Genomic DNA, 56684 nt, shown 5'->3' on the forward strand with positions numbered 1-56684 from the left:
CCCCCCCCCCCCCCCCCCCCCCCCCCCCCCCCCCCCCCCCCCCCCCCCCCCCCCCCCCCCCCCCCCCCCCCCCCCCCCCCCCCCCCCCCCCCCCCCCCCCCCCCCCCCCCCCCCCCCCCCCCCCCACGACTGTGCGGCGGGTCCGCTGCCGGCACCTCGGCCGGCCCACGGACAATGGACCCTCGTGGAGATCGTGGCTGCGGCCGAGGCACTGCGGGTCCCGGCCGCCGTCGACCTGGCCGCCATCGTCATCGGGGCGCTGACCGGAGGGCTGCTCGCGGCGCGCGAGGGCTTCGCCGTCTCGGGCGTCCTGCTGCTCGCCGTGACCGGTGGGCTCGGCGGCGGGCTGATCCGCGACGTGCTCCTGGCGGAGGGGCCGCCCGTCGCGATGACCAACCCGGCCTACCTGCCGACGGTGTCGATCACCGCCGCGGTGACGTTCTTCTTCTCCGGCTGGCTCTCCCGCCTCACCGGCCTGCTCGTGGTCCTCGACGCCGTCACCCTGGGCTTCTTCACCGTCATCGGGGCCCAGAAGGCGCAGCTCGCCGGGCTCCCGAGCGCGTCGGTCGTCTTCATCGGGACGGCGACGGCGGTCGGCGGCGCGGTGATCCGCGACATGCTGCTCGCCCAGCGCGCCGACATCGTCGAGCCGGGGCCCTACAACGCCGTCGCGGCGATGATCGGCGCCTCGGTCCTGGCCGTGCTCGCCGGCCCCCTGGAGCTGGACCCGCTGCCCGTGGCCGCCGCCGTCATCGTGCTGGTCGCGGCGCTGCGGGTGCTCTCGGTGTGGCGCGGCTGGCAGGCGCCGGTCGCCGTCGACCTGCCGTTGCACGCCCGGAACCGGCTCGGTCGCCGTCGCCGGGGGTCCTGACGGGTCAGTGGCGCGGGGCCAGCCGGACGGCGAGCACCGCGACGTCGTCCTCGGCGTCGCGCAGCACCAGGCTGGCCAGCGTGCGGTCGCACAGCTCGTCGAGCGGGAGAGCGGCCGCCCGGCCCAGCTCGGCCACCAGGGCCTCGGTGCCGGCGTCGATGTCGCGGTCGCGCCGCTCGACCAGCCCGTCGGTGTAGAGCAGCAGCGTCGTCCCCGGCTCCAGCACCTCGATGTGGTCCTCCCGGGCGGTCTCCGGGGAGACGCCCAGCAGCAGGTCGGCCGGCTTCGGGTCGAGCACGGTGACCTCCCCGGCCGGGCTGATGAGCATGGCCGGCGGGTGACCGGCGTTCGCCCAGCGCAGGAGCATCCCGTCACCGTCGTCGTCCCGCTCGAGACGGGCGACCATCGCGGTGGCCATCGTGTCGAGGGCGAGCCCGTCGACGGCGCGGTCGACGCGGCGGAGCACCTCGGCCGGTGAGCCGCCGCTGGAGAAGCTGATCCCGCGCAGCAGGCCGCGCACCTGGCCCATGGCCGCGGCGGCCCGGGTGTCGTGACCGACGACGTCGCCGATGGCGAGCACCGGCTGGCCGCCGCGGTCGAGGAAGGCGTCGTACCAGTCGCCCCCGATCTCCGCGCCCTCGGCGGCGGGCACGTAGCGGACGACGACCTCGACCCCCTCGATCACGGGAGGCTCGGTCAGCATGCTGCGCTGCAGCGCGTCGGCGAGCGCGCGCTGCTGCCCGAACAGGCGGGCGTGCTGCAGCGACAGGCCGGCCCGCAGACCGATCTCGACGGCGGTGTCCACCTCCGCGGCGGTCAGCGGCTCCCGGCCCCGCGCGTTGAACAGGCCCAGGACGCCGAGCGACTGCCCCCGGGCGGACAGCGGGACGATCACGGCCGACCCGACCCCGAGCCGGTCCAGCGCCGCGCGGACCTCGCCGTCGGGCAGCGCGCGCGCCAGGTGGGCGGGGTCGATGTCGGGCATGACCATGGGCCGGCCGGTCGCGGCGACGACGCGGGCGGCGGATTCCTCCGTCATCACCGCGACCATGGACCGCACGTAGGCGTCCAGCTCCTCGCGGCGGGCCGGGTCGGCGTGCGCCGAGGCCATGCCGTTCAGGCGCCCCTGCTCGTCCGTGACCAGGATCCAGCACCAGTCGCTGAGCGTCGGCACGACCAGCTCGGCGAGCTGCTCGATCTGCTGGGTGATCTCCAGGGTGCCGGAGAGGACCCGCCCGGCGTCGGCGAGCAGCTGGACCTGGCGGTTGGCCTCGACCATGGCGGCGACGGCGGCCGCGCGCTGGGCGTCGGCCTGCAGCCGGGAGACGCTCAGCGCGATCTGGGCGGTGAGGCCGTCGAGCAGCTCGAGGTCCTCGTCGGTGAACTCGTGGTCGGTCGCCCAGGTCGCGACGAAGCTGCCGAGCACCCGCCCCTCGACGACGAGCGGCAGGGAGGCCAGGGAGCGGATCCCCAGCACCTCGGTGACCTGCGCCATCGCCGGGAAGCGCGCCGCGCCCTCCGCGGCCGAGGCGAGCAGGATCCGTTCGCCGGTGCGGGCGGTGTACTGCGTGGGCAGCGCGTCGTCGAGCTCGACAGCGACGCCGCCGACGGGGATCGGCTCGTGCAGCTCGGCCTCGACCGTCTCGATCAGCCGGTGCCCCAGGTAGACCTTGAGCACGCCGTCGTCCGGGTCGAACACCGCGACCCCGCCGGACTCCGCGCCGAGCACCTCGGCCCCGCGCAGCGTGATGTCGGCGAGCTCGGCGATGCCGGTCGCGTTCGCGGCCTGCGCGGCGACCTCCGCGATCGCGGCCGCGCGCTGGATGGCCGCCAGCCGCGACGCCGACTCCTGCCGGGCGTCGGTCACGTCGAGGACCGTGCCGAGGATGCGCGTCGGCACGCCGTCGGGGTCGGCCAGCACGCGACCGCGCGAGACGGTCCAGCGGATGCCGCCGTCGCCGGCCCGGACGACCCGGAGCTCCACCGTGTACTGGGCGCGGGCGTCGATGGCGGCCTGCATCGCCGCCTGCGCCGCCTCGAGGTCGTCGGGGTGCACGTGCTCGGCGAACAGCCGGTCCATCGGCAGGTTGACCGCGCCCTCGTAGCCGAAGATCGCGGCGCACCGCTCGTCCCAGTCCATGACGTTCCGGACCAGGTCGACCTCCCACGTGCCCACCGAGCTGGCCTCGAGGGCCACGTCGAGGCGGGCGAGGGACGTCCCGATCGCGGTCCGGGCGGCGGCCAGCTCCAGTTCGGCCACCACCGAGGCGCCCAGCTCGTCGAGCAGGCGCGTGGCGTCGTCGGACCAGGTCTGGGGCTCGGCGTCGTAGACCGCGAGGACGCCGATGACGTGACCGGACTCCGCCACGAGCGGCGCACCGAGGTAGGCGCCGACCTGGCCCGAGGTGACCGCCGGCAGCCCGGCGACGCGCTCGTCGGCGGCCGCGGAGTCGATCCGCAGCGGCGTGCGCTGGCGCACGGTGATCGCCGACAGCGCGCCGGTCAGCAGGGCGGGCCCGCCGATCACCCCCGGGGGCAGGCCCCAGCCGCCGACGACGGTGTCCTGGTCGGTGAAGATGGTGACCTTGGCGTGGCCGGCGCCGGCCAGCCGGGCGGCCAGCGCCGACAACCGGTCGTAGGCAGCCGGGCCGGACACCTCCGCCAGCAGCCGGCGGGCCGCCGCGATGCGGTGCGGATCGCGCAACGGATCCGCATCGGGGCGAACGGGTGCGTCGGGCATTGCCGGGCGACCCCCTCGCTCCTGCGTCCCTGCGCGACCGGTCGGGCGCTGATCGAGGGTAATGCTGTCACGGCGGCCGCCCCGTGCCCGGGCACGGATTGCGCGACCATGATCTCCCTCCTGCGGGTGACCGGCGACACCCGAGGTCAAGGAGCACGCGCTCGGGGCCGATACGACGACATGCTCGGCACGCGCACGGCGCGCCTCCCGGACTGCCGTCCGCTGCTCGCCGACCCCGACGACCTGACGCTGGTCTTCCAGCCGATCGTCGACCTCGCCGGTGCCACGATCGCCGGCTACGAGGCGCTGGCGCGGTTCCCGGGTGCCGCCGGGCCCGACGTCTGGTTCGCCGCGGCCGCCGAGGCAGGCGTCGCCGCCGAGCTGGAGGCGCTGGCGATCCACAAGGCGCTGGCCGCGGTGCCCTCCCTGCCGCCGGACACCTTCCTGACCGTCAACGTCAGCCCGCACATCCTCGGCTCCGCGCCCGTGCAGGACGCCCTCGCCACCCGTCCCGACCTGCACCGGGTCGTCGTCGAGCTGACCGAGCACACCCCCGTGCACGACCTGGCCGCGCTGCGCCGCCAGACCCAGGAGCTGCGCGCCCGTGGCGCCCTCATCGCCCTCGACGACGCCGGCAGCGGCTACTCGGGTCTCCAGCAGCTCGCCGTCCTCCGGCCGCAGGTGGTGAAGCTCGACCGCGCGCTGGTCAGCGACGCCGACACCGACCCCGTCCGCGTGGCCTTGGCCGAGATGCTGGGCGAGTTCGCCGGGCGGATCGACGCGTGGCTGCTCGCGGAGGGCATCGAGACCGCCGCCGAGCTCGCCGCGTTCGCCCGGCTCGGCGTCCCGCTGGCCCAGGGCTGGCTGCTCGGCCGCCCCACGCCCGGCTTCGCCCCCCTCGCCGACGACGTCACCGAGCTGGTGCGCGCGCAGGTGGCACGGGCCCGGCTCACCGACTCCGTGGCCGGGCTGGTCCGGCCGGTCCGCCAGCACGCTCCTGGCGACGAGCTGCCCGTCGTCCCGCCGGTCGTGCTGCTCGGCCCGCAGGGCGAGCCGAGCTCGATGCTGCTGCACGACCCGCGGACGCACGAGGTGTACGAGGCGCCCGTGTCGCTGCGGGTCCACCCGACGACCGACGTCACCGAGACCCTGCAGCGGGCCCTGACCCGGCCGCCCGCCGTCCGCTTCGACCCCGTCCTCTGCACGGACCCGTCGGGCCACGTGCTCGGCCTGCTCCGGATCGAGGACCTCGCGTCGGCCGCCCCGCGGAGCCGCTGACCGCCCTGACCCCCGGCCGCCCCCGCGGCCGGTCGCACGACCCCCACGACAAGGAGTCCACCCCAATGAAGACCTTCGCCTGCGGAGACGTCATCCCCGGCTGCGGCGCCAGCTTCTCGGCCGCCGACGAGGACGGCATCTTCAGCCAGGTCGCCGGCCACGCGGCCGCCGACCACGGCGTCACCGACATCACCCCGGAGCTGGTCGCGGCCGTCCGGAGCCACATCCACAGCATCTGACAGACCTCCCGTGGAAGGGGATGCGACGACGACCGGGTGCCCAGCACCCGGTCGTCGGCGTTTCCGCAGGTGGTACGGATGGGGTCCACGGGTCGTCTGGAGGCCTTCCGGGGACCCCTGGGTGGCCAGACCGCGGGCCGGCATGGCACGGTGCCCGGGGTCCGCTTTCCCGGAATTCCGGGGGGCGAGCCCGCCCCGCGCTCAGCGCAGGGGCACCGGGGGACCCCCGCCGGGGGCTGGAACCGGCCGCGTGCCGAGCCCTGGCACCCGCCACCGCACACACGAGAGGAACCTCATGAACAAGGCCGAACTGGTCTCCGCCATCGCCAAGCGCGCCGACGTCCCGGCCTCGACCGTGGACTCGGTCCTCGCCGGGCTGCAGGAGGAGCTCGTCGACGCGATCACCCGCGGCGAGAAGGTCGCCGTCTCCGGCCTGCTGACCGTCGAGCGCACGCAGCGCTCGGCGCGGACCGGCCGCAACCCGCAGACCGGTGAGTCGATCGACATCCCCGCCGCCAACACCGTCAAGGTGACCGCCGGCTCGAACCTCAAGAAGGCCGCCAGCTCCGTCCCGGTCTGATCCGGGCGCGGGACGACGCGTCCCGCCGAGCTCTGCCTCCTCCGCCGTCGGGCGGCTGCCTGACCCGTGTGGTCCGGCCCACAACGCCGTGGGTCAGGATGCGGGTGCAGGAGCCGCCCGACGGCGGACGGCGTTGTGGGCACCGGAGGTATCCGTGGGCAGTGACCTGACCGTCAGCACCGACCCCGCCGAGGTCGGCCTCGACCCCGCCCGGCTGGGGCGGATCGACCGGCGCCTGGCGCGCTGGGTCGACGACGGGCAGCTGCCCGGCTTCCTGGTGACCGTCTCCCGCCACGGCCGGCTGGTGCACGTCGGCCGGCACGGGCTCCGGGACGTCGAGAACGGCCTGCCGGTGGAGGAGGACACCCGCTGGCGCATCTACTCGATGACCAAGCCGGTCACCTCGGTCGCGGCGATGATGCTCTACGAGGAGGGCGCGTTCGAGCTGAACGACCCGATCGCGAGATGGCTGCCCGAGTTCGCCGAGACCCGCGTCTACGTGGCCGGGTCGGCGATGAAGCCGGTGACCGCCCCGCAGGTCGAGCCGATCCGGGTGCGGCACCTGCTGACCCACATGTCCGGGCTCACATACGGCTTCCACCACGCCCATCCGGTCGATGCGATGTACCGGGCCATGGGGCACGAGTGGGGCACGCCGCCCGGCGCCGACTCCGCCGAGGTCTGCCGGCAGTGGGCCTCGGTGCCGCTGGTCTTCCAGCCGGGCAGCGAGTGGAACTACGGCGTCAGCACCGACGTCCTGGGCCGGCTGGTGGAGGTCCTCTCCGGCCGGCCGCTGGACGAGTTCTTCGAGCAGCGGATCTTCGCGCCGCTGGGCATGCGCGACACCTCGTTCGGGCTCCGCCCGGACGACGACCCCGAGTCGCTCGCGAAGCTCTACCTCGCCGCCCCCGGCGAGCCCGGCGGGGCGGCGACCGGGATGACGTTCAACGCCGCGTTCGACGCGGCGGCCCGCTCGAAGCCGGCGTTCCTGTCCGGGGGCGGCGGGCTGGTCTCGACGGCCGGGGACTACCTGCGCTTCGTCGAGCTGCTGCGCCGCGGCGGCTCCTACGACGGCGGCCGGCTGCTGGGCCCGCGGACGATCGCGCACATGGTCCGCAACCACCTCCCCGGCAACCAGGACCTGGAGACGTTCGGCCGCCCCCTGTTCGCGGAGACGCCGCTGCGCGGGGTGGGCTTCGGCCTCGGCTTCTCGATGGTGATCGACCCGGCGCGGTACGGCGTCGTCTCCAGCGTGGGCGACTACAGCTGGGGCGGAGCGGCGTCCACGGCGTTCTACGTGGACCCGGTCGAGGACGTGACGGTCAGCTTCTACACGCAGCTGCTGCCCTCGAGCACCCTGCCGATCCGCAACTACCTGCGCGCGCTGGTCAACCAGGCCATCGTCGACTGAGGGGACTTCCTGTACAGGAAGTCCCCTCAGAGGTAGCGGCGGTAGACGACGGTGGCGACCATCGCCGGCTTCGTCCCGCCCTCGACCTCCACGGTGACGCCGAGGTTCATGGCGATCCCGCCCTCGAAGGGTGTCGCCGCCTCGAGCGTGGCGCCGGCACGCACCCGCGCGCCCACCGGGACCGGCGAGGGGAAGCGCACCTTCTCCGTGCCGTAGTTGACGCCCATGCGGAAGCCGGTGATCTCGATGATCTGCGGGACCAGCGAGGGGATCAGCGACAGCGTCAGGTAGCCGTGGGCGATCGGGCCGCCGAACGGGCTCTCCTTCGCCGCGCGCTCGGGGTCGACGTGGATCCACTGGTGGTCACCCGTGGCCTCGGCGAACCGGTTCACCTGCTCCTGGGTGATCTCCACCCAGTCGCTGTGGCCCAGGTGCTGCCCGACCAGGCCCTGCACGCCCTCGACGCCCGCGACGGTGGTCTGCGCCATCTGCCCTGTCCCCTCCGAGTCGGTCTGGTTGGCTGACTCCACCACACGGTCGTCGGCGGGGAGGGAACGGGTTGCTCCGGATCGGTGCGCTGGATGTGCCAGACGGTGCGTTCGTGCTGATGGCGATCGTGAACCGGACACCTGACTCGTTCTACGACCGCGGCGCCACCTACGCCATGGGTGCGGCCGTCGCGCGGGTGGACCAGGTGGTGGCCGAGGGCGCGGACATGGTCGACGTCGGCGGCGTGAAGGCCGCTCCCGGCGACGAGGTCGACGCCGCCGAGGAGATCCGGCGCACCGTCGACCTGGTGGCCGCCATCCGCGCCGCGCACCCCGCACTGCCCATCTCGATCGACACGTGGCGGGCCGAGGTCGCCCGCGAGGCGCTCGCCGCGGGGGCCGACGTCGTCAACGACGCCTGGGGCGGGGTCGACCCCGAGCTCGCCGCGGTGGCGGCGGAGGCCGGCGCCGGCATCGTCTGCACGCACGCCGGCGGTCTCCCGCCCCGCACCCGGCCGCACCGCGTGCAGTACGACGACGTCGTCGCCGACATCGTGGGCCGGACGACGGCGCTCGCGGAGGCCGCGGTGGCCGCCGGCGTGCAGCGCGACCGCGTGCTGGTCGACCCCGGGCACGACTTCGGGAAGAACACCCGGCACTCGCTGGAGGCCACGCGGCGGCTGGAGGAGCTCGTCGCCACGGGCTGGCCGGTCCTGGTGGCGCTGTCGAACAAGGACTTCGTCGGCGAGACCCTCGACGTCCCCCTGGAGGAGCGGCTCACCGGCACGCTGGCGACGACGGCGGTCAGCGCCTGGCTCGGCGCGCGGGTCTTCCGGGCCCACGACGTCCGCGCCACCCGGCAGACGCTGGACATGGTGGCCTCGATCCGCGGCGACCGGCCGCCCGCGAGGACCGTCCGCGGCCTCGCCTGATGCCACCCTGACGAGGACGAGGCTCCGCAGCGCCCGACGGCCTTCCGGGCTCCCCTCGGCGGGTCTAGCCTGCGCCGCGTCGGTATCCGGACCACCCCCGAGGAGGCCGCCATGAGCGGTCGGGTCGTGCACTTCGAGGTCCCGTTCGACGACGGTGACCGGGCACGCGGCTTCTACAAGGACGCCTTCGGCTGGCAGATCGCCGAGATGCCCGAGATGGGCTACACGATCGTGATGTCGGGCCCCAGCGACGACTCCGGTCCCACCGAGAAGGGCTTCATCAACGGCGGCATGCTGTCGCGCTCGGACGCCGCCCACAGCGGACCGGTCCTGGTGGTCGACGTCGACAGCATCGACCGGACGCTCGCGCGGATCGGCGAGCTGGGCGGCTCCACCGTCGTCGGCAGGACGCCGGTCGGCGACATGGGCTTCGCCGCCTACTTCACCGATCCCGAGGGCAACGTGATGGGGCTCTGGGAGACCGCCGACCAGGGCTGAGCACGCCCAGGAGGCCAGTCAGAACACGAGGGCGTGCCGCTCGAGCAGGGCGACGGTCCGCTCGGGGTCGATGTCGCAGCGGTACGGCGCGGCCATCGCGGCCAGCTCGTGCGGCTCGGGGAACTCGTGCATCGCGTCGAGCCGGCGGAAGAACGCCTCCAGTCCCGCCGGCGAGATGAGCTCGAGCACCGCCGCGGGCTGGTTCCCGGCGTTCCAGAAGGTGTGCCACTGGTCGCGGGGCTTGAACAGGAGGTCCCCCGGCTCCGCGACCACCTCGACCTCCCCGAGGACCGCTCCGATGCGCCCGTCGACGACGTAGGTGAACTCGTCCTCCAGGTGGTGCCGGTGCACGGGCGCGGCCAGGGCTCTGGGTGGGAACAGGTGCTGGACGAGCGCGAACCGGCCGCCGGCGTCCTCGCCGTCGACCATGAACCTGTCGCGCACACCGGCCGGGTCACCCAGCGCCTCGCCGTCGCCCGCCCTGAGGATGCGCACTCCGTCGTCCATGCGTGCCCTCCTGGCTCGGTGCGCGGACGCTACCGCCCCCGGCCCGCGCGCAGGAGGGCCCGGAGCGGGCCGCGATAGCTTTCGCCGCATGGCCGCCACCGGGTTCCTCACCGCCGACGAGCTCAACGCCCTCCTCCCGGGCACGTTCCCCGGGCTCCTCGGCATCGTGATCGACACCCACGAGCGCGGCCGGCTGACCTCGCACCTCGACGTCCGGCCCGAGCTGCTGGCGCCCAACGGCTACCTGCACGCGGGCACGGTCGTGACCCTGGCCGACACCAGCTGCGGGCTGCCCACCCGCGCCCTCCTCCCCGAGGGCTCCAGCGGCTTCACCACCATCGAGCTGAAGAGCAACCACCTCGGGACGGCGCGGGAGGGCCGGATCGCCTGCACCGCGACCAACGTCCACGCCGGCCGGACGACGCAGGTGTGGGACGCCGTCGTCACGAACGCGGAGTCGGGGAAGACGATCGCGCTGTTCCGGTGCACCCAATCGGTGCTCTGGCCGCGCTGAGACGGCGAACCGGCGGGTAACCCCCTTGTGGCGCCCGACACGTCAGGTGTGAGACTGGCGCCACACCAGCACTGAGGAGGAGCACCGTGGCCCTGGCCAGCCCGTATCCCGATGTCGAGATCCCGAACCTGTCGGTTCCCGAGTTCGTCCTGGCAGCGGGCAAGGAGCGGCCCGACGCCCCCGCCCTGATCGACGGCCTCAAGGGTGACGTGATCACCCACGGCCAGCTCGCCCAGTACGTCGACCGCGTGGCCGCGAACCTGCACGCCCGCGGGCTGCGGAAGGGCGACGTCGTCGCCGTCTTCTGCCCCAACACGCCCTGGTTCCCGGTGGTCTTCCACGGGATCGCCGCCGCCGGTTGCGTGATGAGCCCGATCAACTCGCTCTACACGCCCGACGAGATCGCCTTCCAGCTGAAGGACTCCGGCGCCAAGATCCTCATCACGATCTCGCTGTTCATGGACCGCGCCACCGCCGCGGCCGAGAAGTCGCCGGTCGACGAGATCATCGTGCTCGACGGCGCCGAGGGGCACGCCAACCTGTTCGACCTGCTGGGCGCCGACGCCCCGAGCGTCCAGGTGGACATCGACCCGGCCAACGACCTGGTCACGCTGCCCTACTCCAGCGGCACGACCGGCCTGCCCAAGGGCGTCATGCTCACCCACCGCAACCTGGTGGCGAACGTGGCCCAGTGCCGGCCGCTGATCAACCTCGGCGAGGACGAGCGGATCATCGCCGTCCTGCCGTTCTTCCACATCTACGGCCTGACCGTGCTGATGAACCAGGGCCTGGCGTGGGGCGGGGCGGTCGTCACGCTCCCCCGCTTCGACCTCGAGGACTTCCTGCGCACCATCCAGGACCACAAGATCACCCGGGCGTTCGTGGCGCCCCCGATCCTGCTGGCCATGGCCAAGCACCCGGTGGTCGACCAGTACGACCTGTCCTCGCTCACCTCGATCCTGTCCGGCGCCGCGCCGCTGGACGAGCAGCTGGCGCTGGCGGCGCAGAGCCGGCTGCGCAAGGGCGCCGACGACGGCGTCACCGTCGGCCAGGGCTACGGGATGACCGAGCTGTCGCCGGTGTCGCACACCACCCCCGACCCGGGCCAGGAGCCGCCCGGCGCGAAGACGGACGTGCCGAAGGGGTCGGTCGGCTACGCGGTGCCCAACACCGAGTGCCGGCTGATCGACCCGGGCACCGGCGAGGACGCCGGCCCCGGCCAGAGCGGTGAGCTCTGGATCCGCGGGCCGCAGGTGATGAAGGGCTACCTCAACAACGAGGAGGCCACCCGCAACACCGTCGACACCGACGGCTGGCTGCACACCGGCGACGTCGCGGTCGTCGACGACGAGGGCCGCTACACCGTGGTGGACCGCGTCAAGGAGCTGATCAAGTACAAGGGCTACCAGGTGGCGCCGGCCGAGCTGGAGGCCGTGCTCATCGGGCACCCGGAGATCGCCGACGCCGCGGTCATCGGCGTCCCCGACAAGGAGAGCGGCGAGGAGCTGCCCAAGGCCTTCGTCGTCCGCGCGCCAGGCTCCGAGCTCTCGGAGGAGGCCGTCATGGAGTACATGGCCTCGAAGGTGGCCCCGCACAAGAAGGTCCGCTTCGTCGAGTTCATCGAGGCGGTGCCGAAGTCGGCGGCCGGCAAGATCCTGCGCAAGGACCTCAAGGCCCGCGCGTGAGCTCGGGTGCGGGGCCGGCCGGCGAGCCCGGTCGGCCCCGCGCCGTCACCGGGGGCACCCCCACGACCCGCTTGTACGCCCGGGAGAAGGCCGCCTCCGACTCGTAGCCGAGCGTGCGCGCCAGCTCGTTGACCCGCGCACCGCGCCCGAGGGCGATCGTGGCCACGTGCATCCGCCACCGGGTCACGTACCGCAGCGCCGGCTCCCCCGCCAGCTCGGTGAACCGGGAGGCGAAGGCCGAGCGCGACATCCGCGCCTCACGGGCCAGCCGGTCCAGGGTCCACGCGGCGCCGGGCTCGCGGTGCACCATCGCGACGACGCGGCCCACCTGCGGGTCCCGCAGCGCGCGCAGCCAGCCGGGCCCGGTCCCGCCGCCGTCCAGCCACCCCCGGACGGCCTGGACGACGACCACGTCGGCCAGCCGGGTCACCACGGCCTCGGCGCCCGGGCGGTCGTGCCGCACCTCGTCGGCGATCATCCCCAGCAGCACGGTCAGCCAGCCGCCGCGCGCCGCGTCGCCGCGGACCAGCAGCACCGGCGGCAGCAGGTCCAGCAGGTGGGCGACGCCGGGGCGCTCGGGTTCGACCACGCCGCAGACCAGGCGGGACGGCGCTCCCCCACCGCCCACGCGCAGCACCGAGTAGTGCTCCCCGAGGTAGTCCTGCGGCAGCAGGTCCGCGCGGCCCGCGATCGGTGCGCCGGCGCCGCTGCGCAGCAGGTGCCCCCGGCCGTGCGGGACCAGCGCCAGGTCACCGCCGCGCAGCTCGTGCACCTCGCCGTCCACCTCGAGCAGGCAGGTGCCCTCGGTGACGACGTGGAAGCTCATGCACCCGCCCAGGGCCGGCATCTCCACGCCCCACGGGGCGCTGCCCTCGGCGCGGCAGTAGAAGGTCCCGCGGATGCGCAGGTCGGCCAGCACCTCGCCGAGGGGGTCGACGGAGGTCCAGGGCGCCGCCGGGGCTGCGGTCATGCCCCGAGCCTGGCCGGTCGCTGACCGCTCGTCCAGGGTGGCCGGACGATCGGTCATGTTCTCCGGACTGGCGGCCGTTCCCGTGACCGCGCGTCCCGGCGACGGTGGACGCACCGGCCGCACGGCCGGCATCGCAGAAAGGAGCGAGGTCATGAAGGTCCTGGTCGTGGGCGCGACGGGCGGTTCGGGGCAGGCGGCGGTGGCCGCCCTGCTGGAGGAGGGGCACGAGGTCACCGCCTTCGCCCGCCGGGCGGGCGAGGTGCTCGGCGGGCGGGACGGCGTCCGGGCGGTGGACGGCGACGCGACGGTGGCCGCCGACGTCGACCGCGCGGTGCGGGGTCAGGACGCCGTCGTGGTGACCCTGGGCATCGCCGAGAGCGCGGTGCGGGTGCGGCTGCGCGGCAGCACGGGGACGCCGCTGGACGTGCGGTCGCGCGGCACCGCCACGGTGGTCGCCGCCATGCAGCGGCACGGGGTGCGGCGGCTGGTCGTGCAGTCGTCCTACGGGGTGGGCGAGACCCGGGCGCTCCTGCCGTTCTCCTCGCGGCTGGTGTTCGCGCTGGTGCTGCGGCCGCAGATCGCCGACCACGAGGAGCAGGAGCGGATCGTCCGCGGCAGCGGGCTGGACTGGACGCTGGTGCAGCCGGTCTACCTCACCGACGGCGACGAGCCGGCCGCCGTCTCCACCACGGGCGGCACGGAGGCGATGAAGGTCTCCCGGCGAGCCGTCGGCGGGGTCCTCGCGGGGCTGGCCGCCGGCAGCGAGGACGTCAAGCGCTGCGTCTCGGTCTCCGGTGCCGCGCTCGTCCCGGCCTGAGCCGGGGCCTCAGCCGTCCTGCGGCCCCCGGTGCGTCGCATCGGTCGGGGACGGCGGCCGGGCGTCGGCCGCCGTGGTCCGGTCGACAGGGGGCGGCGGAGCCCAGTAGGGCGGCGGTCCACCGGGGCTGCCGGCGTACGGCATGGCGGCGGGCGGGGTGCGACGACGGGCCGCGAGGACGAGGACCAGCACCGCGACCAGGAGCAGGAACAGCCCGACACCGAGCAGCCCCCACGCGAGGCCGCCGAGCGCCGGAGCCGTCGCCCCGATCCTGGCGTCCACCGAGACCCCGGCCGACCCGTCGGCGTTCATGATCACCAGCGTCCAGGACCCCTCGTCGGGCTCCCAGCTCAGCTGCTGCGTCCCGGTCCCGGTGGCCTGGACGGTCCAGAAGCCCTGCTCCGCCGGCGGACCGGACGGTGCGCCGCCGGGCAGGAGGTCCCGCTCGGCGGCCGAGGTGTCCAGCCCCAGGTCGTCGATGACGGTCCGCTCGACCCCGGCCAGGTAGGCCGCGACGTCGGCGCTGGGCCCGACGCCGATGAACACCTCGCCGGTGCCGCCCGTGCCCGTGACCTCCACGCGGGCGGTCCCCAGCGCGGCCGACAGGGGCACCCAGTCCGCATCGGTCTCCAGCTCGATCCGGTCGCTCTGCATCGCGTACCCGACCGTCGAGAAGTCGTCGCTGGCGGTGAACAGGTAACCGTCGTCGTCCCGGGCCCACTGGTCCGCCCAGAGCAGCACCCCGCCGCCGGTCACCAGACCGAGCGCCGGCAGGAGCAGCAGGGCGCCGAGGACGATCGCTATCACCCGCCCGGGCCCCATGCGAGGCGGCGGCGGTGGTGGGACCCACCCAGGTGAGGTGTTGGCGGCCATGAGGTACCTCCTGGCGGCCGCCGGGCCGCGGGCACCGCGGCGCGTGCCGGCGGTCGCCCCACCCTGGCACCGCTCGTCCCGGCCGCCGGTACCGCCACCGCGCCGCACCGGGCGGTACGGCGGGTCGGCGCGCACCGTGACGGGGAAGGACCGCCGCGCAGCGGGTCGTAGGGTCGGGCCATGCGTGCGGTGACGGTGCCCGAGCCCGGCGGACCCGAGGTGCTCACATGGGCGGAGGTCCCCGATCCCGTCTGCGGCCCCGGCGAGGTCGTCGTCGACGTGGCCGCGACGGCCGTCAACCGGGCGGACCTGCTGCAGCGGCAGGGCTTCTACCCGCCGCCGAAGGGCGCGAGCGACATCCTCGGGCTGGAGTGCAGCGGCGTGATCAGCGAGGTGGGCGAGGGCGTCGACGGCTGGTCGGTGGGCGACGAGGTGTGCGCGCTGCTGGCCGGCGGCGGGTACGCCGAGCGGGTCGCCGTCCCGGCGGTCCAGCTGCTCCCCCGCCCGGCCGGGGTCGAGCTGGCCACCGCGGCCGCCCTCCCCGAGGTGACCTGCACCGTCTGGTCCAACGTCTTCCAGCTGGCCGGGCTCAGGCGCGGGGAGAGCTTCCTCGTCCACGGCGGCTCCAGCGGCATCGGCACGATGGCCATCCAGCTGGCCGCCCGCGCGGGCGCCCGCGTGTTCACGACCGCCGGGACGGCGGCCAAGCTCGACGTCTGCCGCGAGCTGGGCGCGGACGTCGGCATCAACTACCGCGACCAGGACTTCGCGGAGGTGATCGCCGAGGAGACCGGCGGGCGCGGGGTCGACGTCGTCCTGGACAACATGGGCGCGAAGTACCTGGGGCGCAACGTCGACGCCCTCGCCATCGGCGGCCGGCTCGTCGTCATCGGCATGCAGGGCGGCACCAGGGCGGAGCTGGACATCGCGAAGCTCCTGGGCAAGCGGGCGTCGGTGCACGCCACCGCGCTGCGCTCCCGGCCGGCGTCCGGGACCGGCGGCAAGGCCGGCATCGTGGCCGCCGTCCTGCACGACGTCTGGCCCGACGTCGAGCGGGGCGTCGTCCGCCCGATCGTCGACCGGCGGCTGCCGATGTCGCGGGCCAGCGAGGCGCACGCCGTCGTGGAGGCCAGCGAGCACGTCGGCAAGGTCCTGCTCCTGCCGGAGGACTAGAGGTCCAGCCGCACGAGCTCCCGCCCGCCGTCGCCGAGGAGCAGCACCTCGTCCAGCGCGCCCGGGTCGACGGTCGTCCAGCCGACCCACCGGCCGCCGCCGTCCGGCGACGTGGGCCACTCCCCCGCCGGGTGCCGGTCCCCGTCGTCGTCCACGGCGACCATCGTGCAGATCTCCCCGGCGTGCAGGCCCGCGACCGTGACGTCCAGCGCGGTGCCGTCGCCGTCGGCGCTGGCGCTGACCGTGGCGCGCACCGGGCCGGCCGAGGCCGAGCGGCTGCGGGGGTCGTCCCCGCCGCCCAGCCAGCCGGTGACCCCTGCGCCCACCCCGATGGCGCCCAGCAGGGCGGCGGCGGCCAGCAGCAGCCGGGTCCGGGAACGGCGGGCCGGCCGGACCTCGGCAGCGACCGCCACGCGGTCGAACAGGCCGGCCGACGGCGCCACGGCCACCGGCTCCAGGTCCTCGTGCGGCACCCGGTCGAGCAGCGCCGGGAGACCCGCGAGCTCCGCGAGCTCCGCCGCGCAGGCCGGGCAGCGGTCGACGTGCTGCTCCACCGCCCGCCGCTCGTCCGGCCCGAGGGCGCCCAGGACGTACGCGCCGAGCTCCGGCGCCTCCCGGCAGGTCACGTGGTCACCCCCCGCTCGGCGAGGGCCAGCTTCAGCGCCCGCAGCGCGTAGTAGCAGCGGCTCTTCACGGTGCCCGGTGGGATGCCCAGCACCCGGGCGGCCTCGGCCACGCTCCGCCCCCGGTAGTAGGTCTCCACGATCACCGCCCGGTGCTCCTGCGACAGCGCGTGCAGCGCGTCGGTCACGACGATCCGGTCGAGGGTGGCCTCGACCTGGTCCAGCCCGGGCAGGACCGCCAGCGCCGCGTCGCCCACCTCCGGCGGCCGGGCCCGCCGGGCGCGGTGCGCGTCGACGGCGATGTGCTGCGCCACGGTGAACAGCCACGGGCGCAGCGACCGGCCGTCGCGGTCGACCCGGTCGAGGTTGCGCCAGGCACGCACGAGGGTCTCCTGCACGATGTCCTCCGCGCGCGCCCGGTCGCCGTCGGTGAGCCGCAGGGCGTAGCCGAGCAGGACGGGGGCGTGCTCCTCGTAGAGGGCCCGCAGGCTCTCCTCCGCCGAGACCGCCCCGCGCGTCCGCACCCGCTCAGTACCCCGGTACCGGGGCCGGCTCGGACGGCGCCGAGGTCACCTTGGCCCCGTCCGGGGACACGACCCACCAGACGCCCTGCACCCCCTGTCCCGTCACGTCGCCAGGATCGGCATCGCCGGCGTACGTGTACAGGGGCATGCCGTCGAGGGTCACCTGACGGGTGCCGTCGCCGCGCTCGATGGTGCCGACCTCGCCGCTGACGCCGGCCGCGTCCGGGTTCCCGTCGTCCGCGGTGACCGCCGGCCAGTTGTCCAGGCAGGTGCCCTCGCAGGCGCTGCTGCCCGACCCGGCGGTGTCCCTGTCGAACACGTACACGGTGCGGCCCTCGGCGTCGACGACGACCTCGCCCAGGTCGCTGTCCGCGGTGGAGAGGACGGCGTCCGAGGCGGCGGTGCCGGACGGCGCCGTCGCCGCGTCGTCCCCGCCGCCGGAGGAGCCGCACCCGGCCGCGGCGAGCAGGACCACGGCGATGCCCGCCGCCGGCCTCCAGTTCGTGCGCACGGCGCCGCTCCCTCCCCGGCGGCCCGCGCGGCCACCGTCCCCCTCAGCACGGTCCGCGGCCGCGATCGGTTCAGCTCTCCCCGGGACCTGGCGTTCGCGGCTCCCGGGGGCGGGGCAGGATGGAGCCATGACTGCACCCGGGAACGGCAGCGAGCGCCCCCAGCAGGTCGTCGTCGTGGGCCCCGACGGGCAGCCGGTCGGCGCCCTGGCGGTGCCGCAGGGCGGCGACGACGGCGACGGGCCGCCCGGCGTCGGGGAGATGGTCGAGCAGCCGGCGAAGGTGATGCGGATCGGCACGATGATCAAGCAGCTGCTCGAGGAGGTCCGCGCCGCGCCTCTGGACGACGCCAGCCGCAACCGGCTGCGCGACATCCACGCGAAGTCCATCCGGGAGCTGGAGGACGGCCTCGCGCCGGAGCTCCGGGAGGAGCTGGAGCGGATCACCCTGCCGTTCACCGACGGGGAGACGCCCTCGGACGCGGAGCTGCGGATCGCGCAGGCGCAGCTGGTGGGCTGGCTGGAGGGCGTGTTCCACGGCATCCAGACGGCCATCTTCGCCCAGCAGATGGCCGCCCGCGCGCAGCTGGAGGAGACCCGCCGCAGGGCGCTGCCCGGGGGCCAGGGGCCCGGCGGCCAGCAGCCGGACTTCCGGCCCGGTGGGGGCCAGTACCTCTGACGGTCGACACCGTGTCGCCCTGACGGGTGAATGCGGCCCCGTGCGGTTTCCGCCGGGCGGCCGGTGATCAACGTCTGCCGTCGCGACCGGAGACACCGGTCACCGAAGCGGAGGACCCGTGACCACCGAGTACTCGACCACCCCCGCCACGAAGACCGGGCAGAACGGCCTCGCGGTCGCCTCGCTCGTCACCGGCATCGTCGGCATCGTCTTCGCCGTGCTGTTCGCCGTCGTCGGCCTCGCGCTCGGCGTGGTGAGCGTGGCCCTGGGCGCCGTCGCCCGGCGCAACGGCACCCGCACCGGCCAGTCGACCGCGGGCCTGGTGACCGGCGTCGTCGCGATCGTCGTGGCGATCGCGAACATGGTCATCGCCTACGCGATCCTGACCTGAGCCCGGACGCGCGACGGCGCCGCACCCGGGCCGGGGTGCGGCGCCGTCGTGCTGTGCGCTCCTAGACGGTGAAGCGCGCCACCGCCTCCTGCAGCTCGCCGCTCATCCGGGCCAGTTCGCCGGCGGCGCGCTGGGCGTCGGCGACGCGCTGGTTGGTCTCCTGCGTGCCGGCGGCCAGCCCGGAGATCGCCGCGGCGATGCCCTGGGTGCCGCTGGCGGCCTCGGCCACGTTGCGGTTCATCTCGTTGGTGGTCGCCGTCTGCTCCTCGACCGCCGCGGCGATGGTCGCCTGGAAGTCGTTGATCTCGCCGATGACCGAGCTGATCTGGCTGATCGCGTCGACCGCACCGGCGGTGTCGGCCTGGATCGCCTCGACCCGCTTGGAGATGTCCTCGGTCGCCCGCGCGGTCTCCTGCGCCAGCTCCTTGACCTCGGAGGCCACCACCGCGAAGCCCTTGCCGGCCTCCCCGGCCCGCGCCGCCTCGATCGTCGCGTTCAGCGCCAGCAGGTTGGTCTGCTCGGCGATGCCGTTGATCAGCTTGATCACGGTGGCGATCTCCTGCGAGGAGTCGCCCAGCTTGCCGACCGTCTTCGTGGTGTTCTCGGCGACCGACACCGCCTGACCGGCCACGCGCGCGGCCTCGGTGGCGTTGTGCGCGATCTCCCGGATGGCCGACTCCATCTGCGACGACCCCGTGGCGACCGTGTCCACGCTCGAGGCCACCGCCCCGGCGGAGGACACGACCTCGTCGGCCTGCCCGGCCGCCGTCTCGGCGTTGTGCCGCATGCCCTCCGCGGCCGCGTTCAGCTGCGACGACGCCGCGGCGAGGCGGGTGGAGGAGTCGTTGACCAGGACCAGCACGTTGCCGATGGAGTCGAGGGTCTCGTCCAGGGAGGCGGCCATCTCGCCGAGCTCGGCGCCACCGGTGCGACCGGCGCGGACGGTGAGGTCACCACCGGCGACCTGGGCGAGGATCTCGCGGATGCGCTGCACCGGGCGGGTGACGCTGCGGGACACCAGCACGGCGAGGACCACGGACACGAGCAGGCCGACGACGATGATCACCAGCGTGAGCGTGCGGGCCGACTCGTAGGCGTCCTGCGCGTCGGCCGCGGCGGACTGCGCGGTCACCGTGGCGGACTCGGTGGCCGTGATGAGCGACGCCTCGATGGTCGCCTCGAACTCGTTCATCGGCTGGATGATCGCCATCTGCTGGGCCGGGGTCAGCTTGCCCGTGCCGGCGACCAGCTGCTGCAGCAGCCCGAGGTACTGCTCGGCGGCACCGGCGAACTCCTCGTAGGCCGCCCGGGTCTCGTCCGACATCGGGAGTTCCGCGGCTGCGGCGGTGTGCTCCATGAGGGTCTGCGTGCCGGCGGCCGCCTTCTCCTGCGAGGAGGCACGGCTCTCGGCGGGCAGCGTCTGGATGTTGGCGCGCGCGGTGTAGGCCGACAGCTCCCACCAGTCCACCTGCAGCTCGCGCAGGGCGTTCACCGGGACCGCACCCTCGTCGTACACCTGCTGGGCCTGGTCGCTGAGGACGCCCATGCGCTGGATGCCGACGGCACCGACGCCGACCGTGGTGAGCGCCACGACGAGGATGGCCCCCAGCATGCGGCCGCGCAGACCCGGACCGCGACGACGGGGACCGTCCGCGACGGGCTCCTCGGTCACCACGTGCTCGGTTTCCTGCGTCTGATCCATCTGTTGCTCGCTCTCCTGAATCGGCACCCAGCGTGCCCGTCGCTTCGCTTTCGGCAACCAAGCGCGGAACTTCAGCCGGACGCACGCGGCCGGCCCGATCCGAGATCGAGCCGGCCGCGACGTCGGGGCGCACGGGTCAGAAGCGGAAGCCGCCCACGAGCTCCTCGAGCCGGCCCGACACCCGCGCGAGCTCGTCGGCGGCCTCCTTGGACGCCTCGACGTGCTCCGTGGTCGCCTTCGCGGCGGCGGCGACGCCGTCGATGTTGGCCGCGATCTGGCCCGACCCCGCGGCCGCCTCGGCGACGCTGCGGTTCATCTCGTTCGTCGTGGCGGTCTGCTCCTCGACCGCCGAGGCGATCGTGGTCTGGTAGTCGTTGATCTGGTCGATCACCTCGGCCACCTCGGCGATGGCCGTGACCGCACCGGTGGTGTCGGCCTGGATGGCCTCCACCCGGCGGGCGATGTCCTCCGTGGCGCGGGCGGTCTCCTGCGAGAGCTCCTTGACCTCGTTCGCGACGACGGCGAAGCCCTTTCCCGCGTCGCCGGCGCGGGCCGCCTCGATCGTGGCGTTGAGCGCCAGCAGGTTCGTCTGCTCCGCGATGGAGGAGATGACCTTGACGACGTCGCCGATGGTGCGGCTGGACTCCCCGAGCCGGGAGACCGTCTCCGTCGTCGTCCCCACCGCGGTCACGGCCTTGCCGGCCACCGAGGCCGCCTCGGTGGCGTTGTGCGCGATCTCCCGGATGGAGGCGCCCATCTGCTCCGAGCCCGCCGCGACCGTCTGCACGTTGTGCGAGACCTCGCCGGCAGCCGCGGCCACGACGGCCGCCTGGGCGGAGGACTCCTCGGCACCCGTCGAGATCTGCTGTGAGAGGTCACCCACGCGGCGGCTCGCCGTCGTCAGGGCCTCGATGGCCGCCCGGAAGGTGGCCATGACCTCGGCGATCGAGGCGAGCGCCGAGTTGATCGACTGCGCCGTCCGGCCCACCTCGTCCTGCCCGCGGACCTCGATGCGCCGGGTCAGGTCGCCCTGGGCGACCGCGGCCATCGCGGACTCCGCCTGGGCCAGCGGCCCGGTGATGCTGCGCGTCGTCCGCCAGGCGATCAGCGTCGCGAGCAGGGCGGCCGCCGCGCAGATGAGCACCATCAGGAGGAGGAAGTTCGAGGCGGTGCTGCGCGCCTCGGTGGACAGCTCCTGGTTCTTGGCCTCCTCCATGTCGATCAGCACGTTGATCGTGCGGAGCCACTCGACGAACAGCGGCTTGGCCTGGGCGAGCGCCTGGGCGGCGGTCGCCATGTCGCCGGCCGTCCCCGCCCGCACGATCTGGTCGATCAGCGGCAGGGTCTGCTGCTCGACGTCCTTGATGTCGGCGAGAGCCTGCCGCTCGGCGTCGTCGGCGTTGTCCACCACGTCGAACAGCTCGTCCATCGGCCCGGCGGAGTCGGTGTACTTCTGAGTGAGCGTCTCGATGAGCTCGACCTCGGTGGCGATCTCGGCGGCCGTCCTCGCGAGGACGACGTCGCGGACGGCGATGGCGCGGTCGTGGACGCTGCCGCGGAAGTTGATCGCGTACCGCTGCTTGACCGCGTTCAGGTCGTTGATCGTCGTCAGGTGGCTGTTGATGGTCTCGACGCGCCACACGCCTGTGGCGGTCAGGCCCGCCATGCAGAGGACGACGACGAGGAAGCCGAGGCCGAGGCGCCGGCTGATCGACAGGTTCTTGAGCATGACGTGGACTCCGCGACGAGAGGGCGGGGTCCGACGCCCCGCACCCCCGATGTCGGCCGTGCCCTGGTCCCCTGAAGCCGAGGAGTGGAGTCCGTCCACCCAGTGGGAAGGTCGCGCGCGACCTTGTGATCAGCGGTCTCAGAGTGACGCGAGGAAACGCGCGACGCCGTCCTCGTCGTTGGTGCCGGTGACGTCGGTGGCCACGGCCATGAGGTCGGGATGGGCGTGCGCCATCGCCACGGCACGGCCGCCGGCGGCCGCGACCCACTCGAACGCCGCGATGTCGTTGGGCATGTCCCCGAACACGACCACGTCCTCCGGGCCGACGCCGTGGCGGGCGGCGACGCGGGCCAGCCCCGAGGCCTTGGTGATGCCGGCGGCGGAGATCTCGGCCAGCGCGTCGCTCGACGAGTGGGTGACCGTCGCCCGGTCGCCGACGACGTCCGCGACCAGGGCCACGAACTCGTCGCGCGGCAGCTCCTCGTGGCGCGCGAGCAGCTTGGCCACCGGTTGCGCCGTCATCTCCTCCAGCGTCGCCTCGGCGACCCCGGGCGCGTCGACGTCCCAGCGCGGCTTGTAGATCGGTTCGTGACGGAACTCCAGCCCGTACTCGACCGCGAACCAGGTGTCCGGCTGCCGCCGGCGGAGCTCGGCGGTGACCGACGTGAGGACGTCGGGGTGCAAGGGGTCCTCGTCGACGATCTCGAAGCGCTCGAGATCCATGATCACCGCGCCGTTGCAGCAGACCGCGGTCCCGTAGCCCAGGACCTCGCGGATGCGGACCATCCAGCGCGGCGGCCGGCCGGTGGCGAGGACGACCGGGACGCCGTCGGCCCGCCAGCGCTCCAGCTCCGCGACCGTGGCATCGCTGACCGTGTCGTCCCAGCGCAGCAGCGTGCCGTCCATGTCGCTGGCGATGAGCCGGGGCCTCCAGTCAGACACCGAGCACTGCCTCCAGGTAGCGCGCGACGCCGTCGGCGTCGTGGCCGCCGGTGAGCCCGGTCGTCGCGGCCCGCACGGACGGGTGCGCGTTCGCGACGGCGATGGCGCGGCCGCCCGCGTCGGCGACCGCGGAGATCATCGGGAGGTCGTTGGGCATGTCGCCGAACACCAGGACGTCGCCGAAGCCGACCCCGTACCGCTCGAGGGCGATCGCCAGCCCGGTGGCCTTGGTGATGCCCGGCGGGAGCACCTCGATGAACCCCAGCCCGGCGTGCGTGACCTCCGCCTCGGCGGGGTCGACGACGCGCTTCGCGCGCGCCAGCAGCTCGTCCTGCCCGAGGGCGGCGGAGCGGAGGAAGACCTTGAGGACGGCGCCCGGCGGCAGCACCTCGTGCTTGGGCAGCAGGTGCGCCGGCTCGGGGTAGGGCCAGTCGAACCCGTGCTGCACGCGCAGCGGCCCGGAGACCTCGCTCTGCTCGGAGGCGTCCTCGACGGCCACGATCAGGTCGCCGGCGACGTCCTCGATCCGCTCGATGACCGCCTGCGCCTGCTCGCGGGGAAGGCCGACGGTCCGCAGCACCTCGTCGCGCTCCAGGTCGACGACGAACCCGCCCTGGGCGAGCACCGCGATGCCGCGTCCGTCGAGCGCGGCCCGAACGCTGTCGAGCAGGCGCGGCCCGCGGCCGGTGACGCCGACGACCGGGATGCCGGCGTCCCAGCAGGCCTCCAGCGCCGCCCGCGTGCGCGGGCTGACCTCGCCGTCGCTGTCGAGCAGCGTGCCGTCGAGGTCGCTGGCGACCAGTTTGGGCCGCCAGCCGTCCAGCTCGCCGAGGTCGATCACCCGGTCTGCATCGGGCAGGACGCCGTAGGCCTTGAGCGCCCTCGGCCGCTCCGGGGTCATGCGGGGGGCACCGCTGCCGCGAGCGTCATCCCGGGGGTGAGCTCCTCCACCCCGCCCAGCCAGGGGCGCAGCGCCTTCGGCACGTGCACCGAGCCGTCGGCCCGCTGGTGCACCTCGAGGAAGCAGGCGATGGTGCGGGCGATCGCGCACAGCGTGCCGTTCAGCGTCGCCGCGGTCTGCGGCTTGCCGTCCTCGTCGCGGTAGCGGATGTTCAGCCGCCGCGCCTGGAAGGTGGTGCAGTCCGACGTGCTGGTCAGCTCGCGGTAGGTGCCCTGGGTCGGGAACCACGCCTCGATGTCGTACTTGCGCGTGGCGCTGGTCCCGAGGTCGCCGGCCGCGATGTCGACGACCCGGTAGGGCAGCTCGAGGGCCTGGAGGAACTCCTCCTCCCAGGCCAGCAGCCGCAGGTGCTCGGCCTCGGTCTCCTCCGGCCGGCAGAAGCTGAACATCTCGACCTTGTCGAACCAGTGCACGCGGATGATGCCGCGGGTGTCCTTGCCGTAGGAGCCGGCCTCCCGGCGGAAGCAGGACGACCAGCCGGCGTACCGCCGGGGCCCGGCGGAGAGGTCGAGCACCTCCTTGGCGTGCATGCCGGCCAGGGCCACCTCCGAGGTGCCGACGAGGTACAGGTCGTCGCGCTCGATCCGGTAGACCTCCTCGTCGTGCTCGCCGAGGAAGCCGGTGCCCTCCATCGCCTCCGGCTTCACCAGGGCGGGGGCCACGACGGGGGTGAAGCCGGCGGCCACGGCGCGGCTGATCGCCAGCTGGGCGAGCGCGAACTCGAGCAGCGCGCCCGGGCCGGTGAGGAAGTAGAAACGGGCGCCGGAGACCTTGGCGCCGCGCTCCATGTCGATGGCGCCGAGCGCCTCGCCGATCTCGATGTGGTCGCGCACCGGGAAGTCGTAGGTGGGCACCTCACCGACGGTCCGGATCGTCACGGCGTCGTCCTCGCCACCGGGCGGGACGGCGTCGGCGACGACGTTCGGGATCTTCAGGTGCGCCTCGCGGAGCGCCGCGTCGGCCTCGCGCTGGGCCTCCTCGGCCTCCTTCACCTCGGCGGCCAGCGCCTTGGCCCGCTCGAGCACCGCCGGGCGTTCCTCGGGGGTGGCCTTCTTGACCGCCTGCGAGGCGTTCTTCTGCTCCGCGCGCAGGTCGTCGGCCCGCTTGACCGCCTCGCGGCGGGCGGCGTCGGCGGCGAGGAGCGCGTCGACGAGGGACTCGTCGGCGCCGCGGGCGCGCTGGCTGGCACGGACGACGTCGGGGTTCTCACGCACGAGCCGGAGGTCGATCACCCCCCGATCGTACGGACGCGGCCGCGGAGTCCCCTCCCGACGACGTCAGTGCGGGGCGTCGAGCAGCGCGGCGACCTCCGCCCCGACCCGGCGGGCCTCCACGGGCAGCCCCGCGAGCGCGTCGGCCACGGCCGGCGAGCCGGCGTCCGTGGCTTCCTGCAGACGTCGGCAGAGGTCGGCCAGAGCCAGGGCGCCCATCGCCGCACTGCTGCCCTTCAGCCGGTGGGCCAGCCGCGGCACGGAGGTCTCGTCCCCCTCGGCCCACCGGGCATCGGCAACGGCGGCGCCGATCGCCTCGACCGTCGTCATCAGGCTGTCCGCGTACTGCCGGTAGAGGTGGCCGAAGGCGTCCGCGCCCAGGTCGCGGAGCTCCTCGACCGTCTCGGCGTCGAGGGCCGCCGGAGCCGGCTCCTCGCGCCGCGCCTCCGGCGCCTCGCGGGGAGCGGGGAGCTGCACCGGGGTGTCCTCCCACTGGCTCAGCGCCTCGTCGAGGGTGGCCAGCCGCACCGGCTTGGTCAGGAAGTCGTCCGCGCCTGCCTGCAGGAACGCGGCCTGGTCGGAGGCGAGCACGCTGGCCGTGACCGCGACGATCCGCGGCTGCGGTCCGGGCATGCAGCGGATCGCAGCCGTGGCGTCCACGCCGCCGAGCACCGGCATCTGGGCGTCCATGAGCACCACGTCGAACTCACCGGTCCGGACCGCGTCGACGGCGAGCTCGCCGTTGACCACGTGGACGCTGTCGTGGCCGAGCTGCTGGAGGTAGAGCGCCATCAGCTGTGCGTTGACGGCGTGGTCCTCGGCCACCAGGACCCGGAGCCGTCGGCCCTGGCTGCGTCGCGGCCGCGGGACGGTGCGGTCGGAACGGCGGTCGGTCGGCGTCCCGGCGTCCAGCACCGAGCGAACCGTCCGCTCGAGCCGCTCGGGCCGGACGGGCTTGTGCAGCCGGGCCGCGAACAGCGCCACCCGGTCGGCCTGCACCGCGGTCGAGCTGCTCAGCAGGATCAGGGGCATGCGCGCCCCGTTCGGCAGGTCACGCAGCCGGGCCGCCACCTCGTCGCCGTCCATGCCCGGCATGTGCAGGTCCATCAGGCAGGCGTCGAACCGTCCGGCGGCCACGTGCCCCAGGGCCTCCGCGCCGCCGGCGGCCGACACCGCGACCGCTCCGTAGCGGCCCAGCTGGTGCTCGAGGATGCGCAGGTTCGTCGGGTTGTCGTCGACGACGAGCAGCCGGCGCCCGGCGAGGGTGTCGGTGCGCGATCCGGCGGTCGGGCTGGGCGCCTCGTCCAGTTCGACGGAGACAGTGAACGTGGATCCCGCGCCCTCCGTGCTCTCCACCGCGATGTCGCCGCCCATCGCGCCGGCGATGCGCTGGCTGATGGCCAGCCCCAGACCGGTGCCGCCGTAGGAGCGGGTCGTGGAGGCGTCCAGCTGGCTGAACGAGCGGAACAGGCGGTGGTGCTGGTCGGCCGGGATGCCGATGCCCGAGTCCGCCACGGCGATGCGGCAGCGGAGGCGGTCGCCGGCCCGCTCACCGGCGACGCTCACCAGGACCTGGCCCGACGGCGTGAACTTGATGGCGTTCCCGACCAGGTTCAAGACCACCTGGCGCAGACGGCCGGCGTCGCCGAGCACCTGCCACGAGCGATCCACGGGGACGTCGACCAGGAGGTCCAGCCCCTTCCCGGCGGCCTGCGGTGCCATGAGCTGCGCGACGTCGTACACCAGGCCGGAGAGGTCGAACGGCGCCCGTTCCAGGTCGAGCTCGCCCGCCTCGATCTTCGAGAAGTCCAGGATGTCGTTGATCAGCATGAGCAGGCTGTCCCCGCTGCGGGAGACGGTGTCCAGGTGGCCGCGCTGCTCCTCGGTGAGCTCCGTGGTGAGCAGGAGGTCGGTCAGGCCGAGGACGGCGTTGAGCGGGGTGCGGATCTCGTGGCTCATGGTCGCGAGGAAGGCCGTCTTCGCCTGCCCGGCCCGCTCGGCGTCGTCCCGGGCGGCCATCAGCTCGCGCTCCCGGGCGACGACCAGCGCGTTGCGCTCCTGCAGGGCCCGGCCCAGTTCGTTCACGTCGTCGGCGATCGCCCGGAGCTCGAGGGGCCCGGACGGCGCCACGCGGTCCTCGACCCGCCCGGCGGTGAGTCCCGCGAGCGTCTCGCGCACCCGCTCGGTGGGCGGGACGATCTGCGCGGCGAGCCGCCGGTTGGCCCTCCGCACGGCGACGGCGACCACGCCTGCCACGACGATGCCCACCAGGGCGCCGGCGAGCACGACGTAGTCGCGCTCGGCGCTGGCGTCCTCCCGTTCCTGCTGGACGGCCGCGCGCATCTCCGCCTCGACCGCCCGGTACTCGTCGAAGAACGCCTTGCCGCGGGTGATCAGGTCGCCCAGCGCGACGGTGTCCCCGACCGCGGGCTGGGTGCGCAGCGTCGGCTGGACCCAGCCGGTGATCCAGGCCTGCTGCGCGGCCCGCAGGTCCGCCACCTGCCGGCTCAGCGCCGGGTCGTCGGCCGCCGACCGTCGGAGGCTCGCGTCGGCACGGGCGAGGGCCGCGGCACCGACGCGGTAGGGCATCAGGAACCGGTCCTCGCGGGTGATCAGGAAGCCGCGCAGGCCGGTCTCCTGGTTGATCATCGCGATGTGTGCGTCCTGCAGGTCGTTCAGCACGGCGTTGGTGCGGTCGACCCGCGCGCCCAGGACGGTGACGACCAGCAGTGCCAGCGCGAGGGTCGTCAGGGCCACCGCGGTGAGGGCCGCCAGCCCGACCCGGAGCGGTCGGCGGAGCAGCACCCGCAGGGGCGGGGCGGGGACGTCGGTCGCGACGTGCGGGTCGGGTGCCACGGAAGAGGTGTCGGCCGGACGGGGCGCGCTCTTGAGGGCAGCCCCGCGGAATCCGTTGCGGGCGACCGATCCGGCCGTCGGGGCTTCAGCAGTGGCGCCGGCGTGCCGATGCGGGGAGTACCACCCCCTCGGATCGGAGCCCCATGACCCACGTCCTGGTCGTCGACGACGACCCCGTCGTCGCCGACCTCGTCGCGTTCCGGCTCGGCCGGCTCGGCCTCGAGGTGTCGATCGAGCGCGACGGCGAGGCCGGTCTCGCCGCGGCCCGCCAGCTGCGGCCCGACCTGGTGGTGCTCGACTGGATGATGCCGCGGATGAACGGCCTGGAGGTCTGCCGCGCACTCCGCGAGGACGCCGACGGCGGGCTGGCCCGCACCCCGGTGCTGCTGCTCACCGCCAAGGCGCAGGAGCCCGACCTGGAGCGCGGCTTCGCCGCCGGGGCCACCGACTTCGTCGCCAAGCCGTTCAGCACGCGGGAGCTGGTCAGCCGCGTCACGGCCGCCCTCCCGCCCGGCAGCGTCCGGGAATGACGCCGCCCGTCGGGCCGGTCCTGCTGGCCGGCACCGGGGTGACGGCCGCGATCGTGGTCCTCCTCCTCGCCGTCGCGGCGACGCACCTGGCCCGTGCCCGGCGGCAGGCCCGGGACGAGCGGCGGAAGCGGGAGCTGACGCCCCTGGTCCACGCGCTGCTCGACGACGACCCGACCGACGCCGTGCCGGTGCCCGACGTCGTGAATGCCCCGGCCGACCTCGACGACGTGGTCCTCGAGCTCCTCCCGCAGCTGCGCGGCAGCGACCGCGAGATCCTGCGCCGGCTGCTCGCTGAGCGGGGGGTCGTCGCCCGTGCCGTCGCCGACCTGACCGCCCGGAAGTCCTGGCGCCGCGGCCGCGCCGTCGCCCTGCTGGGGTCCGCCGCGGGCACCCACCACACCGCCGTCCTGGCCGCCCGCCTGCAGGACCGCTCTCTCGAGGTCCGCTGCGCCGCGGCGCGGGCGCTCGGCAAGGCCGGCGACCCCGCCGCCGTCGGCTACCTCCTCCCCGCCATGTCCGGCGCCCACGCGCTGCCGCACGGTGTCGTGGGCATGGCCCTGCTCGACCTCGGCGCCACCGCGCTGCCCGTTCTGCGCGACGCCCTCACCGGCGAGCACGCCGCGGCCCGCGGGTTGGTCGCCGAGCTGCTCGGCGTGCACGGCGACCTGGAGGCCGCACCCCTGCTGGAGGAGCTCCTCCGGGACGCGGGCACGCCGCCCGCGGTCCGCGTCGCCGCCGCGGGCGCCCTCGGCCGCATCGGTTCCCCGCGCTCGACCGAGCCGCTGGTGCGGGCCCTCACGACCGACGACGACCCCGTGCTCCAGCGCACCAGCGCCGAGGCCCTCGGCCGGATCGGTGACCCCGTGGCCGCGGTCCCGCTGCTGGCCGGCATGGCCGCGTCCGACGTCTCCGTGCGGTCCGCGTGCGCCGACGCCCTCGCCCGCCTCGGCGCCGAGGGCCGGACCTGGCTCGAGGAGGTCGCGGCGGGTTCCGGCGACGCCGCCGGGGCCGCCCGCGCCGCGCTCGACGACCTGGACGCCGCGCAGCGCCGTCCCGCCCTGGCGGTCGTGCGATGACCGAGGTGCTCACCGACGTCGTCCTGGCCGGCAGCTGGGCCGTCCTCGGCTACATGCTCCTGCTCGACGGGAGCATGCTGCTGCTCGTGCTGGCCGGCGCCCGGCGGGTCAGCGAGTCCCGGCACTGGCAGGGCGCGGAAGGCCACGGCGAGATCTTCGCGAGCCCGCTGACGCCGGCGGTCTCGCTGCTCATCCCGGCGCACGACGAGGAAGCAGGCATCCTCGACACGCTGCGGGCCGCGCTCGGCCAGCGGTACCCGTCGCTGGAGGTCGTCCTGGTCGACGACGGCTCGACCGACCGGACCTTCGAGCTGGTGGCCGAGCGGTACGCCCTCACCGAGATCGCCCCGCGGCTGACCGCCCACCTGGAGGTGGAGGGCGAGATCCTGTCGGTGCACCGCGCCACCACCGGCGACCCGCTCGTCGTCGTGCGCAAGGCCAGCGTCGGCCGCCGGTCCGACGCGCTCAACGCCGCCCTCAACGTCGCCCGCAACCCGCTGGTCTGCATGGTCGACGCCGACTCGCTGCTGGAGGAGGACGCGCTGCTGCGCGTCGCCCGCCCGTTCGTGGAGGACCCGGCGAACGTCGTCGCCGCCGGCGGTGTCATCCGCGCCGTCAACGGTGCGCTCACCGACCGGGGCACGGTCCTGGAGCCGCGGCTGTCACGCAACTGGCTCGTGCGCATCCAGGCGATCGAGTACCTGCGCTCGTTCCTGCTCGGCCGAACCGGCTGGGCCGACGCCAACGCCCTGCTGATCATCTCCGGCGCGTTCGGGCTCTTCCGCCGCGACCTGCTGGTGGAGATCGGCGGCCTGGACCCGCTCTCGCTGGCCGAGGACGCCGAGCTGGTCATCAGCGTGGTCGAGCACCAGCGCCTGGCCGGCCGGCCGCACCGCGTCGTGTTCGTGCCCGAGCCGGTGTGCTGGACCGAGGTGCCCGAGACGTGGAAGGTGCTCGGCCGCCAGCGCCAGCGCTGGTCGCACGGCCTGGCCCAGTTGCTCTGGAAGCACCGGAACATGATCGGCAACCCGCGCTTCGGGCCGATCGGCACGATGGCGCTGCCGTTCTTCGTGCTCTTCGAGCTGCTCGGGCCGGTCGTGGAGGTCTTCGGGCTCCTGTCGGTCGCCGTCGCCGCGGGCCTCGGCATCCTCGACCTCGGGGGCGCCGGCGTCATGTTCCTGCTGGCGCTGGCCGTCGGGATGCTGCTGTCCACGACCGCCGTCGCCGTCGAGGAGTTCACCTACCACCGGTACACCCGGGGCCGGGACGTGCTCGGGCTCCTCGCGGCCGGGCTGGTGGAGAACATCGGCTTCCGGCAGGCGCACGCCTGGTTCCGCCTGCGCGGGCTGGTCGCAGCGCTGCTGCGGCGCAACCCCGTCTGGACGGCCATGCCCCGCACGGGCTTCACCGCGGCGCAGCCGGCGGAGGTCCCCGCCTGACCTTCCGGCGATCGGCTCGACGTCAGGGACAATGGGGCCCATGCGGTTCCTGCAGCGGCCCTCGCACGACCTGACCTATGCCGACGTGTTCATGGTGCCCAACCACTCGACGGTCGGTTCCCGTCTCGAGGTCGACCTGACCACGCCCGACCGGGTGGGCACGACGATCCCCGTCGTCGTCGCCAACATGACGGCGATCTCCGGACGCCGCATGGCCGAGACGGCCGCCCGCCGCGGCGGGCTCGCCGTCATCCCGCAGGACATCCCGGTCGACGTGGTCGCCGAGGTGCTGTCCTGGGTCAAGTCGCGGCACCCCGTCTACGACACCCCGATCACGCTCTCCCCCACGTCGACGGTCGGCGAGGCGCTGGCGCTGCTGACCAAGCGGGCGCACGGCATCGTCGTGGTGGTCGAGGACGGCGCACCGGTCGGCGTCGTCACCGACGGCCAGTGCCAGGGCGTGGACCGCTTCACGCAGCTCGCGGAGGTCATGACCCGGGAGCCCCTGACCATCCCCGCGGGCACCGAGCTGCCGAAGATCTTCGACGTCCTCTCGGGTGAGCGGGTGAGCGCGGCCCCGGTGGTGGAGGGCGACCGGCTGGTCGGCGTGATCACCCGCAAGGGCGCGCTGCGCTCGGCGCTCTACACACCCGCCGTGAACGCCGAGGGCCGGCTGCTCACGTCCGCCGCGGTCGGGATCAACGGCGACGTCGCGGGCAAGGCCTCGGCGCTGCTGGCCGCCGGCGTCGACGTGCTCGTCGTGGACACCGCCCACGGGCACCAGGAGAAGGCGGTCGAAGCGCTGCGGGCCGTGCGGTCGGTGGCCGGGTCCGTTCCGGTCGTCGCCGGCAACGTCGTGACGGCGGAGGGCACCCGCGACCTGATCGAGGCCGGCGCCGACGTCGTGAAGGTGGGCGTCGGCCCGGGGGCCATGTGCACCACGCGGATGATGACCGGCGTCGGCCGGCCGCAGTTCTCCGCCGTCGAGGAGTGCGCCGCCGAGGCGCGCTCCCTGGGCAAGCACGTGTGGGCCGACGGCGGGGTGCGGCACCCGCGCGACGTCGCGCTGGCGCTGGCCGCCGGCGCGGCCAACGTCATGGTCGGCTCGTGGTTCGCCGGCACCTACGAGAGCGCCGGGGACATCCACGACGACGGCTCGGGACGGCTCTACAAGGAGTCGTTCGGCATGGCGTCGGCGCGCGCGGTCAAGGCGCGGACGTCGTCCCAGTCGGGCTTCGAGCGCGCGCGGGCCGGGCTGTTCGAGGAGGGCATCTCGTCGTCCCGGATGTACCTGGACCCCCAGCGTCCCGGCGTCGAGGACCTGATCGACCAGATCGTGGCCGGCGTGCGCTCCTCCTGCACCTACGCGGGGGCACGCACGGTGGACGAGCTGCACGAGCGCGCGGTGCTGGGGGTGCAGAGCGCGGCCGGGTACGAGGAGGGCCGGCCGCTGCCGACCTCCTGGTGAGGCCGCTCCCCCTGCCGGTCTTCGAGCAGCTGGTCTCCGACGCGCTGGACCAGGTGCCGCCGGAGCTGCTGGCGCTGATGGACAACGTCGTCGTCCTGGTCGAGGACCGGAACGAGGAGGAGCCCGACCTGCTCGGGCTCTACGACGGCTTCGCGCTGACGGAACGCGGCTCCGACTACGGCGGCGCGCTGCCGGACCGGATCATGATCTACCGCGAGGCGATCTGCGAGATCTGCGAGACCGCCGAGGACGTGGTCGACGAGGTGACGATCACCGTCGTGCACGAGATCGCCCACCACTTCGGCATCGAGGAGGACCGCCTCCACGAGCTCGGCTGGGGTTAGGGACTTTCTGTACAGAAAGTCCCTAAGAGGGAGGCGGGTAGCGTGGGACGACGTGCCCGACGACTCCGCTCCGACGGTCGGCAAGCTGCCGATCAAGATGCTGCACGACCGCATCCTGGTGGCGCTGCGCAAGGAGGACGGCGACCGTCGCTCCACCGGCGGCATCCTGATCCCGGCGACCGCGCAGGTAGCCAAGCGGCTGGTGTGGGGCGAGGCGCGCGGTGTCGGGGCGTCGGTGCGGCAGGTGAAGGTCGGCGACCAGGTGCTCTTCTCGCCCGAGGACCAGCACGAGGTCGAGGTGCACGGCGAGGACCTGATCATCCTGCGCGAGCGCGACGTGCACGCCGTCGCCGCGGAGCGCATCGAGGAATCCACCGGCCTCTACCTCTGAGGGCGCGCCAGTGTGCGCTCATCCACGCTGTCCGCGCACGATGAGGTGGATCAGCGCACGCTCGTGGGCGGGCGAGGGGGGTCCGCGCCGTTCGTGCGCGAACGGTGCTCACAGCGCCCGGATGACCACCGGATGCGCACGAACGGTCATCCGCCGCGGGAGTGCCGGCTGATCACGGCCGTCATGTCCTCGAGCCAGCGGCGGACGACGGCCAGCTCGTCGGCGGAGTAGCCCTCCATCGCCGCGGTGAGGTCGCGCGCGAGCCCGCCGAAGTGCTCAGCACCGGCTGCCATGGCCGACTCGGACATCTGCAGCCCGACCCGCCGGCGGTCCTCGGGGTCGCGCACCCGCCGCACGTGCCCGACCCGCTCGAGCCGGTCGACCAGCGCGGTGACCGAGGCGGACCGCAGGTCGACGGCCTCGCCCAGGCGTCCGGCGGTGAGGGCCTCACCGCGCCGCGCGGCATCCATGATCGCCACGAGCGCCCGGACGTCGGTGCGGTTGAGACCGTGCTCCTCGGCGAATCTCTGCCCGACTGCATCCAGTTCGACGTTGAGCCGGCGAAGGAGGAGTGCCAGCTCCTGCCGGACACGGACGGCGTCGTCCACGCAGCACCTCCCGTGAGCGCACGGCACCGAACCGCCGTAGTATCTCGACGATCGAGATTATCGACCATCAAGGAAAATCATGCCTCGCCGACCGAACGTCCGCTGGCTCCTGCCGGCCATCATCGTCCTCGTCTGGCTCGGCCTGGCCGGCCCGCTCGGTTCCTTCAGCGGCAAGCTCGTCGAGGTCCAGGAGAACGACACCGCGGCCTTCCTGCCGGACAGCGCCGAGTCGACCCGGGTGACCGAGCTGCAGGCCGGCTTCAGCGAGCAGGAGTCGATCCCCGCGATCCTGCTCTGGGAGGGCGACGGCACCCTCGACGAGCGGACCCTCGGCGCCATAGAGAAGCGCATCGACGCGGCCGCACGGGTGGCCGAGGACGCCGACTACCTGGCCGGCGAGGTGTCCCCGCCGATCCCGTCGCAGGACGGCGAAGCGGTGCAGGCCTTCCTCCCGCTCGCGCCCGACATCGGCGACGAGATCGTGCCGGTGGTGGAGGACATCCGGGCAGCCATCGAGGTCGACGGTCTGGACAGCTTCGTCACCGGCCCGGGCGGGATCTTCGCCGATTTCTCCGACGGGTTCGCGGGCATCGACGGCCTCCTGCTGCTCGCCGCCTTCGGCGTGGTCCTGGTGATCCTCGTCGTGGTCTACCGCAGCCCGATCCTGCCGTTCCTCGTGATCGGCACGGCAGGGCTCGCCCTCACGGCGGCCAACGCGATCGCCTACCTGCTCGCCGACGCCGACGTCATCACCGTCAACGGCCAGAGCCAGGGCATCTCCGCGATCCTCGTCGTCGGCGCGGCCACCGACTACGGGCTGCTGCTGGTCGCCCGCTTCCGCGAGGAGCTGCGCCGCGAGCGGTCGAAGTACACCGCGATGCGGATCGCCCTGCGTCGCTCCTGGGAGCCGATCACCGCGTCGGCGGCCACCGTCGTCCTCGGTGTGCTGTGCCTGCTGCTCTCCGACCTGTCCAGCAACCGGGGCCTGGGCCCGGTCGCGGCGATCGCCGTGACGCTGGCGCTCGTGTCCGCGCTGACCTTCCTGCCCGCCGCGCTCCTGCTGCTCGGCCGCGCCGCGTTCTGGCCGGCGCGCCCCCGGTACGGCGTCGAGCCGCCGGCGGGGCGCGGGTGGCAGCGGGTGGCGGCGCTGGTCGGACGGCGGCCGCGACGGGTGCTGGCCGGCAGCCTTCTCGCGCTGTTCGTGCTGGCCGCCTTCGCGCCCACCTACGAGGCCGACGGCCTTCCGTTCTCCGACGCGATCAGCGGCGAGCCCAACGGCATCGTCGGCCAGGAGGCGCTCGCGCGGCACTTCGACGCCGGCGCCGGCACCCCGGCGGTGATCATCACGCCGGAGGACTCGTGGCGGGACGCCGCCGAGGTGGCCGCCGGGGTGGACGGCGTCGCGAGCGTCGTCCCGTTCACCGGCGCGCCGGCGGGCGCCCCGGCCGGCGACCCGCTGGTGGTGGACGGGCTGGTGCAGCTCGACGCCACCCTCGACGTCAACGCCGACAGCGTCGAGGCCACCGGCGTGGTCGAGGAACTGCGCACCGCGCTCGACGGCGTCACCGAGGAAGCGTTGGTCGGCGGCCAGACGGCGAGCAACCTCGACCTGCAGCAGACGGCGACCCGCGACCTGCAGGTCATCGTGCCCGTGGTGCTGCTGGTGATCACCGTCGTCCTGGCGCTGCTGCTGAGGGCGATCGTGGCGCCGCTGCTGCTGATCGCCACCGTGGTGCTCAGCGTGCTGGCCACGGTCGGCACGGCCGCCCTGCTCTTCGACACCGTGTTCGGCTTCCCGGGCAGCGATCCGGGCATCCTGCTGATCGCGTTCGTGTTCCTCGTCGCGCTCGGGATCGACTACAACATCTTCCTGATGACCCGGGCCCGCGAGGAGTCGGCGACGCACGGCACCCGCGACGGCGTGCTGCGGTCCCTCGCCGTCACCGGGGGCGTGATCACCAGCGCAGGGCTCGTGCTGGCGGCCACCTTCGGCGCGCTCGCCGTCCTGCCGCTGGTGTTCCTCGCGCAGTTGTCGTTCCTGGTCGGCTTCGGCGTCCTGCTCGACACGTTCGTCGTCCGGTCCCTCGTGGTGCCGGCCGCGGTCGCGCTCGTCGGGGACCGCGTCTGGTGGCCGGGCGCGCTCGCGAAGGGGCCCACCCCGCCCGAGCCGGACCGCGAGCTCGAGCGGGTGTGAACGGGGCAGTATGACCGTGTGAGCACCCTGCGCGTGGCCGTCCTCGGACCCGGCGGCGTCGGCGGGCTGGTCGGCACCCTGCTCGCCCGGCAGGGCTCCGCGGTCACCTGCCTGGCCGGGGCCGGCACCGCCGCGCAGATCGAGGCCCACGGGCTCCGGCTGGTCAGCGACCGGTACGGCGAGGTGACCGCACCCGCGCACGGCACCGAGCGGCTGGCCGAGCCGGTCGACGCGCTCCTCGTCACGCCCAAGGCCACCCGGCTCGAGGAGGCGCTGGAGCGGGTGCCGGCGGACGTGCTCGGTGGGGCCGTCGTGGTGCCGCTGCTCAACGGCATCGACCACATGGCCGTGCTGCGGCAGCGCTACCCGGACGCGCGCGTCGTCGCCGGGGCCATCCGCGTGGTGGCGAGCCGGACCGCGCCCGGCGAGATCCGGCACGAGGGGCAGCTGGCCGCCGTGCAGCTGTGCGAGGGCGCGCGGCCGCTGGCCGACGCGCTGGCCGAGGCGGGCCTCGACGTGACGGTGCGCCCCGACGAGCCGGGCCTGCTGTGGGACAAGCTCGCCTTCCTCGCGCCGGTCGCGCTGCTCACCACGACCCTCGACGCACCGCTGGGCGCCGTCCGCGAGCAGCTGCCCGACGACCTGCGGGCGCTGGTCGAGGAGACCGCCGCGGTCGCCCGGGCCGAGGGCGCGGAAGCCGACGCCGCCGCGACGCTGGCGTTCATGGAGACGGTGCCCGCCTCGATGACGTCGTCGCTGCAGCGCGACACCGCAGCCGGCCACGAGACCGAGCTCGAGGCGATCGGCGGCGCGGTGCTGCGGGCGGCCGAGCGGCACGGGGTCGACGTCCCCGTCACCGCCCGCGTCGTCGAGCACCTGCGGGCGCGGGACTGATCGACGAGATCTGCACACTCGCCCCCATCAGGTGCCTGAAGGGGGCGAGTGTGCAGATCTCGTCAGGGTCAGGCGCGGCCCTCGCGGACCCGGGCCAGCCACTCCCCGGCCTCGGCGAAGGCGGCGTCGGCCGCCGCCGGCGGCACCGGGCGGTTCTCCCGCCCGTCAGCCCGCGGGTAGGAGCCGAGGAAGCGCACGTCCTCGGCCACCCGGTGCAGCGCGGCCAGCGCCTCCCCCACCCGGCCCTCGGCGACGTGCCCCTCGCAGTCGAGGGAGAAGGAGTAGACCCACTTGCGTTCGCGGATCGGCCGCGACTCGATCCGGGTCAGCGAGATGTCGCGGACGGCGAACTCGCGCAGCACGTCGAGGAGCGCGCCCGTGCGGTCCTCGACGACGACGACCAGCGAGGTCTTGTCGTTGCCGGTGGGCGCCGGCAGGGCACCGGCCGGCTCGACCACGACGAAGCGGGTCACCGCGCCCGGGGTGTCGGCGAGGTCCTCGACCAGCGGCACCAGCCCGTAGCGCTCGGCGGCGATGGGGGCGCAGACAGCTGCGTCGTGCTCCCCCGCGGCGACCGCCGCCGCGGCCACCGCCGTGGACGAGAGCGGCAGCGGGACGACGTCCGGGAGCAGCTCCGCCAGCCGCCCGGCGGTCTGCGCGAGGGCGTGCGGGTGGCTGACCACGGAGCGCACGGCGGACAGCTCGGTGCCGGGCCGCACGCCGAGCACGAACGCGACGTCGCGGAAGACCTCGCGGGTGATCACCAGCGGGTCGCCCTGGGCCAGCCCGTCCATCGTCGCCGGCACCGAACCCTCGACGGAGTTCTCCAGCGGGACCAGCGCGGCGTCGGCGTCGCCCGATCGGACGGCGGCCAGTGCCGCGGGGACACTCGGCTGGGGGTACAGCGCTCCCTCAGAGGTGGCAAGCGCGCTGCGGAGCGCCGCCTCGGCGAAGGTACCCTCGGGGCCGAGATAGGCGAACCGCGTCGGACCTGTTCTGGGGTGCATCCCGGGCATCCGACGAGGGTAGTGCGGGCGGGTCAGGGGCGTGTCCCGACCCGGGGGAACCGAGTCGTCACCGACAGATCCGGCCGCACGGTGGCTGGCCCGACCCGTCAGTGGAGGGGATGCAGTGGCTCCCAGCGCGGCCCGCGTCGCCTCGGGCGACCTGGCGGCCGTGCTCTGGCGTCTGCTCGACGCCAGCTCCCGTGAGGACTCCACCGCCTTCCTGACCCTGCTGGACGACGCCGACGGCGCGCTCGCCGAGTCGACCGACCCGCGCTGGACCGCCTGGCGGCACACGCTCGCGGCCCGGCGGGCGCTGATCGAGAGCGACCCCGAGGCCGCCGTCCAGGCCGTCGCCGCCGCCCGCGAGGCGCTGGACAAGTGCCCGCCCTCGGCCGACACCGCGCTCACGCTCGCCTACCTGGCCCACGTCGAGGTGACCGCCGACCACTTCGACGCCGCGATGCTGCTGGCCGTCGACGCGAGCCTGCTCACCGAGGGTCCCAACGCCGGCGAGCCCACCCGCGCGCTGCACCAGGCGCACCGCTGGCTGTCGCTGTCGCTGTCCGGGCTGGACCTGGAGGAGCTGGCGGTCTCCCACGCCGGCCGCGGCCACCGCATCGCCGCCGTCCTCCCCGACCTGGCCGACCAGTGGCAGATGCTCCAGCTGTCCGCCCAGCAGCACGCCGAGCTGGCCCAGACGCTGCGCCGGCGCGGCGACTCGGAGCGGGCGCGGGCCCTGGCCGCCGTCGCCATCGCGCAGGCCACCGAGGCGCGTGAGATGGCGTGGGACCCCGACCCGGCCGACGCCGACCTGCTCGACGTCGTCCAGGCCTGGGCCATGACCTGCACCGACGAGCTGGACACCGCGCTGGGCCCGCTGCGCCGCGTGCGCCGCCGCGTCCAGGAGCACGGCGGGCTGTGGCTGCGCGGCTACACCGACCTCGTGCTCGCCCGCCTCTTGGTGCGGATCGCCCAGCGCGACGACGACGAGGAGTACGGCGAGGAGGCCATGGAGCTGCTGGTCGACTCCGCGGGCGCGTTCGTCGCGTCCGGCGACCGCCGCCGCTACCGGCAGTGCCTGCTGGAGCTGGGGCAGAACTCCGCCGACCTGGGCCGGCCCGCCGAGGCGCTGCACTGGCTGGAGGCCTACCGCGCCGACACCGGCCGCGCGCACACCCGCGGGCGGGAGATGTGGGCGGAGATGTTCGTGCGCCGCAGCCGGCTCCGGGAGGCCGAGCGCCAGGCCGCGATGCTGCGCCGGCACGCGCTGGAGGACCCGCTCACCGGACTGGGCAACCGGCGCAGCGCCGAGCGCCGGCTGGGCGCGATGCGCCTGGGCCACGAGCCCCTGTCGCTTGCCGTCGTCGACGTCGACAGGTTCAAGGAGGTCAACGACGAGGCCTCGCACACCCACGGGGACGCCGTCCTCCGCCGGGTGGCCGACCTGCTGCGCGAGCACAGCCGCACCGGAGACGAGGTCTACCGCTGGGCCGGCGACGAGTTCCTCGTCGTCCTGCCGACCGCCACCGAGGCGCAGGCGGTCGTGGTGATGGAGCGCCTGCGGGCGGCCGTCGCCGAGGCCGACTGGAGCGACCTCATCCCCGGCCCGGTCACCGTGAGCATCGGCGTCGCGACGGCGCCGGCCGTGGCCGACGACGACGAACCGGCCACGGTCGTGGGCTGGCGGGCGCTGTTCGACTCCGCCGACCTCAACCTCTTCTCCGCCAAGCGCAGCGGCCGCAACCGGGTGCGGGCACCCGGGGTCATGCCGGCGTCGGGCGACGACGGAGGCGCCGCGTGACGCGCTCCGCCTGGGGCGCGTGGGACGCGTCGGACGGGGGACGGCGCGTTTCCGAACACCTGCTCGACAGCCGCACCGACGACGTGCACAGTGCGCTGGTGCCGCCCGGAGCCCTGCATCATCGGGTGACCGCCGCGCTGGCGAACTGGCAGCTGGACGACGCCGAGGAGCTCCTCGCCGACGTCGAGCAGGAGCCCTCGCCCTACGTCGCCGCGGACCCGGCCGCCGACGCGCCCGAGGACGCCCCGGTCTCGCTCGGCAAGGCGTGGGCGGACACGCTGCGCGCGGAGCTGCTCGTCCGCCGGCTGCGCGTCGCCGGGTTCACGCTCGTGGGGGACCCGGTCACGGCCGACGCCGCGGACGGCGAGGCCCTCGACCTGCACGCCGGCGTCGAGAAGCTCATCGACGGGGACGGCGACGACGACCCGCGCGCGGAGTCGGCGACCCGCGCCGCGCTGGCCATCGCGCTGGTCCGGTCGGCGAAGGCCGCCTTCGACGCGGCGGACGACGAGCTGCAGCGCGCCGCCGGCCTGGCCCGGCACGCCCGGATCGAGCTGCTCTCGCGGCGGATCGACGCGGCGATGGACGAGGCGGTCGAGGCGGCCAGCCTGCTCGACCCGGTCCTGCCGCCCAGCGCCCTGCTCGTCGACACGCTCGGCACCCTCGCCGGGGTGCTCGCCGACCTCGAGCTGATGCCGCTGGCGCTGGACTACCAGCGCCGGGCGCACGAGGCGGCGATCACCGCCGCCGCGGACCCGGGCACGCTCGGGCCGGAGGACGGCGACCCCGACGTGCTCGTCGCCACCACCGCCACCTGCCTCGGCGAGCTCTGCGCCGAGCTGGGCGAGGGACTCCTGGACGACGGTCTCCCCGAGTCGGCGACCCCGCACTTCACCGAGGCGCGGCAGCTGGCCGAGAAGGCGCTCGAGCTGCTCCCGCCCGACCACGCGGGCATCGTCACCGCGCAGGTCGTGCACGGCTGGGCCCTGGTGGGGCTCGGCGAGCACGCCGCCGCCGTCGGTCCGCTGCGCGCCGCCGTGCGGATCACCTCGGCCACCGCCGACCGGGCGCAGCTCGCCTCCGCGCAGCTCGCGCTGGGCCGGGCGCTGCGCCGGCAGGGTGACGTCGGCGAGGCCGACGAGCACCTGGTCTCGGCGCTCACCCTCGCCACCGAGCACGGCCTGCCCCGGCTGCGCCGCGCCGCCCTCCGCGAGCTGTGCACGCTGCACGCCGAGCTGGACGACGCGGGCCGCGCCCTGCCCTACCTGCAGGCCTACCTCTCCGACGAGCTGGACCGGGTGGACGAGCGGCGCACCCGATGGGTAGAGCTGTTCGGGCGGCGCAAGAGCCTCCTGGAGACCGAGCGGGCCGCCGGCCAGCTGCGCCGGCAGGCCTACGAGGACCCGCTGACCCACCTGCCGAACCGGCGCTACGCCGAGGCGCGGCTGGACGGGCTGCTGGCGACCGGCGGCGCGCCCGCGCTCGCCGTCGTCGACGTCGACCGGTTCAAGGGCATCAACGACGCCTTCGGTCACCCGGCCGGCGACGCCGCGCTGCGCACGGTGGCGGAGCTCCTGGTGGCCGGCGTCCGCGACACCGACGAGGTGTGCCGCTGGGCCGGCGACGAGTTCGTCATCCTGCTGCCCGAGACGACCGCCGAGCAGGGCGAGCGCGCCCTCGAGCGGATCCGGCGGTCGGTCGCGACCTACGACTGGTCGTCCCTGGGCATCGACATCCCGGTGACGATCAGCGTCGGCATCGCCTCCGCCGCGCGCGGCGACGACCGGCGGACGCTCTTCGCCGCGGCCGACGGCGTGCTGTACGACGCCAAGCGCAGCGGGCGCGACCGCGTCGTCCGGCTCTCCGGCGTGACGCAGACCCGGGCGCCCGGCGGCGCCCCGCTGGACGCGCTGTTCGGCCCCCCGCCGTCGGCCCCGGCCGCGCCGGTCGCCGACGACGACACGGCCCCCGCCGAGTCCCCGGAGGACGACGTCGCGGCGGATAGCGTCGCCGACGTGCAGCCTTCCCCGCTGGATCCCCGCCCCGCCCCCGACGAGATCACCGCCTTCGCCCCCGTCCTGGTGGACCCGCCGCTCGGCCGCGGCACCGTCGAGGAGCCGCTGCTCGCTCCCGCGCCCACGCCCGTCGTCGAGCCCGTCGAGGTCGTGGCGGCCCCGGCGCCGGTCCGTGCCGCCGCGGAGCCGGAGGTCGTCTGGGCCACCGGGCGCACCACCGAGCAGGTCCTGGCGCTGGTCCGCGAGGCGCGGCGGGAGCACCCGGACCGGCCGGCGCTGGTGCTGCGGGCTCCCGCGGAGACCCTGGTCGCGCTCGCCTCCGAGCACGACGCCTACACGACCATGGACGCCGCCGCGATGGCCGCGGTGGTCGGCCCGCTGCCGGAGCCCGTCGGCCGGGTGCACGTGCTGTGCGCCGGTGGCGCCGACGCGCCGGTCGCCGCCGAGGCCGCCTTCGTCGCCCGCGTCACCGGCACCGAGGCCGTCCGGGTGGACGACGTCGCGGGCAGCCGCATCCGCTCGCTGCTGGCCGACGGGTCGCTGCTCGCCGACGCCGACTGCCTGGTGGTCGTCGCCGGGATGGACGCGTCGCTGGCGGCGACCGTCGGCGCGATGGCCGACGTGCCCGTGGTCGCGGTGCCCACCTCGGCCGGCGCGCCCAACGCCTTCGCCGGCCTCGGCGCGCTGATGACCATGCTGAACTCCGCCGCGCCCGGCGTCGCCGTGAGCAACATCGACAACGGCTACTCGGCCGGGGTCTTCGCCGCCCGCGTCGCCCGCCGCTCCGCCCGCTGATCCCGCCGAGATCACGTGATCTCGGCACATCAGCGGTCCTGAACCGCCGAGATCACGGGATCTCGGCAGGTACGGGCATGATCACGCCATGATCGGCTGGCTCGACCTCTCCGCCGGGGCGTCCGGGGACATGCTCCTGGGCGCCCTCGTCGACGCCGGGGTGCCGCTCGAGGTCCTCACCACCGCGATCGCCGCGCTGCCGGTCGAGCAGATCCGGCTGGTGACCGAGCAGACAACCCGGCACGGGCTCGGCGCGACCCGGGTGCACGTCCACGCCCCCCCGTCGCACGAGCACCGCACCTGGGCCGACGTCCGCGACCTGCTCGTCGACGCCGACCTGCCGCCCGCCGTGCGGGAGGGGGCGCTGGCGGTGTTCGAGCGGCTGGCCGTCGCCGAGGGGCGGGTGCACCGCATGTCCCCCGAGGAGGTGCACTTCCACGAGGTGGGGGCGCTGGACGCGCTCGCCGACGTCGTGGGCGTCGTCGCCGGGTTCGAGCACCTGGGGCTGAGCCGCCTCACCGCCTCGCCCGTCGCGCTCGGCAGCGGCTCGGCGCGCGGCGCGCACGGCGTCGTCCCGGTCCCCGGCCCGGCGGTCCTCGAGCTGCTCACCGGGATCCCGGTGGTCGCCGGGCCGGTGCCCGCCGAGATGTGCACGCCCACCGGGGCGGCGCTGGTCGCCGCCCGCGTCTCCGACTGGACGACCCTGCCGCCCATGCGGGTGGCGCGGGTCGGCGTAGGGGCCGGCGGCCGCGACCCGGCGGAGCTGCCCAACGTCGTCCGGCTGGTGCTGGGCGAGCCGGACCAGCCGCAGCCGGCCGGCCCGGTCGTGCTCGAGACCAACGTCGACGACCTCGACCCCCGGCTGTGGCCGGGCGTCCTCGACGCCCTGTTCGCGGCGGGCGCCTCGGACGCCTGGCTGACCCCGATCCTGATGAAGAAGGGCCGCGCCGCGCACACGCTCTCGGCGCTGTGCCGCCCCGACGCCGTCGCCGACGTCCAGGCCGCGGTGTTCCGGACGACGACCAGCATCGGGCTGCGGGTGATGCCGGTCGGGAAGGTCGCGCTGGAACGCGTCCACGCGTCGGTGGCGGTGCTGGGTGGCACCGTCGGCACGAAGATCGCCGTCCACGACGGCCGGGTGGTCAACGTGAGCGTCGAGTACGAGGACGTCGCCGCCCTGGCCCGCGAGCTCGGCCTCGCCGTCAAGGAGGTGCTGCGGGCCGCGACCGCGGCGGCCGAGGCGGCCTACCCGGTCACCTGACCGGGCAGGCCACTTCGCCCGATTGGCCCGCACGAACCAGGCCATCGGTCGGTCAGGCTGGGGTGGTGCTGCAGGTTCCCGCCCCGCCGTCCCTGAAGGGCCGCCGGCTCCCCCGCCGCCTCGTGCAGCTCTACGCGGGCCTGGCGCTGTACGGCGTCTCGATGGCGCTGATCGTCCGCTCGGCGCTGGGCAACATGCCGTGGGACGTGCTGCACCAGGGGCTGGCCGACCGGCTGGGCTGGTCGATCGGCACGGTCACGATCGCCGTCGGCGCGCTCGTGCTGCTGACCTGGATCCCGCTGCGCCAGCGGCCGGGGCTGGGCACCGTCAGCAACGTCGTCGTCCTCGGGCTGGCCATGGACGCCACCCTGGCGCTCGTCGCAGCACCGGCGTCCCTGCCCGTCCGGGTCGCGTTCCTGACCTGGGGCGTCCTGCTCAACGCCGTCGCGACCGCGGCCTACATCGGCGTGCGGTTCGGGCCGGGACCCCGGGACGGCCTGATGACCGGCCTGGTCCGGCGCACCGGCGGGTCGGTGCGGCTGGTGCGGACCTCGATCGAGGTCGCCGTCGTCGCCGTCGGCTGGCTGCTCGGCGGCACCCTCGGGCTCGGCACCGTGCTGTACGCCGTCGCCATCGGGCCGCTGGTGCAGCTCCTGCTGCCCCGGCTGACCGTCAGCCCTGCTGGGCACCCCATTCCGCCAGCCGGCGTTCGGCCTCCTCGGGGCTGACGTCCTCGACCTTGGTCATGACCGCCCACCGGTGGCCGAACGGGTCGTAGATGGAGGCGAACCGGTCGCCGGTGACGAAGGTGTCGGGCTTCTCCCGCACGGTCGCCCCGCGCTCGACCGCCTTCGCGAAGACGGCGTCGACGTCGGCGACGTAGATGCAGGTCGAGCCGCTGACCGCGTCGGAGGACCGGTCGGGGACGACGAGGCCGAACTGGTCCATCGGGTCCGACAGCTGCAGCCGGCCCAGGCCGAAGTCGAGCTCGGCGTGCATGACCGTGCCCCCGGGGCCGTCCATGCGGCTGACCAGCGTCGCGCCGAACACCTCCTCGTAGAAGCGGATGGCCTCGCTCGCCGGGGAGCAGACCAGGAACGGGGTCAAGGTGGTGAAGCCCTCGGGCCTGCCATTCGTGATCGTCATGTCCCCGATGCTGCCTAGGCTGCGACCGTGGCGTCTTGGAAGAACGCGACAACCCTCGACCGGGCCGCGACTCTGCGCGGGGTCCTCCGGCCGGCCGAGACCGCCGAGCACGCCGACCTGCGCCGCGACGCCCCGGTCAGCGAGGGGCTGCGGCCGTTCGTCGAGCGGTACTGGTCGGTGCGCTGGGACCTCACGGGCCGGCCCCCGTTCCGCTCCGAGGTGCTCAGCCACCCGAGCGTGAACGTGTCGGTGGAGTCGGGCACCGAGCCGCGCTTCGGCTTCGCGATGCCGGCGGCCCTGCTGCACGGCGTCGTCACCCGGCGCTTCAGCGTCGACCTCACCGGCGCCGGCCGGGTGACCGCGGCGAAGTTCCGCCCGGGCGGCTTCACCGCCCTGACCGGCGCCCTCGTGGGGCGCAACACCGTCGAGCCGCTCGGCGACCGGCTGGGCGTCCCCGCCGCCCGGTTGCTGGCCGACGTGCTGGGCCCCGAGGACGACGACGAGCGCACCGCCGCCCTGGACGCCGCGCTGGCGCCCCTGGCCACCGAGCCGCCCGGCGCCTACCTCGACCTGCTGGGCCTGATCGGCGCGATGATCTCCGACCGCGAGCTGGTCCGGGTCGACCAGGTGGCGGCGCTGGGCGGCATGGGCGTGCGGTCCCTGCAGCGCCTGTTCGCCGGGTACGTGGGCGTCAGCCCCAAGGCGGTGTTGGCCCGCTACCGGCTGCAGGACGCGGCCGCCGCCATCGACGCCGGCGAGGTCGACGACCTGGCGGGCCTCGCCGCGTCACTGGGCTGGTTCGACCAGGCGCACTTCAGCCGCGACTTCCGCGCCGTCGTCGGCGTCACCCCGTCGGCGTACCTGCAGCGGGCGCGCTCGGCTCCCGGGTCCGCAGACCGGCCCTGACGACCGGGACGACGGCGACGACCAGCACGGCCACCGCGAGCGGCCCGCCGAGCGCCCAGGCGGCGAAGACCAGCAGCGAGGCCAGCTCGATGCCCAGCCCCGCCACCGAGGTGATCGTCGCCCGGTGCCGGCTCGCGATGCCGTCCTGCAGCCGCGCCTCCGCGACTACGAGCACGGCGAGGTAGAGGGCGTAGAACACCGCGACGAGCAGCAGCGCGGCCGGCCGGGCCCACAGCGCGGCGGCCGCCAGCAGGCCGGCCGCGACGACCAGCAGCCCGAGCAGGACGCCGCCGCGCAGCCGGTCGGCCCGCCCGCCGAGGGCCGCACCCGCGGCACCGGCCAGCGCGACCACGAGCACCGCGAACGGCACTGCCGTCGTCGGCACCCCCCAGTCGCCGGCCAGGACGGGGAAGTACTCCTCGATCGCGTCCAGGCCCCCGATGAGCGCCACGGCGAGCACCAGCACGCGCAACGACGGCGAGCGGAGCGACTCCAGCACGCCCTGCCGGAGCGGCTCCTCCTCGTCGTCGTCCTCCGTGCGCGGTGCCTCGGGGAACCGGAGGGCGAGGGCCGCGGCGGCCAGGCAGACGGCGACGCTCGCCCAGCCGACCAGCGGGTAGCCGCCGACGGCGAACAGCGCGCTCGCGGCGAACGCCGTCGGGATCTGCACGAGGAGCTCGGCCGACGTCATCCAGCCGTTGACCCGGGCATAGGAGTCTCCGGCGCCGACCGCGACCAGCCCGTCGTAGACCAGCGCCTCGCTCGCACCGGAGACCAGTGCGCCCGCGAGCCCCCAGATCACGAAGCCGGTGGCGAATGCCCAGGTCTGCGGTGCCGCCGTCCACACCGCGAAGCCGGCCGCCTGCAGGACGCCGGCCAGGACGACGACCCCGCGGCGGGACCACCGGTCGGCGAGCACGCCGGCGGGCACCTCGGCGACGAACGAGGTGATCGACCAGACGGCGAACAGCATCGAGATCTGGGCGCCGGACAGGCCGGTGTCGAGGAAGAGCAGCGCGTAGAGCGGGTACAGCGGCACCAGCTCGGACAGCGCTGCCCAGCTCACCGCCAGGCGGGCGAGCGGCCGGGCGGCGGGCGGGAGTGCGTTCGGGGACGGGCGTCAACGGAACGGCATGTGCGGAGGCTAACGCCGGTCCACCGCGCTCGCAGCTGATTTCGCCCGCTACTCTCGTCGCCGAAGGGGAGTAGCCCCCCGTCCGCTGGTCGACATGCTGGCGCGCCCTCCGTGGCCGCCCGGTCAGCGGGTCCACGCCTCGCGTGGATGGGCGAGACCTTCGACCAGCAGCCCCGCGCTGCCCGGTCGGAGGCTGCCCGCGCTCCGCCCGGCGGCGCCCAGCGGAGGAGAAGTCTCGTGGTCCTGTCGGTCATCGCGACCGCGTTCATCCTGGTGCTCCCCGTCGAGCTCCCGGACAAGACGCTGTTCGCGAGCCTCGTCCTCGCCACCCGCTTCCCACCGCTGCCGGTGTTCGTGGGCGTCGGCGCGGCGTTCGGCCTGCAGGTGGCGATCGCGGTCACCGCCGGGTCGCTGCTCTCGCTCCTGCCGGACGCGCTGGTCAGCGGCATCGTCGCCGTCCTCTTCCTGGTCGGCGCCGTGATCCTCTGGCGCAGCGCGACCAGCGGCGCCGAGGACGAGGACCTCGACGAGACGAAGCAGGGGACCTCGTTCTTCCGGGTCGCCGCCATCTCCTTCGGCGTCCTGTTCGCCGCCGAGTGGGGGGACCTCTCGCAGCTGGCCACCGCGGGCCTGGCCGCGCGCCTGGACGAGCCGCTGTCGGTGTTCGTCGGCGCCTGGGCCGCGCTGCTCGTCGTCTCCGCGCTGGCGGTGTTCCTCGGCAAGAAGCTGGCCGACCGGCTGCCGATCGCGCTCATCCGCCGGGTAGCGGCCGGCCTCTTCCTCGTCTTCGCGGTGGTCGCGGCGATCGAGACGATCCGCGCCCTCACCTGACCCCGCGTCCGCCTTCCGCCCGGATGCGGATGCGGGCGGGAATCCGGCCCCTGATTCCCGCTCCCATGCGCAACGGCGCGACATCGGGCTCGGAAGTGACGCTTGACCCTGACGTTGCGTCAGGCTGTTCCCTTCTCCTCGTCAACAGGAGGGAGGGACCGCGGTGAACGTGGGTGAGGTGGCCGCGCTGGCCGGCGTCACGGTGCGCACGCTGCACCACTACGACCGGATCGGGCTGCTGTCGCCGTCCGGCCGGACGGCGTCGGGCTACCGGCAGTACGCGCCGGCCGACCTGGACCGGCTGCACCAGGTGCTGCTCTACCGCGAGCTCGGGTTCCCCCTCGAGGAGGTCGCGACCCTGCTCGACGACCCGTCCGCCGACCCCGAGGCGCACCTGCGCCGGCAGCACCGGCTGCTGCGGGACCGGCTGGAGCGGACGTCGGCCATGGTCGCGGCCGTCGAGAAGGAGATGGAGGCACGGTCGATGGGGATCTCCCTGACCCCGGAGGAGCGGTTCGAGGTGTTCGGCGAGCACGACCCGGCGCAGTACGAGGCCGAGGTCGAGGAGCGCTGGGGCGACACGGATGCCTACGCGGAGTCGAGGCGGAAGACCGCGGCGTACTCCAAGGAGGACTGGGTCCGGATCAAGGCCGAGATGGAGGACATCGGCAACCGCTTCGTGGCGGCGATGCGCTCCGGCGCGGCGCCGGACTCCGAGCGAGCCATGGACGTCGCGGAGGACAACCGGCAGCACATCAGCCGCTGGTTCTACGAGTGCTCGCCCGAGATGCACGCGGGCCTCGGCCGCATGTACGTCGAGGACGAGCGGTTCACCGCCACCTACGAGGCCATGGCACCCGGGCTCGCGCGGTACGTGAGCACCGCCGTCCAGGCCAACGCCGCCCGCCAGGGCTGAGCACGGCGCCCGCCGTTCAGGCGGGCGCCGCGCGCCGGCGGTTCAGCAGGCGGGTGACCACCGGCGCCGCGAACAGCAGCAGCAGCGACCACATGCCCACGGACGGGACGGCGAAGGCCAGGACGAGCGCCACGAGCATCGTCCCGACGGTCACCAGGCCGGGGACCAGGTCGCGGTGCTCCGCCGCCCCCGGCCCGCGGATGCCCGGCGAGCGCGCGATCACCGCGTGCATCGCGAGGCCCGCGAGGCTGGTGACGGCCAGCGTCCCGATGTACACGACGGGCGCCCAGACGTCGTCCGACCCGACGACCCCGATCAGCTCGGTGGGGTAGGGCAGGAAGACGATGCCGATCAGCCAGACCAGGTTGAGCCAGAACAGCGTGCCGGTCATCTCGCGGACGCCGTTGAACACCGAGTGGTGGATCAGCCAGAACCGGCCGACGACGACGAAGCTCAGCACGAACGCGCCGAACTGCTGGCCGGCGGCCCCCAGCATCTCCCCGACGGTCGCGCCGGGCATCGAGTCGATCTGGTCGACCAGCGGCAGCACCAGCAGCGTCGCCGCGATCGCGACGACCGCGTCGCTCAGGTTGACCAGCCGCGTCACGTCCCGGCTCGGGCCCTCACCCTCCATGCGCCGCGAGCGTAGGGGCCGAAGTGGCCACTTCGGCCCTCAGACGCGGATGAGCAGCTCGCCGTGGAGCATGCCGAGCCAGCCGTCGTCGGCCTCCGACCAGCGCAGCCAGGCGGCGGCGATCTCGTCCAGCTCGCCGGGCGTGGCCAGGCCGTAGCGGAGCGCCTGCTCGGCGAACGCGGACGCCGTCGCCCGGCCGGCCCACGAGCGCCCCCACCACTCCCGCTCCTCGGGCGAGGCGTAGCAGTAGGTGCCGGCCGAGCTCGTGACGTCGCGCAGCCCGGCGGCGTGCGCCCACGACAGCAGCCGCCGTCCGGCGTCGGGCTCGGCGCCGTTGGCTCGCGCCACCCGGTGGTAGAGATCCAGCCAGCGGTCCAGACCGGGGTCGGCCGGGAAGGTGACGAACGCGCCGTAGTCCACGTCGCGGACGGCGATCACCCCGCCGGGCCGGCACACGCGCGCCATCTCGCGCAGCGCGGCCACCGGGTCGGTGAGGTGCTGCAGCACCTGGTGCGCGTGCACGACGTCGAAGGTGTCGTCGTCCGCGGCCAGCGCGTACACGTCACCGACCTCGAAGGTCACCGCCACACCGGCGCGCTCGGCCGCGGCCCGCGCCTCGGCCAGCGGGTCGGCCGAGACGTCGATGCCCACGACGCGCCCCGGAGCCACCCGGGCGGCGAGGTCGATGGTGATCGTGCCCGGCCCGCACCCCACGTCGAGCAGGTCGAGGCCCGGCCGGAGAACCGGCGCGAGGTAGGCGGCGGAGTTCTCCACCGTGCGCCAGCGGTGGGACTGCAGGACGGAGTCGGCGTGCCCGTGCGTGTACGTGTCCACGGTGCAGTCCTACTCCGCCGTCCCAGTCAGCGGAACTCCGTTCCCGCATCGTGAGACGCCGCCGGTTCGGCTCAGAGCTCGGCGGCGAGCACCTCTTCGGCCACCGGGACGGCCCGCTCGCGGTCGGCCGGCACCAGCCCGAACCGGGTGCGCCGGTCGAGCAGGTCGGCCACCGTCCGCGCCCCCTCGTACCGGACGGCGAACCGCAGCTCCCCCACCGTCTCCGGCCGGCCCGCCACCACGGCGGCCGGCCCCAGCACCTCGACCACCGGCGCCTCCGTCCCGTACCGCGCCACGAGGCGCTGCGGGGCGCCCACCCGCTCGAGCGCGGGCCGCGGCGCCGCGCCGAGCAGCGGCAGCCGTCCGGTCACCGACCGCGCGGAACCCCGGCCGAGCCGGGCGACGACCGCGTCGACCGTCTCCTCCGCCATCGCCCGGTAGGTGGTGAGCTTGCCCCCGACCACCGAGAGGACCGCTCCGTCCCACTGCAGCAGGTGCTTGCGGGAGAGGTCGGCCGTCGCGTCCCCCGGCCCGGTGCCCGCCGACGCCGGGAGCACCAGCGGGCGCAACCCGGCGTAGGCGCCGACCAGGTCGTCGCGCGTGAGCGGCACGGCCAGCACCTGGTTCACCGTCTCGAGCAGCTGGGCGACCTCGGCGTCGCTGGGCACCGGGTCGTCGTCGGGGACCGGGCCGTCGACCGGCTCGTCGGTGAGACCGAGGTAGACCAGCCCGTCGGCCTGCGGCAGGGCGAACACGTACCGGGAGCGCGAGCCGGGCAGCGGCACGGTCAGCGCCGCCGAGGGCGAGCCGAGCACCGGCCCCGGGACGACGAGGTGCGACCCGCGCGAGGGCACCAGCCGGATCGACGGCGACAGCCGCTGCGCCCAGACCCCGGCCGCGTTCACGACCACGCCGGCCCGCAGCGACACCGACGACCCGTCGACGGCCACGTGCACCTCGGCGCCGTCCACACCCGTGACCTCGGCGCCGGTCAGCACCCGGGCGCCGTAGGCCGCGGCGGTGCGGGCCAGCGCCACGACCAGCCGGGCGTCGTCCACCAGCTGCCCGTCCCAGAAGACGACGCCGCCGCGACCGGACCGCACGCCCGGCACCAGCCGGGACACCTCGTCGGACGACACCCGCCGCGTCGACGGCAGCGAGCCCCGGCCCCCGGGGACCGACAGGCGGATGAGGTCCGCCGCGCGGCCGCCCGCCTCGGCCAGGGCGGTGACGTCGCGGCCGGCGACGTCCGGGACGAGGAACGGCAGCCGCCGCACCAGGTGAGGCGCGGTCGAGCCCATCAGGACGGCGCGCTCGCGGGCGCTCTCTCGCGCCAGCCCGATCTCGCCGTGCGCCAGGTACCGCAGCCCGCCGTGCACCAGCTTCGACGACCAGCGGCTCGTCCCGGCTGCGAGGTCGGCGCGCTCCAGCAGGACGACGGACAGCCCGCGGCTCGCGGCGTCCAGGGCCACCCCCGCGCCGGTCACGCCGGCGCCCACGACGACGACGTCGACAGCGCTGCCGTCGAGCCCGTCGACGTCCTGCGCCCGGCGGGCCGGGGAGAGCGCCCCGGGCAGCGAGGCGGTCACCATGATCGCTCCGGATGCGGCACCGGCAGACTGTAGCCGTGGCAACGCAGCCGGAACTGACGATCCAGGGCTGGGGTCCGGCCGACCCCACGCCGTCCAGCGGTCCGGACGGCGGCCTCGACGGCACGCTGCCGAAGGCCGCCCGCCGCTACCTGACCCGCGAGCTGGGCTGGTCCCCGCGGCCCACCCGGCCGGTCGCCGTCGACGACATCCAGCTGGCGCCGAGCCGGCTGCCCGACGAGGCGCGCACCCGCCTGGTCGAGCTGCTGGGCGAGGACAACGTCCGCACCGACCGCGAGTCCCGCCTGCGCCGGGCCGGGGGCAAGAGCTACCTCGACCTGCTCCGCCGCCGCGAGGGCGACGCCTCCGACGCCCCGGACGCCGTCGTGCTGCCGGGCACCACCGAGGAGACGGCCGCGCTGCTCGCCGCGTGCAGCGGGCTCGGCATCGTCGTCGTCCCCTTCGGCGGCGGGACGAGCGTCGTCGGCGGGCTGGCCGGCGTCGACCCCGACGACCGGCCCTCGATCGCGGTCGACCTGGGCCGCATGGCGTCGGTGCAGTCGGTCGACGTGCCGTCGTCCCTGGTCACCGTCGGGCCCGGCATGCGCGGGCCGGCGCTGGAGCAGGCCCTCGACAAGCAGGGGCTCACCTTCGGCCACCTGCCGCAGAGCTGGGAGTTCGCCACGCTCGGCGGGTACGCCGCCACCCGCTCGGCCGGCCAGAACAGCACCGGCGTGGGCCGCTTCGACGAGCTCGTCGCCGGGCTGACGCTGGCCACGCCGTCCGGCGTCCTGGAGCTCGGCCACCCGCCCGCGACGGCGGCCGGCCCCGACCTGCTCGGCCTCGCCCTGGGCTCCGAGGGGACGCTGGGGATCATCACCGAGCTGACCCTGCGCGTCCGCCCCAAGCCGGCCACCGGGGCGTACGAGGGCTGGTCGTTCCGCTCGTGGGCGGCGGGGCTGGCCGCGCTGCAGCAGCTCGCCCGGCACGACCTGCTGCCAGACATCGTCCGGCTCTCGGACGCCGACGAGACCCGCGCCAACCTGCTCATGGCCTCCGGCACCGGCGCCCGGCTGCTGCGCGGGAGCCTGAAGGCGCGCGGCCACGGCGACGGCTGCCTGCTCCTGCTGGGCTGGGAGGGCCTGCCGGCGATGGTCCGGGCGCGGGAGAAGGCGGCCGCTTCCCTGCTGCGCGACGGCGGCGCGATCCGGCTCGGCACGAAGGTCGCCCAGTCGTGGAAGAAGAACCGCTTCCACGCCCCCTACCTGCGCGACCGGCTCCTGGACGGCGGCCTGCTGGTCGAGACCCTGGAGACCGCGGCAACCTGGAGCGCGCTGCCCACCGTCTACGACGCCGTCCGGCGGGCCCTGCGCGACTCGCTGACCCGTGAGGGACGACGTCCGCTGATCATGAGCCACGTCTCGCACGGCTACCCGACCGGCGCCTCGCTGTACGTCACCGTGCTCGCCGACCGCGACGACGCGCTGCCCATCCAGCAGTGGCTGACGGCCAAGCGCGCGGCGACGGACGCGCTCCTGGGGGCGGGCGGGACACTCACCCACCACCACGCCGTCGGGGCCGACCACCGCCCCTGGATGGAGCGCGAGGTCGGCCCGCTCGGCGTCGAGGTGCTGCGCGCCGTCAAGGAACGGCTCGACCCCAACGGCATCTGCAACCCGGGCGTGCTGCTCCCCGAGTGACGCGTCGGCGCCGCGGACCTGGGTCAGGGGTCCGCGGCGCCGTCGGCATCTCTCAGATCGCGTGGCCGAACGTGAAGATCCCGGCCGGGTCGACCTGGGCCTTGACCGCCCGCAGCCGCTCGATGGTCTCGGGCAGGTAGGCCGCGGCGACCTCCTCGGGGCCGGACACCTCGCCCAGGAAGTTGACCATCGTCTCCGGCGCCTTCCACGGGGCGAGCGTCCCGAGCACGCCCTTGCCCACCATGGGCACGACCTGCGCCAGCTCCGGGATGCCGGGGCCGACGACCTCGACGGCGAAGGCGCCGCTGCGCCCGGCGACCGCGTTCGGCACCTTGGGCTGCCGGCCGAGCGCCCCGCCCATGAGCCGGATCTCGGTCATGAACAGGGGGATCTCGACCTGCGGCCCGGCGGCGGCGAGCAGGGCGTCGACGGCCTCCTCCGGCAGCTCGGTGAGCAGCATGCCCTTCTCCCAGGCCGGCATCGGGTCGACCGGGTCCATGTGGATGGAGTCCATCTCGTCGGTCCGGATCGGCCCGACGTAGCCCATGACGATGGTGCCGAGGATCTTCATCGGCGAGAGCAGCTTCTCCGCCTCCGCGTGATCGGTGCCCGAGTAGGCGTAGCGGAGGTGGACGACGGTCTGACCGCGCAGCGGCGGGGGCAGCTCCTCCATGGGAGGCATCCGCATCACGGCGATCGAGGTCCCGACCTCCTCCGGCAGCGTCGGGGCCCACTGGCGGAACCGGTGCAGCAGCGCCGGTGCGTCGTCGCCGGTGAAGAAGATGCCGCCGGCGTACAGCGAACCGACCGGCACGAGGTCGATCTCGATGGCGGTGACGATGCCGAAGTTGCCCTTGCCGCCGCGGACGGCCCAGAACAGCTCGGGCTCGCTGTCGGCGGAGGCGCGACGCAGCCGGCCGTCGGCGGTGACGATCTCGACGGCCTGCACGTGGTCGGCGGCGAAGCCGAACCGGCGGCTGAGGGAACCCATGCCACCGCCCAGCGTGTAGCCGACGACGCCGACGTCGGAGGTCGAGCCGCACAGGCCGGTGAGCCCGTGGTCGGCGGCGCCCTCCAGGACCTTCTTCCACTTCACGCCGGCCTCGACGCGGGCGACGCGGCGGTCGGGGTCGATGCTCATGCCCTGCATCCGCCGGGTGGTGATCATCAGCGAGCCGGCCGCGTTGCTGACCGGCCCGTGGCCGGTGGCCTGGACGGCGACGCGCAGGTCGTGCGCCACGGCCCAGGAGACGGCGGCGGCGACGTCCTCGGCGCAGGTGGCGCCGACGGCGACGGCCGGCGTGTGCTGGACGGCGACGTTCCAGGTGGCGACCTCGGCGGCCATGCCGTCGTCGCCGGCCACGTAGACGGGGCCGTGGACCTGGCTGCGCAGCTCGTCAACCGCGCCGGCCGGGAACGACGGGACGAGGGTGTCGAGCACCGCGTCGCTCATGACGGCGGACGGCAACGGCTCGGGCTTCTCGGTGAGACTCATCGGGGAGGGCTTTCCTCTTCGCGGCCGCGGCGGTGGCCGCGGATCGGGGGGCTCGGCGGTGGTGACCGCGCGGCCCGTTCGGACGTCGGAAGAGTCGCGGCGCCCCCTTGGCGGATACTTGGACCGCACTTGGACGCCGACTTGCGGCGCACCGCGAGCAAAGGGGTGCCGCCGACGCCGGAGCGCTGGAAGCATCCCGCCCCGTGCGTTTCCGAGTCCTCGGCCCGCTCGAGGTCACGGGTCCCGACGGCAGGCCGCTCGACGTCGGTGGGGCCAAGCCCCGTGCACTGCTGACCCTCCTGCTCGCCGAGCCCGGCCGCGTCGTCGGCATCGACCGCATCGTGGCGACGCTCTGGGGCGACGACCCGCCGCCGACGGTGACCGGCACCCTGCAGGCCTACGTCTCCCACCTCCGGCGGGTGCTCGAGCCCGAGCGCGGGCCGCGCGAGGCGCCCACCGTGCTGCTCACCCGCCCGCCGGGCTACCTGCTCCGGGTCGAGGTCGCCGACCTGGACCTGCTGCGCTTCCCGGAGCTGGTCGAGGCCGGTGACCGCGCCGTCGGGGCCGGGGACGCGGTCGCCGGCATCGCGCTCCTGGACGAGGCGCTCGCCCTGTGGCGGGGCGAGCCGCTGGCCGAGCTGGGCGACTCCCCCGCGGCCGGCACCGACCGGCTCCGCCTGACCGAGCTGCACGTCCGGGCGCGCGAGCGCCGGTGCGACGCCCTGCTCGCCGCCGGTCGGGCGGAGGCCGCGGTCGCCGACCTGCAGCGCCTGGTCGCGGAGCACCCCCTGCGCGAGCGGTTGTGGGCCCGGCTGGTCACCGCGCTCTACGCCGCCGACCGGCAGGCCGAGGCCCTGGACGCCCTCCGCCGCTGCGCCGAGCTGCTGCGCGACGAGCTGGGCATCGACCCCGGCCCGGAGCTCCGGGACCTCGAACGGGCCGTGCTGAACCAGGACCCGCGGCTGCTGGAGCGGCTGCCCCGGCCGGTGCTGCCCGCGAGCCCGGCGCCGTCCCCGACCCTCGCACCGGGCGACGAGCTCCTGGTCGGGCGCGCCGCCGAGCTCGCCCAGCTGCAGGCGGTGGCCGAGCAGGTCGGGGCCGGGCGGCCGGCCGTCGTCGTCCTGGAGGGCGAGGCCGGGATCGGGAAGACCCGGCTGGCCGAGGCCGCCGCGGACGCCGGCCGGTCGGCCGGGTGGTCGGTGGCGTGGAGCCGGTGCGCCGACGACGCCGGCGCTCCGGCGCTCTGGCCGTGGACGCAGGTGCTCGAGCAGCTCGGCCAGGACGAGCTCACCCTCCGGCCCCAGTCGGACGACGACGACCCCGACGCGGCACGGTTCCGGCTGTTCCAGGACCTGCGCGGCCGGCTGAAGGCCGCGGCGGGCGGCGCGCCGGTGCTCGTGGTGCTCGACGACCTGCAGGGCGCCGACACCACCTCGGTCCAGCTGCTCGGCCTGCTCGCGCGGCACCTGCCGCGCGCGCCGGTGCTGCTGGTCGTCACCGCGCGGACCGTGGGCGAGCAGCTGCCGGAGGCGGTCACCGACTGCCTGGCGCGCCTGGCCCGCGAGCCGTCGGCCACCTGCCTGCGGCTGTCCGGGCTGGACGCCGACGAGGTCGCCGCGCTGCTGGCCGCCCAGCTGGGCTCCCCCGGCGACCGCTCGCTGGCGACCGCCGTCCACGACCGCACCGGCGGCAACCCGTTCTTCGTCGTCGAGCTGTCCCGGTGGATGGTGGGCGCCCACGACCTGCACCTCGACCACGCGCCCGTGCCGCCGTCGGTCGGCGAGGTGCTGCGCACCCGGGTGGGCCGCCTCCCCGCGGCGACCCGGGAGGTGCTCGAGCTGTGCGCGGTGGCCGGCCGCGAGGTGACCCTGGACCTGCTGGAGGCGGCGCGGGTACCGGCGGAGGAAGCGCTCGGCGCGCTCGACTCCGCGGTCGCCGTCGGCCTGGTGGTCGAGGGCTCCCGGCCCTGGAGC

At 74.8% G+C, this 56684-nt stretch carries 52 protein-coding genes (1 of these 52 running past the window's edge); 30 read left to right on the forward strand and 22 right to left on the reverse strand.

The window, feature by feature from the left end:
* The first annotated feature begins 184 nt into the window (after positions 1-184).
* Positions 185-871 (forward strand): trimeric intracellular cation channel family protein, encoded by a 687-nt coding sequence (locus ACI78T_RS17350; protein ID WP_456559369.1) that lies wholly within the window; start codon positions 185-187, stop codon positions 869-871.
* 4 nt (positions 872-875) lie between these two features.
* Here the strand turns inward: ACI78T_RS17350 and ACI78T_RS17355 are convergent, their stop codons facing one another.
* Complete coding sequence (locus ACI78T_RS17355) at positions 876-3575, reverse strand: SpoIIE family protein phosphatase (RefSeq protein ID WP_456559370.1); 2700 nt, start codon at positions 3573-3575, stop codon at positions 876-878.
* A gap of 216 nt (positions 3576-3791) precedes the next feature.
* Here ACI78T_RS17355 and ACI78T_RS17360 point away from each other — a divergent pair, with 216 nt between their 5' ends.
* From ACI78T_RS17360 to ACI78T_RS17375, 4 genes are all read left to right on the forward strand, one after another.
* Complete coding sequence (locus ACI78T_RS17360) at positions 3792-4889, forward strand: EAL domain-containing protein (protein WP_456559371.1); 1098 nt, start codon at positions 3792-3794, stop codon at positions 4887-4889.
* A 65-nt stretch (positions 4890-4954) separates the two neighbouring features.
* Entirely contained in the window at positions 4955-5128 is a 174-nt protein-coding gene (locus tag ACI78T_RS17365; protein WP_456559372.1) for a DUF1059 domain-containing protein, read from the forward strand.
* 295 nt (positions 5129-5423) lie between these two features.
* Entirely contained in the window at positions 5424-5708 is a 285-nt protein-coding gene (locus ACI78T_RS17370; protein WP_116449420.1) for an HU family DNA-binding protein, read from the forward strand.
* 154 nt (positions 5709-5862) lie between these two features.
* Complete coding sequence (locus ACI78T_RS17375; RefSeq protein WP_456559373.1) at positions 5863-7119, forward strand: serine hydrolase domain-containing protein; 1257 nt, start codon at positions 5863-5865, stop codon at positions 7117-7119.
* A 26-nt stretch (positions 7120-7145) separates the two neighbouring features.
* On the opposite strand, the gene ACI78T_RS17380 is transcribed toward ACI78T_RS17375, so the two are convergent.
* On the reverse strand, positions 7146-7607 hold the full coding sequence (locus tag ACI78T_RS17380) for a MaoC family dehydratase (RefSeq protein WP_456559374.1): 462 nt from the start codon (positions 7605-7607) through the stop codon (positions 7146-7148).
* A gap of 119 nt (positions 7608-7726) precedes the next feature.
* Between ACI78T_RS17380 and folP the strand changes: the two genes are divergently transcribed.
* Both folP and ACI78T_RS17390 read left to right on the forward strand, forming a co-directional pair.
* A complete protein-coding gene (folP, locus tag ACI78T_RS17385; RefSeq protein ID WP_456559461.1) occupies positions 7727-8539 on the forward strand; it encodes a dihydropteroate synthase in 813 nt (270 codons plus the stop codon).
* Positions 8540-8650: 111 nt separating this feature from the next.
* Positions 8651-9037, forward strand: coding sequence for a VOC family protein (locus tag ACI78T_RS17390; RefSeq protein WP_456559375.1), 387 nt, complete (start codon positions 8651-8653; stop codon positions 9035-9037).
* 18 nt (positions 9038-9055) lie between these two features.
* On the opposite strand, the gene ACI78T_RS17395 is transcribed toward ACI78T_RS17390, so the two are convergent.
* Positions 9056-9544 carry a cupin domain-containing protein gene (locus ACI78T_RS17395; protein ID WP_456559376.1) on the reverse strand — a complete coding sequence of 163 codons (489 nt, stop codon included), beginning with the start codon at positions 9542-9544 and terminating at the stop codon, positions 9056-9058.
* An 88-nt stretch (positions 9545-9632) separates the two neighbouring features.
* Between ACI78T_RS17395 and ACI78T_RS17400 the strand changes: the two genes are divergently transcribed.
* Entirely contained in the window at positions 9633-10058 is a 426-nt protein-coding gene (locus ACI78T_RS17400; protein ID WP_456559377.1) for a PaaI family thioesterase, read from the forward strand.
* 86 nt (positions 10059-10144) lie between these two features.
* Complete coding sequence (locus tag ACI78T_RS17405) at positions 10145-11743, forward strand: 4-coumarate--CoA ligase family protein (protein WP_456559378.1); 1599 nt, start codon at positions 10145-10147, stop codon at positions 11741-11743.
* Here the strand turns inward: ACI78T_RS17405 and ACI78T_RS17410 are convergent.
* A complete protein-coding gene (locus ACI78T_RS17410) occupies positions 11727-12713 on the reverse strand; it encodes an AraC family transcriptional regulator (protein ID WP_456559379.1) in 987 nt (328 codons plus the stop codon). The two genes, ACI78T_RS17405 and ACI78T_RS17410, sit on opposite strands and share 17 nt — an antisense overlap.
* A 151-nt stretch (positions 12714-12864) precedes the next feature.
* Here ACI78T_RS17410 and ACI78T_RS17415 point away from each other — a divergent pair, with 151 nt between their 5' ends.
* A complete protein-coding gene (locus tag ACI78T_RS17415) occupies positions 12865-13530 on the forward strand; it encodes an NAD(P)-dependent oxidoreductase (protein ID WP_456559380.1) in 666 nt (221 codons plus the stop codon).
* A gap of 9 nt (positions 13531-13539) precedes the next feature.
* Here the strand turns inward: ACI78T_RS17415 and ACI78T_RS17420 are convergent, their stop codons facing one another.
* Complete coding sequence (locus ACI78T_RS17420) at positions 13540-14337, reverse strand: hypothetical protein (protein WP_456559381.1); 798 nt, start codon at positions 14335-14337, stop codon at positions 13540-13542.
* 246 nt (positions 14338-14583) lie between these two features.
* Here ACI78T_RS17420 and ACI78T_RS17425 point away from each other — a divergent pair, with 246 nt between their 5' ends.
* Entirely contained in the window at positions 14584-15576 is a 993-nt protein-coding gene (locus tag ACI78T_RS17425; RefSeq protein ID WP_456559382.1) for an NAD(P)H-quinone oxidoreductase, read from the forward strand.
* Here the strand turns inward: ACI78T_RS17425 and ACI78T_RS17430 are convergent.
* From ACI78T_RS17430 to ACI78T_RS17440, 3 genes are read right to left on the reverse strand one after another with little or no spacing between them, the layout of a single operon-like run.
* Positions 15573-16202: an anti-sigma factor family protein gene (locus tag ACI78T_RS17430; protein WP_456559383.1), complete on the reverse strand. Its 630-nt coding sequence runs from the start codon at positions 16200-16202 to the stop codon at positions 15573-15575. The genes ACI78T_RS17425 and ACI78T_RS17430 overlap by 4 nt on opposite strands.
* Positions 16199-16723: a sigma-70 family RNA polymerase sigma factor gene (locus ACI78T_RS17435; RefSeq protein WP_456559384.1), complete on the reverse strand. Its 525-nt coding sequence runs from the start codon at positions 16721-16723 to the stop codon at positions 16199-16201. Before ACI78T_RS17435 ends, ACI78T_RS17430 begins: the two co-directional genes overlap by 4 nt.
* 4 nt (positions 16724-16727) lie before the next feature.
* Positions 16728-17234, reverse strand: a complete 507-nt coding sequence (locus ACI78T_RS17440; RefSeq protein ID WP_456559385.1) for a COG4315 family predicted lipoprotein — start codon at positions 17232-17234, stop codon at positions 16728-16730.
* A 127-nt stretch (positions 17235-17361) separates the two neighbouring features.
* On the opposite strand from ACI78T_RS17440, the gene ACI78T_RS17445 reads away from it, so the two are divergent.
* A complete protein-coding gene (locus ACI78T_RS17445; RefSeq protein WP_456559386.1) occupies positions 17362-17910 on the forward strand; it encodes a bacterial proteasome activator family protein in 549 nt (182 codons plus the stop codon).
* Between the two features lie 118 nt (positions 17911-18028).
* A complete protein-coding gene (locus ACI78T_RS17450; protein ID WP_456559387.1) occupies positions 18029-18301 on the forward strand; it encodes a DUF4190 domain-containing protein in 273 nt (90 codons plus the stop codon).
* A 61-nt stretch (positions 18302-18362) separates the two neighbouring features.
* Here ACI78T_RS17450 and ACI78T_RS17455 read toward each other — a convergent pair whose 3' ends face one another.
* From ACI78T_RS17455 to ACI78T_RS17480, 6 genes are all read right to left on the reverse strand, one after another.
* Complete coding sequence (locus ACI78T_RS17455) at positions 18363-20003, reverse strand: methyl-accepting chemotaxis protein (protein ID WP_456559388.1); 1641 nt, start codon at positions 20001-20003, stop codon at positions 18363-18365.
* 136 nt (positions 20004-20139) lie between these two features.
* Positions 20140-21732 (reverse strand): methyl-accepting chemotaxis protein, encoded by a 1593-nt coding sequence (locus ACI78T_RS17460; protein WP_456559389.1) that lies wholly within the window; start codon positions 21730-21732, stop codon positions 20140-20142.
* A gap of 138 nt (positions 21733-21870) precedes the next feature.
* Positions 21871-22674 (reverse strand): HAD family hydrolase, encoded by an 804-nt coding sequence (locus ACI78T_RS17465; RefSeq protein WP_456559390.1) that lies wholly within the window; start codon positions 22672-22674, stop codon positions 21871-21873.
* Positions 22667-23575 carry an HAD family hydrolase gene (locus ACI78T_RS17470; protein WP_456559391.1) on the reverse strand — a complete coding sequence of 303 codons (909 nt, stop codon included), beginning with the start codon at positions 23573-23575 and terminating at the stop codon, positions 22667-22669. The genes ACI78T_RS17465 and ACI78T_RS17470 overlap by 8 nt, the downstream gene beginning before the upstream one ends.
* Entirely contained in the window at positions 23572-24867 is a 1296-nt protein-coding gene (gene serS / locus ACI78T_RS17475; protein ID WP_456559392.1) for a serine--tRNA ligase, read from the reverse strand. The genes ACI78T_RS17470 and serS overlap by 4 nt, the downstream gene beginning before the upstream one ends.
* Positions 24868-24912: 45 nt before the next feature.
* Positions 24913-27702: a response regulator gene (locus ACI78T_RS17480; RefSeq protein ID WP_456559393.1), complete on the reverse strand. Its 2790-nt coding sequence runs from the start codon at positions 27700-27702 to the stop codon at positions 24913-24915.
* Positions 27703-27845: 143 nt separating this feature from the next.
* Here ACI78T_RS17480 and ACI78T_RS17485 point away from each other — a divergent pair, with 143 nt between their 5' ends.
* The 6 genes from ACI78T_RS17485 to ACI78T_RS17510 are packed head-to-tail and all read left to right on the forward strand — an operon-like array spanning position 27846 to position 32950.
* A complete protein-coding gene (locus ACI78T_RS17485; RefSeq protein ID WP_456559394.1) occupies positions 27846-28232 on the forward strand; it encodes a response regulator transcription factor in 387 nt (128 codons plus the stop codon).
* Complete coding sequence (locus ACI78T_RS17490; RefSeq protein ID WP_456559395.1) at positions 28229-29308, forward strand: HEAT repeat domain-containing protein; 1080 nt, start codon at positions 28229-28231, stop codon at positions 29306-29308. The genes ACI78T_RS17485 and ACI78T_RS17490 overlap by 4 nt, the downstream gene beginning before the upstream one ends.
* Positions 29305-30747 carry a glycosyltransferase gene (locus ACI78T_RS17495; protein WP_456559396.1) on the forward strand — a complete coding sequence of 481 codons (1443 nt, stop codon included), beginning with the start codon at positions 29305-29307 and terminating at the stop codon, positions 30745-30747. The genes ACI78T_RS17490 and ACI78T_RS17495 overlap by 4 nt, the downstream gene beginning before the upstream one ends.
* A 40-nt stretch (positions 30748-30787) precedes the next feature.
* Positions 30788-32215: a GuaB1 family IMP dehydrogenase-related protein gene (locus tag ACI78T_RS17500; RefSeq protein ID WP_456559397.1), complete on the forward strand. Its 1428-nt coding sequence runs from the start codon at positions 30788-30790 to the stop codon at positions 32213-32215.
* On the forward strand, positions 32212-32559 hold the full coding sequence (locus ACI78T_RS17505) for a metallopeptidase family protein (protein WP_456559398.1): 348 nt from the start codon (positions 32212-32214) through the stop codon (positions 32557-32559). Before ACI78T_RS17500 ends, ACI78T_RS17505 begins: the two co-directional genes overlap by 4 nt.
* A 52-nt stretch (positions 32560-32611) precedes the next feature.
* Complete coding sequence (locus ACI78T_RS17510) at positions 32612-32950, forward strand: GroES family chaperonin (RefSeq protein WP_456559399.1); 339 nt, start codon at positions 32612-32614, stop codon at positions 32948-32950.
* A 146-nt stretch (positions 32951-33096) separates the two neighbouring features.
* Here ACI78T_RS17510 and ACI78T_RS17515 read toward each other — a convergent pair whose 3' ends face one another.
* The gene (locus ACI78T_RS17515; RefSeq protein WP_456559400.1) at positions 33097-33558 is read right to left on the reverse strand and encodes a MarR family winged helix-turn-helix transcriptional regulator; all 462 of its coding nucleotides are present in this window, start codon (positions 33556-33558) and stop codon (positions 33097-33099) included.
* A gap of 79 nt (positions 33559-33637) precedes the next feature.
* Here ACI78T_RS17515 and ACI78T_RS17520 point away from each other — a divergent pair, with 79 nt between their 5' ends.
* Both ACI78T_RS17520 and ACI78T_RS17525 read left to right on the forward strand, forming a co-directional pair.
* A complete protein-coding gene (locus ACI78T_RS17520; protein ID WP_456559401.1) occupies positions 33638-35752 on the forward strand; it encodes an MMPL family transporter in 2115 nt (704 codons plus the stop codon).
* Positions 35753-35770: 18 nt separating this feature from the next.
* Complete coding sequence (locus ACI78T_RS17525) at positions 35771-36646, forward strand: ketopantoate reductase family protein (protein WP_456559402.1); 876 nt, start codon at positions 35771-35773, stop codon at positions 36644-36646.
* A 68-nt stretch (positions 36647-36714) separates the two neighbouring features.
* Here the strand turns inward: ACI78T_RS17525 and pheA are convergent, their stop codons facing one another.
* Positions 36715-37662 (reverse strand): prephenate dehydratase, encoded by a 948-nt coding sequence (pheA, locus tag ACI78T_RS17530; RefSeq protein WP_456559403.1) that lies wholly within the window; start codon positions 37660-37662, stop codon positions 36715-36717.
* A 115-nt stretch (positions 37663-37777) separates the two neighbouring features.
* Between pheA and ACI78T_RS17535 the strand changes: the two genes are divergently transcribed.
* The 4 genes from ACI78T_RS17535 (at position 37778) to yczE (ending at position 44253) form a co-directional block, all read left to right on the forward strand.
* The gene (locus ACI78T_RS17535) at positions 37778-39454 is read left to right on the forward strand and encodes a diguanylate cyclase (protein ID WP_456559404.1); all 1677 of its coding nucleotides are present in this window, start codon (positions 37778-37780) and stop codon (positions 39452-39454) included.
* Positions 39451-42264 carry a diguanylate cyclase domain-containing protein gene (locus tag ACI78T_RS17540; RefSeq protein WP_456559405.1) on the forward strand — a complete coding sequence of 938 codons (2814 nt, stop codon included), beginning with the start codon at positions 39451-39453 and terminating at the stop codon, positions 42262-42264. Before ACI78T_RS17535 ends, ACI78T_RS17540 begins: the two co-directional genes overlap by 4 nt.
* A gap of 88 nt (positions 42265-42352) precedes the next feature.
* Positions 42353-43525 carry a nickel pincer cofactor biosynthesis protein LarC gene (gene larC / locus ACI78T_RS17545; RefSeq protein WP_456559406.1) on the forward strand — a complete coding sequence of 391 codons (1173 nt, stop codon included), beginning with the start codon at positions 42353-42355 and terminating at the stop codon, positions 43523-43525.
* 65 nt (positions 43526-43590) lie between these two features.
* Positions 43591-44253 (forward strand): membrane protein YczE, encoded by a 663-nt coding sequence (yczE, locus tag ACI78T_RS17550; RefSeq protein ID WP_456559407.1) that lies wholly within the window; start codon positions 43591-43593, stop codon positions 44251-44253.
* Here yczE and ACI78T_RS17555 read toward each other — a convergent pair.
* The gene (locus tag ACI78T_RS17555; protein WP_456559408.1) at positions 44198-44671 is read right to left on the reverse strand and encodes a VOC family protein; all 474 of its coding nucleotides are present in this window, start codon (positions 44669-44671) and stop codon (positions 44198-44200) included. The genes yczE and ACI78T_RS17555 overlap by 56 nt on opposite strands.
* Before the next feature lie 27 nt (positions 44672-44698).
* Between ACI78T_RS17555 and ACI78T_RS17560 the strand changes: the two genes are divergently transcribed.
* Positions 44699-45577 carry a helix-turn-helix domain-containing protein gene (locus ACI78T_RS17560; protein ID WP_456559409.1) on the forward strand — a complete coding sequence of 293 codons (879 nt, stop codon included), beginning with the start codon at positions 44699-44701 and terminating at the stop codon, positions 45575-45577.
* Here the strand turns inward: ACI78T_RS17560 and ACI78T_RS17565 are convergent.
* Positions 45516-46643: an MFS transporter gene (locus tag ACI78T_RS17565; protein WP_456559410.1), complete on the reverse strand. Its 1128-nt coding sequence runs from the start codon at positions 46641-46643 to the stop codon at positions 45516-45518. The genes ACI78T_RS17560 and ACI78T_RS17565 overlap by 62 nt on opposite strands.
* Before the next feature lie 216 nt (positions 46644-46859).
* Here ACI78T_RS17565 and ACI78T_RS17570 point away from each other — a divergent pair, with 216 nt between their 5' ends.
* Positions 46860-47543: a TMEM165/GDT1 family protein gene (locus tag ACI78T_RS17570; protein ID WP_456559411.1), complete on the forward strand. Its 684-nt coding sequence runs from the start codon at positions 46860-46862 to the stop codon at positions 47541-47543.
* A 163-nt stretch (positions 47544-47706) separates the two neighbouring features.
* Entirely contained in the window at positions 47707-48459 is a 753-nt protein-coding gene (locus ACI78T_RS17575) for a MerR family transcriptional regulator (RefSeq protein WP_456559412.1), read from the forward strand.
* A 16-nt stretch (positions 48460-48475) separates the two neighbouring features.
* Here ACI78T_RS17575 and ACI78T_RS17580 read toward each other — a convergent pair whose 3' ends face one another.
* From ACI78T_RS17580 to ACI78T_RS17590, 3 genes are all read right to left on the reverse strand, one after another.
* Positions 48476-49093: a TMEM175 family protein gene (locus tag ACI78T_RS17580; RefSeq protein WP_456559413.1), complete on the reverse strand. Its 618-nt coding sequence runs from the start codon at positions 49091-49093 to the stop codon at positions 48476-48478.
* 39 nt (positions 49094-49132) lie between these two features.
* Positions 49133-49927, reverse strand: coding sequence for a methyltransferase domain-containing protein (locus tag ACI78T_RS17585; protein WP_456559414.1), 795 nt, complete (start codon positions 49925-49927; stop codon positions 49133-49135).
* A gap of 71 nt (positions 49928-49998) precedes the next feature.
* Positions 49999-51519, reverse strand: a complete 1521-nt coding sequence (locus ACI78T_RS17590; protein WP_456559415.1) for a glycerol-3-phosphate dehydrogenase/oxidase — start codon at positions 51517-51519, stop codon at positions 49999-50001.
* A 35-nt stretch (positions 51520-51554) separates the two neighbouring features.
* Between ACI78T_RS17590 and ACI78T_RS17595 the strand changes: the two genes are divergently transcribed.
* On the forward strand, positions 51555-53216 hold the full coding sequence (locus tag ACI78T_RS17595; protein WP_456559416.1) for an FAD-binding oxidoreductase: 1662 nt from the start codon (positions 51555-51557) through the stop codon (positions 53214-53216).
* A 52-nt stretch (positions 53217-53268) separates the two neighbouring features.
* Here ACI78T_RS17595 and ACI78T_RS17600 read toward each other — a convergent pair whose 3' ends face one another.
* The gene (locus ACI78T_RS17600; RefSeq protein ID WP_456559417.1) at positions 53269-54711 is read right to left on the reverse strand and encodes an FAD-binding oxidoreductase; all 1443 of its coding nucleotides are present in this window, start codon (positions 54709-54711) and stop codon (positions 53269-53271) included.
* Positions 54712-54914: 203 nt separating this feature from the next.
* Here ACI78T_RS17600 and ACI78T_RS17605 point away from each other — a divergent pair, with 203 nt between their 5' ends.
* Positions 54915-56684, forward strand: the 5' portion of a protein-coding gene (locus ACI78T_RS17605) for a BTAD domain-containing putative transcriptional regulator (protein WP_456559418.1). Its footprint extends 1563 nt past the window's final position; only the first 1770 of its 3333 coding nucleotides appear in the window; the start codon lies at positions 54915-54917; its stop codon lies beyond the right edge, outside the window.

The organism is Blastococcus sp. SYSU D00922 (assembly GCF_054050495.1).

Excerpts from the sequence above, each read along its gene's own strand:
- ACI78T_RS17455 (WP_456559388.1), bottom strand. The coding sequence starts at position 20,003 with ATGGATCAGACGCAGGAAACCGAGCACGTGGTGACCGAGGAGCCCGTC.
- ACI78T_RS17485 (WP_456559394.1), top strand. The coding sequence starts at position 27,846 with ATGACCCACGTCCTGGTCGTCGACGACGACCCCGTCGTCGCCGACCTC.
- ACI78T_RS17395 (WP_456559376.1), bottom strand. The coding sequence starts at position 9,544 with ATGGACGACGGAGTGCGCATCCTCAGGGCGGGCGACGGCGAGGCGCTG.
- ACI78T_RS17445 (WP_456559386.1), top strand. The coding sequence starts at position 17,362 with ATGACTGCACCCGGGAACGGCAGCGAGCGCCCCCAGCAGGTCGTCGTC.
- ACI78T_RS17415 (WP_456559380.1), top strand. The coding sequence starts at position 12,865 with ATGAAGGTCCTGGTCGTGGGCGCGACGGGCGGTTCGGGGCAGGCGGCG.
- ACI78T_RS17555 (WP_456559408.1), bottom strand. The coding sequence starts at position 44,671 with ATGACGATCACGAATGGCAGGCCCGAGGGCTTCACCACCTTGACCCCG.
- ACI78T_RS17495 (WP_456559396.1), top strand. The coding sequence starts at position 29,305 with ATGACCGAGGTGCTCACCGACGTCGTCCTGGCCGGCAGCTGGGCCGTC.
- ACI78T_RS17520 (WP_456559401.1), top strand. The coding sequence starts at position 33,638 with ATGCCTCGCCGACCGAACGTCCGCTGGCTCCTGCCGGCCATCATCGTC.
- ACI78T_RS17380 (WP_456559374.1), bottom strand. The coding sequence starts at position 7,607 with ATGGCGCAGACCACCGTCGCGGGCGTCGAGGGCGTGCAGGGCCTGGTC.
- ACI78T_RS17570 (WP_456559411.1), top strand. The coding sequence starts at position 46,860 with ATGGGCGAGACCTTCGACCAGCAGCCCCGCGCTGCCCGGTCGGAGGCT.
- larC (WP_456559406.1), top strand. The coding sequence starts at position 42,353 with ATGATCGGCTGGCTCGACCTCTCCGCCGGGGCGTCCGGGGACATGCTC.
- pheA (WP_456559403.1), bottom strand. The coding sequence starts at position 37,662 with ATGCCCGGGATGCACCCCAGAACAGGTCCGACGCGGTTCGCCTATCTC.
- ACI78T_RS17490 (WP_456559395.1), top strand. The coding sequence starts at position 28,229 with ATGACGCCGCCCGTCGGGCCGGTCCTGCTGGCCGGCACCGGGGTGACG.
- ACI78T_RS17370 (WP_116449420.1), top strand. The coding sequence starts at position 5,424 with ATGAACAAGGCCGAACTGGTCTCCGCCATCGCCAAGCGCGCCGACGTC.
- ACI78T_RS17360 (WP_456559371.1), top strand. The coding sequence starts at position 3,792 with ATGCTCGGCACGCGCACGGCGCGCCTCCCGGACTGCCGTCCGCTGCTC.
- ACI78T_RS17410 (WP_456559379.1), bottom strand. The coding sequence starts at position 12,713 with ATGACCGCAGCCCCGGCGGCGCCCTGGACCTCCGTCGACCCCCTCGGC.
- ACI78T_RS17470 (WP_456559391.1), bottom strand. The coding sequence starts at position 23,575 with ATGACCCCGGAGCGGCCGAGGGCGCTCAAGGCCTACGGCGTCCTGCCC.
- ACI78T_RS17580 (WP_456559413.1), bottom strand. The coding sequence starts at position 49,093 with ATGGAGGGTGAGGGCCCGAGCCGGGACGTGACGCGGCTGGTCAACCTG.
- ACI78T_RS17500 (WP_456559397.1), top strand. The coding sequence starts at position 30,788 with ATGCGGTTCCTGCAGCGGCCCTCGCACGACCTGACCTATGCCGACGTG.
- ACI78T_RS17400 (WP_456559377.1), top strand. The coding sequence starts at position 9,633 with ATGGCCGCCACCGGGTTCCTCACCGCCGACGAGCTCAACGCCCTCCTC.
- ACI78T_RS17365 (WP_456559372.1), top strand. The coding sequence starts at position 4,955 with ATGAAGACCTTCGCCTGCGGAGACGTCATCCCCGGCTGCGGCGCCAGC.
- folP (WP_456559461.1), top strand. The coding sequence starts at position 7,727 with ATGGCGATCGTGAACCGGACACCTGACTCGTTCTACGACCGCGGCGCC.
- ACI78T_RS17425 (WP_456559382.1), top strand. The coding sequence starts at position 14,584 with ATGCGTGCGGTGACGGTGCCCGAGCCCGGCGGACCCGAGGTGCTCACA.
- ACI78T_RS17600 (WP_456559417.1), bottom strand. The coding sequence starts at position 54,711 with ATGAGTCTCACCGAGAAGCCCGAGCCGTTGCCGTCCGCCGTCATGAGC.
- ACI78T_RS17460 (WP_456559389.1), bottom strand. The coding sequence starts at position 21,732 with ATGCTCAAGAACCTGTCGATCAGCCGGCGCCTCGGCCTCGGCTTCCTC.
- ACI78T_RS17590 (WP_456559415.1), bottom strand. The coding sequence starts at position 51,519 with ATGGTGACCGCCTCGCTGCCCGGGGCGCTCTCCCCGGCCCGCCGGGCG.
- ACI78T_RS17390 (WP_456559375.1), top strand. The coding sequence starts at position 8,651 with ATGAGCGGTCGGGTCGTGCACTTCGAGGTCCCGTTCGACGACGGTGAC.